Here is a 57,671-nt window from a genome sequence, read left to right as displayed (position 1 = left end):
GCAGCCTGGCGCGGTTTGCCAGTAACGAATTTGCCGTGCTGCTCGACGATACCGACCTTGAAACCGGCCAGCAGGTCGCCAGCCAATTGCTGGCAACCCTCGACAAGCCGATGTTCGTCGACAACCAACTGATCAGCGTCACCGGCTCCGTGGGCCTAGCCTGCGCCCCGCTGCATGGCCGCGACCCGCAAACCCTGATGCGCAACGCAGGCCTGGCGCTGCACAAGGCCAAGGCCAACGGCAAACACCAGGTGCAGGTGTTTACCGAAGCGCTGAACGCCGAGGCCAGCTACAAGCTGTTCGTGGAAAACAACCTGCGCCGCGCCCTGACCCAGAACGAGCTGGACGTGTTCTACCAGCCCAAGCTGTGCCTGCGCAGCGGTCGCCTGCTGGGCATGGAAGCGCTGTTGCGCTGGAACCATCCAGAGAAGGGTATGATCCGCCCTGATCAATTCATTAGCGTGGCTGAAGAGACCGGGCTGATCATTCCTATCGGCAAATGGATCGCCCGCCAGGCCTGCCGCATGAGCCGACAGCTGACGGCCGCCGGCATGGGGAACCTGCAAGTGGCGATCAACCTGTCGCCCAAGCAGTTTTCCGACCCGGACCTGGTGGCCTCGATTGCCACAATCCTCAAGGAAGAACAGTTACCGGCCAACCTGCTGGAACTGGAGCTGACCGAAGGCCTGCTGCTGGAAGCCACCGAAGACACACGCCTGCAACTGGACCAACTGAAGAGTTTTGGACTGACCCTGGCCATGGACGACTTCGGCACCGGTTACTCGTCGCTTAGCTACCTGAAAAAATTCCCGATCGACATCATCAAGATTGATCGCAGCTTCATTCATGAAATCCCCGACAACCAGGACGACATGGAAATCACCTCGGCGGTGATCGCCATGGCCCACAACCTCAAGCTCAAGGTCGTGGCCGAAGGCATCGAGACCGCTGAACAGCTGGCGTTCCTGCGCCGTCACCGTTGCGACGTCGGCCAGGGCTACCTGTTCGACCGGCCAATCCCGGGCTCCGAGCTGCTGACGATGCTTAAACGCTATCCTCGCGGGCCAATCGCCTGACAGCGCTGTAACACTCGGGCACACTGGCAGTCTGAATTCTTATCTGTAACTCAATCTGACTGAGAGGACTGATGATGGTCTTGCGCTCGGAAATTCTGGTGAACAAAAACGTGCTCCCCACTCAAGAACAAGCTTTGCCTGGCCGTGAAACGCCGATGTCTTTGCCCGAGACTCACTTCGTCAACGGCAACCCGCTGCTGGGCCCGTTTGTCGACAACGTAGAGTTTGCGATCTTCGGCCTCGGCTGCTTCTGGGGCGCAGAGCGCCGTTTCTGGCAGCGTGAAGGCATCGTCAGCACGGTGGTGGGTTATGCCGGCGGTTATACGCCGAACCCGACTTATGAAGAGGTCTGCTCAGGCCTGACCGGCCACAGCGAAGTGGTGCTGGTGGTGTTTGACCAGGACAAGATCAGCTACGAAGAGCTGCTGAAAATGTTCTGGGAACTGCACAACCCGACCCAGGGCATGCGCCAGGGAAATGACATCGGCAGCCAGTACCGCTCGGTGATCTATGCGGTCAAGCCGGAGCATCTGGAGGCGGCGAAAGCCAGCGCCCAGGCATATCAGAATGAACTGACCAAGGCTGGCCTGGGCGCCATCACCACAGAAATCGAAGAAGCCCCGACGGTGTACTTTGCCGAGGCGTATCACCAGCAGTACCTGGCGAAGAACCCGCAGGGTTACTGCGGGATCAGCGGCACAGGCGTGACCTGCCCGATCTAAGAGCGACACCGAAAAAATGTGGGAGCGGGCTTGCTCGCGAAGGCGGTGTATCAGTCGATGCATAAGGCGACTGTCACACCGCTTTCGCGAGCAAGCCCGCTCCCACATGGGGTCCTCACTTACCTTGAGAGTGGATTACTCGGCAATCAGCCAATCTATCTGCCAGCCACCCTGGGTTTGCCCAAGCTGCTTGGACAACCACGGCAACAGCTCACGCAATTCTTCCTCCAGCCCCCACGGCGGATTGGCAATCGCCAAGCCCGAGCCGGTCAGGGTGTTGGGCGTGTCCAGCGGATGCACCAACAATTCCACCCGCAGCAACTTCGGCGCACCGGTACCGGCAAGGTCCTGATAGAAGCGGCGCAGCATGCGCTGGTCTTTCACCGGGTACCAGATCGCGGCCACCGTCTGGCGCATACGGCTCACGGCTTCCTTGAGGGACGCGGCGCAGCGCTGCATCTCATCAAGCTTTTCGAACGGCGGGTCAATCAACATCAGCGCGCGTTTTTCCGGCACTGGCAGCAGCGCCCGTGGCACGTGCCAGCCTTCGCCAAGGTGCACTTTCACCCGGCGGTCGCCCTTCATATTGTCCTTGAGCAGCAGGCCGTCTTCCGGGTGTTTCTCGTTGAGCAACACGCGGTCCTGGGGGCGGGTCAGGCGTCGCGCCAGCTCCGGTGAGCCCGGGTAGTAGCGCAATTCGCCATCCGGGTTCATCTCGTGCAGCACGCGCATGTAATCGGCGGTCAGCGGCGGCAGGTCGGCCTGGCCCCACAGGCGGGCGATGCCTTCCAGGTACTCACCGGTGCGGTTCGCCTGGTCGCCCTGCAGGTCATACAGACCAATGCCGGCGTGGGTGTCGAGATAGGCAAACGGCTGTTCCTTGCGCGACATCAGGGCGATGAGGCGGGTCAAGGTCAGGTGTTTGAAGACATCGGCGTGGTTGCCGGCGTGAAAGGCGTGACGATAATTCATGGTTGCTCCTGCGCAGGGGGCGAAGTTTACCTTTTACGCAGGCAAAGGTGCAGGGCTGTGGTGAGCGGGCTTGCCCCGCGCCGGGCTGCGAAGCAGCCCCAATAATGGCAAACGGCGTTATTTCAGACAGAATGCAGTGGGCGACTTAGGGCCGCTACGCAGCCCAGCGCGGGGCAAGCCCGCTCACCACAGGGCCATGGCAACTCGCTGGGTGGCGTGATCGTCGACAGTGGCACCTTTCCCTGGACTCAATACCCGGAGAAATTCCCCGGCCTTAACCAGCCCGAGCCGGCCTATCACGGCGTGGTCTACACCGAGAAATTCGGCCCGGCCGCATTCATCGCCCGGGCCCGCACCGTGCCCCTGCGCAACACCGGCGCGGCTTGGCGCCGATGAATGCGTTCCTACTGCTGCAAGGCCTGGAAACCCTGGCCCTGCGTATGGAGCGCCACACCGAAAACGCCTTGAAGATTGCCCGCTTCCTGCAAGACCACGAACGGGTCGAGTGGGTCAGCTACGCCGGCCTGCCGGATCACCCACACCATCATCTGGCCCAGAAATACATGCAGGGTAAACCGTCGGCAATTCTGTCCTTCGGCCTGAAGGGCGGCTATGAGGCCATTGAAGACCTGATCGAGGACTTGCAGCAGTCTTTGGCTTCAACCCAGCTCTGAAGTCAACCAGGCTTCCAGCGCCTGATGGCTGACGTCCGGCCTGCACACAAAGTGTGCGACCTTGTGCTTCAAGGTCACCGGCGCAAAAGCGCTGTGCAGGTCCGGGCGCTGTTCTTCCAGCCATTGCAGCAGGTTGTCCACCAGCGTGACGCTCGATTGGTCACTCAGATGCTGGAGAACCTGCGGCGGTACTTGCCACCACGGGCTGGGTTTTGCCGCTCCCACCGTCGTGACCGCGACCTCATGCAGGCAACCATTGATCCAGTAGCGGCTGAATACAGGGAGCAACTCCCGCGCCCCAGGCCCAAGCGCCTGTAAAACAGGCAGCGTATAGGCACCATCCCAAAAGCGAAAAAACACCGCCTGCCCCTCCGGCAATAGCACCTTGGTCAGGCTGCGCAGATGCTCGGCGACGGTTTGCAGAGAACAGATCGACACGGCCAGCCAACCCCAATCGGTACCTTCACATTCGGCGGCCCATTCCAGAAAAGCACTATCAACGGCAACCACTGCAACATAGGGCATCACCTCATCCCACGCTGCATACTCGCTACCCGCCCAGATTGGACTGAGTGCGCGGCCATCGGTACGACGCCACGCTTCAAGCGGCTTGCAGTCACTGCCATTGCCCAACACCGCAAACAACTGCTCACCCACCTGCAACGGTTGAGACTCAAGCCACTGCCCGGGAGACATCATGGGGCACGCCCGGCCAGTGATGCACTGCGGTGTAGAGGCGTATCACACACGCCATTCTTGCAGCGCTCGCACTCTTCGCAAAAGGGCGCGCTGCGTTTGAGGCTGGACACTTGCACCGCGCTCAATGGCACCGGAATTACCGCCAGCAGTTTTTCCTGTAGCCCGGGCATCAACGGCGCTCCCGCCGCCGCTGGCGCGCCGCCCAGCTGGATAGGAACACTGCTGAAAATCCCGCCCGCCGACACGTTGATCCATTGCCCGCCCGCCTGAAGCGTCACGCTGGCACCCGCATCGATAACGATACTTTGCCCCGCGCCAATGTGAATGGTCATTCCGGCACGCATCTGCTGCGAGCCGGCGATCATCAGGTGATCGTCCTGCTTGAGTTCGGTCAGGCGGTTGCCGTGGGTGGTGCGCTGTTCTTCGCCCTGAAGCTCGTGACGATCGAGACCTTTGACGATCACGTTGCGCTGGTTGTCGACCTGCACGTGCTGGTCGTGGAGTACATGCTGGGTCCAGTTGCGCTGGGCACGCAGGTAGATTTCCTCGGCGCCCTTTCGGTCCTCGATGCGCAGTTCGTTGTAGCCACCGCCGCCGGGGCTGGTCTGGCTACGGAAGATGCTGCGGGTCTTGTCGGCCGGTAGATCCAGCGGCACCGGCGTCGCCGCGTTGGCCAGGCAGCCGACCACCAGTGGCGTGTCAGCGTCGCCGTCGACGAAGCCCACCAGCACTTCCATGCCCACCCGCGGGATCAACACTGCGCCGTAATGCTCGTGAGCCCAGCCGCTGGCTACCCGCAGCCAGCAGCTGGAGTGTTCGTTGTATTCCCCGGCGCGATCCCAGGCCAGTTGCACCTTGACCCGGCCGTATTCGTCGCAATGGATTTCACTGCCTTGCGGCCCGGTGACCACGGCGTTTTGGTAGCCGGATATCGGTGTACGTGGCGGCGGTAGCGTGGGTCGAAACACAGTGTCCCAAGGTGTGGCGACGAAGGTGTTGCCATAGCCCTGGAGCCCCCCATCGCCCACAGACTCTTCGAGCACTTGCGGCTGCTTGCCGGTATGGGTGACATGCGTCACCAGCCACAGGTCATTCCATTCATCACGCGGATGCGCTGCCAGCTGGAAAAACTGACCACTGACCAACGCCGGTTGATCGCCACTGCCACGGGCCTGGCGATAATCTCGGCGGTGCCGCTCAAGGGTCCGTTGGGCCAAGTGTTTGCCATGGGGGCGGTCAGTAAAATGTCCGGGATAATCGTGATCTTCCAGGGAAGGAAGCTGCTCACCCAGCACTTCGCTTTCCAGCTGCAGACGCGGTTTGCGAAAGTCGTAATCGCGCAGGTTTACGCCTGTCGTACGTGTCTCCAGGCGCACCGAAAAACGCTTGATCACCGGCGTGTCGGCGACCATTCCGGAGCCCGGTGCATAGTCGGTTGGCTGCTCGCCCTGAGCGAATACCGCCTGGTCATCACCAAACACCAACAGGTGACCGTCGGGGCTGTGCTGAAAATGGTAGTGAATCCCCTGCTCGGCACACAGCCGCTGGATAAACCCCAAATCGCTTTCACCGAACTGCACGCAGTACTCGCGCACGGGATACACACCGCCCAACCGGAATTCGAAAGCATCCCCGTGGATGCCCTGCCCCTCCAACACCTGCTTGATGATCTGCGGCACGCTCAGGTGCTGGAACATTCGCTGGTGACTGCTGTGTTGCAGATATGCCAACCGGGGCACCAGGCTGATCTGGTAGCGAGTCAGGCGCCTGCCGGAATCACCTTGGGCAACGCGGTAGATTTGGCCGTGAACGCCATGCCCCTGGGCATCAAAGCCCAGGAAGGCCTGACGGTGCAGCAGGCTCTCAAGGTCAAGGTCCGGCTGCTCGCTGACCAGTTCAAGGTCAAAGCGATAAGGCTCGCTGATGGCTTCGCTGCCCGTGAACTCAAAAACCTTGAGATCACTGGGCATACCGTCGAGGGTCAGGGTAAAGGCACTTTGATTGGCAGGAGCGAACATCCGGTGTTTCTCTGCAAGTAGTGGGCGACCGATTCTGCACCAGCTTTTTGCCCAACTGAGTGCGCTGCCGGCAAATCAGTAAATCCCTACACGGCAGACACTTTAATCTTCATGTATCAGGCGTCGAAGCCCTACCGCCAGCGTGCTAGCGTAAGCGCCCCCCAACGCCGAATAACAATGGAAAAAACATGGCCACCCGCTATGCAAAAATCGTCCTGACCCTTGCCCTGGCAGCCTTCGCCACCCTCGTCGCTTTCAGCAACATCACCGACTACGGCTCCAACTTTGCCTTCGTCAAACATGTGCTGAGCATGGACACCACCTTCCCCGGCAACGCCGCAATGTATCGCGCCATCACCACCCCATGGCTATGGCACGGTGCGTATTGGCTGATCATTGCGGGTGAAGCACTGACGGCCGTGTGGCTGGCACGAGGCGCGCTGGCGTTGTGGCGAGCTCGTCGTGCCACCGGCACCGAATTCAACCGCGCAAAGAAATGCGCAGTCGCGGGCCTGACCCTCGGTTTTGTCGTGTGGTTTTTCGGCTTTATGGTGATCGGCGGCGAGTGGTTCCTGATGTGGCAATCCCATCAGTGGAACGGCCAGGAAGCGGCGTTCAAGTTTTACATGGCGATCCTGGGCGTATTGATTTTCCTGAATCAGCCGGACACAGACCGCGACTGAATCACGCCCATAAAAAACGGCCCGCAGGCGGGCCGTTTTCAGTTCAGCGGGCCTTCAGGCCCCCGCCGATTACTTGTTGAGGTTGTAATCCGCCTCGGCCGCATCAAAACGCTGAACCATGCCAGCCGTCGGCGCGCCCAGCTTGCTCACGAAGTAGATCGCCAGGCTCGCGAAGATGAAGCCCGGGATGATTTCGTACAGGCCCAACAAGCTGAAGTGTTTCCACACGATCACGGTGATCGCGCCCACCAGGATGCCCGCCAGTGCGCCATTACGCGTCATGCCTTTCCACAGCACAGAGATCAGCACGACAGGACCGAACGCAGCCCCGAAACCAGCCCAGGCGTAGCTCACCAGGCCCAGCACGCGGTTTTCCGGGTTGGCGGCCATGGCGATAGCGATCAACGCCACCAGCAGCACCATGGCGCGACCGACCCACACCAGCTCAACCTGGGAAGCATTTTTGCGCAGGAAGGTTTTATAGAAGTCTTCGGTCAGGGCGCTGGAGCACACCAGCAACTGGCAGCTCAGGGTGCTCATTACCGCAGCCAGAATGGCCGACAGCAACACACCGGCAATCCATGGGTTAAACAGCAGCTTGGCCAGTTCGATGAACACACGCTCGTGGTTCTCGGTCACTGGGCCGGCCACTTCCGGGTGCGCCGAAAAGTAGGCGATACCGAAGAAGCCCACCGCCACGGTGCCGCCCAGGCACAGGATCATCCAGGTCATGGAGATGCGGCGCGCCTTGGCAATCGACTTCACCGAATCCGCCGCCATGAAACGCGCGAGGATGTGCGGCTGGCCGAAGTAACCCAGGCCCCAGCCCATCAGCGAAATGATGCCGATGAAGGTGGTATTTTTCAGCATGTTGAAGTTGTCAGGGTTCTGCGCTTCGATTGCCAGGAAAGTCGTGTCGACGCCACCGGTGGCCAGCAGCACGATGATCGGCGTCAGGATCAGGGCGAAGATCATCAGCGTGGCTTGTACGGTGTCAGTCCAGCTCACCGCCAAGAAACCACCAACAAAGGTGTAGGCAATCGTCGCTGCAGCACCGGCCCACAGCGCAGTCTCGTAGGACATGCCGAAGGTGCTTTCAAACAGGCGGGCACCGGCCACGATGCCGGAAGCGCAGTAAATGGTGAAGAACACCAGGATCACCACCGCAGAGATGATCCGCAGCAGGCCGCTTTTATCTTCGAAGCGGCTGGAGAAGTAATCCGGCAGTGTCAGGGCGTCGCCGTTGTGCTCGGTCTGCACCCGCAGGCGGCCGGCTACAAACAGCCAGTTCAGGTAGGCACCGACGATCAGGCCGATGGCGATCCAGCTTTCCGACAGGCCAGACATGTAGATCGCGCCGGGCAAGCCCATCAGCAACCAGCCGCTCATGTCCGAGGCGCCTGCCGAGAGCGCTGTAACCACGCTGCCGAGGCTGCGACCGCCCAGAATGTAGTCGGAAAGGTTGTTGGTGGAGCGATAGGCCATAAAGCCGATCAGCACCATGGCAGCGATATAGATCACAAACGTGATCAGGGTAGGATTACTTACGCTCATTGAGTTACGCCCTGGCTTTGTTTTTATGTAGCGGCGGCCTGTCAGGACGGCCACCCACTCGCAAGTGGATACGACGCCTGGAGCCGCGCATTTAGGACTGACGTTTCCCCAGGAAAGCCATCAGCCGATGAACCGTCCGTAGGAGGTTGCACCTTGGGCGCGAATGCTATTCAACAAAGCAAATAAGGTGCAACCAGTTTCTTGAGAATAAGTTGCACCTTGATGTGTTTTTCGCAAAACGCCGTGTTTTTGCTCCTTTTCGGAGCAAGCACAGCCAAAGTCAGAACCAATTGCACCACGGCACAGCCGATTCGGCTGCACTGATAAATTTTCCCGATCAGCATCAAAAAAATCATGGATAAAAAGGGTTGCACCCGGTTGCACCTCTCTCGGCGCAAAGCTAATCTTGCCGCCAGCTGATGCCACGCAGTAGTGGCACCCATGAGGATAAAAAGATGGCTACGACCACCCTTGGGGTCAAACTTGACGACCCGACCCGCGAGCGCCTGAAGGCGGCCGCGAGCTCCATTGATCGCACGCCGCACTGGCTGATCAAGCAGGCGATTTTCAATTACCTGGAGAAACTCGAGGGTGGTGCAACCCTGGCCGAGCTCAACGGCATGAGCAGCAAGGATGCGGAAGAAGCCGGCGAGGTCCAGACCGACCACGCCCACCAGTGCTTCCTGGAGTTCGCCGAGAGCATCCTGCCGCAATCGGTACTGCGCGCTTCGATCACCGCCGCTTACCGTCGCCCCGAGCCGGAAGTAGTACCGATGCTGATCGAGCAGGCGCGCCTGCCAGCAGCAATGGCCGAGGCCACCAACAAGCTCGCCTCTTCAATCGCCGAGAAACTGCGCAATCAGAAAAGCGCCGGCGGCCGTGCAGGCATCGTCCAAGGCCTGCTGCAGGAATTTTCCCTGTCGTCCCAGGAAGGCGTAGCGCTGATGTGCCTCGCCGAAGCGCTGCTGCGCATCCCGGACAAGGGCACCCGCGATGCGCTGATCCGCGACAAGATCAGCACCGGCAACTGGCACCCGCACCTGGGCAACAGCCCGTCGCTGTTCGTCAACGCCGCCACTTGGGGTTTGCTGCTGACCGGTAAATTGGTCGCCACCCACAACGAAGCCGGCCTGACCTCATCCCTGAGCCGCATCATCGGCAAGAGCGGCGAGCCGATGATCCGCAAGGGCGTCGACATGGCCATGCGCCTGATGGGCGAGCAGTTCGTCACCGGCGAAACCATCGCCGAAGCCCTGGCCAATGCGAGCAAGTTCGAAGCCAAGGGCTTCCGTTACTCCTACGACATGCTCGGTGAAGCCGCACTCACCGAACACGATGCCCAGAAGTACCTGGCCTCGTATGAACAAGCCATCCACTCGATCGGCAAAGCATCCCACGGCCGCGGAATTTATGAAGGCCCGGGCATTTCCATCAAGCTCTCGGCACTGCACCCGCGTTACAGCCGTGCGCAATACGAGCGCGTGATGGACGAGCTGTACCCGCGCCTGTTATCGCTGACGTTGCTGGCCAAGCAATACGACATCGGCCTGAACATCGACGCCGAAGAAGCCGACCGCCTGGAGCTGTCGCTGGACCTGCTGGAACGCCTGTGCTTCGAGCCGCAACTGACTGGCTGGAACGGTATCGGTTTCGTGATCCAGGCCTACCAGAAGCGTTGCCCGTATGTGATCGACTACGTGATCGACCTGGCCCGCCGCAGCCGCCATCGCCTGATGATCCGCCTGGTGAAAGGCGCGTACTGGGACAGCGAAATCAAACGCGCCCAGGTCGAAGGGCTGGAAGGCTATCCGGTGTACACCCGCAAGGTGTACACCGACGTTTCCTACATTGCCTGCGCACGCAAGCTGCTCTCGGTACCGGAAGTTATCTACCCACAGTTCGCCACCCACAACGCCCACACCCTGTCGGCGATTTACCACATCGCCGGTCAGAACTATTACCCCGGCCAGTACGAGTTCCAATGCCTGCATGGCATGGGTGAGCCACTGTACGAGCAGGTTGTAGGCAAGGTCTCCGAAGGCAAGCTGAACCGTCCGTGCCGCGTGTACGCACCGGTCGGTACCCACGAAACATTGCTGGCTTACCTGGTGCGTCGCCTGCTGGAAAACGGCGCCAACACTTCGTTCGTCAACCGCATCGCCGACCAATCCATCTCGATCCAGGAGCTGGTGGCCGATCCAGTGGCCAGCATCGAGCAGATGGCGACGCTGGAAGGCGGCTTCGGCCTGCCGCACCCGCGTATCCCGCTGCCGCGTGACCTGTATGGTGCCGAGCGCGCCAACTCCGCCGGTATCGACCTGGCCAACGAACACCGCCTGGCGTCGTTGTCCTGCGCCTTGCTGGCCACTGCCCACAACGACTGGAAAGCCGCGCCGATGCTCGGTTGCGCCTCCAGCAATGAAGCCGCTGCGCCGGTGCTGAACCCGTCCGATCTGCGTGACGTGGTTGGCCATGTGCAGGAAGCGACTGTCGAAGACGTCGACAACGCTATCCAGTGCGCCTTGAACGCTGGGCCGATCTGGCAGGCCACCCCGCCCGCTGAACGCGCCGCGATCCTGGAGCGTGCCGCCGACTTGATGGAAGGCGAGATCCAGCCACTGATGGGCCTGCTGGCCCGCGAAGCCGGCAAGACCTTCGCCAACGCCATCGCCGAAGTGCGTGAAGCCGTGGACTTCCTGCGTTACTACGCGGTGCAGGCCCGTAACGATTTCACCAACGACGCCCACCGCCCACTGGGCCCGGTGGTGTGCATCAGCCCGTGGAACTTCCCGCTGGCGATCTTCAGTGGCCAGGTCGCCGCTGCACTGGCCGCCGGTAACCCGGTACTGGCCAAGCCTGCCGAGCAAACGCCATTGGTGGCCGCACAAGCCGTGCGCCTGCTGCTGGAAGCCGGGATTCCGCAAGGCGTGCTGCAACTGCTGCCGGGCCAGGGCGAAACCGTCGGTGCCCGCCTGGTGGGTGATGAGCGCGTCAAGGGCGTGATGTTCACCGGTTCCACCGAAGTTGCGCGCTTGCTGCAACGCAACGTCGCCGGTCGCCTGGATGCACAAGGTCGTCCGATCCCACTGATCGCCGAAACGGGTGGTCAGAATGCGATGATCGTCGATTCCTCAGCGCTGACCGAACAAGTGGTGATCGACGTCGTGTCCTCGGCCTTCGACAGTGCCGGCCAACGCTGCTCGGCCCTGCGCGTACTGTGCTTGCAGGAAGATTCCGCTGATCGTGTCATCGAAATGCTTAAAGGTGCCATGGCCGAATGCCGCCTCGGTAACCCGGAGCGCCTGTCGGTGGATATCGGCCCGGTGATCGACGCCGAAGCCAAGGCCGGCATCGAGAAACACATCCAGGCCATGCGCGACAAAGGCCGCAACGTTTACCAGGTCGCCATTGCTGATAGCGAAGAGGTCAAGCGCGGCACGTTCGTGATGCCAACCCTGATCGAGCTGGAAAGCTTCGACGAACTGCAACGGGAGATCTTCGGCCCGGTGCTGCACGTGGTGCGCTACAAGCGCAAAGAGATCGACCAGCTCATCGCGCAGATCAATGCTTCCGGCTATGGCCTGACCCTGGGCGTGCACACCCGTATCGACGAGACCATCGCCAAGGTGATCGACAACGTCCATGCCGGTAACGTCTACGTTAACCGCAACATCGTGGGTGCCGTGGTCGGCGTGCAACCGTTCGGCGGCGAAGGCCTTTCGGGTACCGGCCCTAAAGCTGGCGGCCCACTGTATCTGTACCGCCTGCTGTCGACTCGCCCTACGGATGCTATCGAGCAATCCTTCGTCCGCGGTGATGCACTGGCCGCACCGGATGTTCGCCTGCGGGATGCCATGAGCAAGCCTTTGGGCGCCCTGCAAACCTGGGCCGACAGCAACAAGCTCAGCGACTTGAGCGCCCTGTGCGTGCAGTTCGCGGCGCAATCCCAAAGCGGTATCACTCGCCAACTGGCCGGCCCGACCGGCGAGCGCAACAGCTACGCCATCCTGCCCCGCGAGCACGTGTTGTGCCTGGCGGAAGTGGAAGGCGACCTGCTGACGCAACTGGCGGCCGTGCTGGCAGTCGGCAGCTCGGCGGTATGGCCGGACACTGAATTGACCAAGGCCGTATTCGCACGCTTGCCGAAGGATCTTCAGGCGAAGATCAAGCGGGTGGCGGACTGGACCAAGGATGAAACCGTGTTTGATGCCGTGCTGCATCATGGCGATTGCGACCAACTGCGCGGGGTTTGCCAGCAAGTGGCCAAGCGCGGTGGGGCGATTGTCGGGGTTCACGGCTTGTCTTCGGGCGAAACAGGGATTGCCCTGGAGCGCCTGGTGATCGAGCGGGCGTTGAGCGTCAACACCGCTGCGGCGGGTGGTAACGCCAGCCTGATGACTATCGGCTAACTGACGAAACGCGGTCAAAATATGGGAGCGGGCTTGTTCGCGAATGCGGTGGATCAGTCAGTACATCTGGCGACTGACACTGCGCATTCGCGAGCAAGCCCGCTCCCACACTGACCGCGCTTGCAACTCACCGCTGTTGTTTGGCCCCTCCATCACCCAGATCAATCTTGCTATCCAGCCTCTATTTGCGCACTTAGACTCAGGCCCATTCCCACACAGGTAAGCCGCCATGTCCGAGACGCTGCTCAGTTCCCGCAATCTGGCTTTCGAGCTGTACGAAGTCCTCGATGCCGAGGGCCTGACACAGCGCGAGCGGTTTGCCGAACACAACCGCGAAACCTTCGACGCCGCCATCGGCACCGCCCGCAGCATTGCCGAGAAGTTCTTCGCCCCGCACAACCGCAAGGGCGACGAAAACGAGCCACGCTACGAGAACGGTCAGGCGATTCTGATTCCGGAAGTGAAACCGGCGGTGGATGCCTTCCTCGAAGCCGGCTTTCTCAACGCCGCCCGCAGCTTCGAAGCCGGTGGCATGCAGCTACCGACCCTGCTGTCCCAAGCGTGTTTCGCACACTTCCAGTCGGCCAACGCCGCTTCCACGTCCTACCCATTCCTGACCATGGGCGCCGCCAACCTGATCGAGAGTTTCGGCACCCTCGAACAGAAACAACGCTTCCTGCAACCGATGATCGAAGGCCGTTTCTTCGGCACCATGGCCTTGACCGAACCCCATGCCGGCTCATCACTGTCGGATATTCGTACCCGCGCAGAGCCGGCGGCTGACGGCAGCTACCGCCTCAAGGGCAACAAGATCTTCATCTCGGGCGGCGACCACCCGCTGTCGGAGAACATCGTGCATATGGTGCTGGCCAAGCTGCCGGATGCGCCCGCCGGAGTGAAGGGCATTTCGCTGTTTATCGTGCCCAAGTTCCTGGTCAACGATGACGGCAGCCTGGGCAAACGCAACGACGTGCTGCTGGCCGGCCTGTTTCACAAGATGGGCTGGCGCGGCACCACCTCCACAGCACTGAACTTCGGCGATAACGGCGAGTGTGTCGGCTATCTGGTGGGCAAGCCGCACCAGGGCCTGAGCTGCATGTTCCAGATGATGAACGAGGCACGCATCGGCGTGGGCATGGGCGCAGTGATGCTCGGTTACGCCGGCTACCTGTACTCCCTGGAATACGCCCGCGAACGTCCGCAAGGCCGCCTGCCCGACAGCAAAGACCCCAACACCGCGCCGGTGTCGATCATCCAGCACGCCGACATCAAGCGCATGCTGTTGACGCAAAAAGCCTACGTGGAAGGCGCCTTCGACCTTGGCCTGTACGCGGCGCGGCTGTTCGATGACACCACCACCCTGGAAACCGAAGCTGCGCGCAAACAGGCCCATGAGTTGCTGGACCTGCTGACGCCGATCGTCAAATCCTGGCCATCGGAGTTTTGCCTGAAGGCCAACGAACTGGCGATCCAGATCCTCGGCGGCCACGGCTACACCCGCGAATACCCGGTGGAGCAGTACTACCGCGACAACCGCCTGAACCCGATCCATGAAGGCACCCACGGCATTCAGTCGCTGGACTTGCTGGGGCGCAAACTGGCGCAGAACGGCGGCGCGGGCTTGAAACAACTGATTCGCCTGATCGCCGAGACCGGCGCGCGGGCCCAGGAATACCCGTCGCTGACCGCGTTACGGGAACCCCTGGAACAGTTGGTGGCGCGCCTGCAAAGCGTCACCCTCGGCCTGTTGACGGATCTCGCCCAGGGCAAGGTCAACAGCAGCCTGGCGAATTCGGCGCTGTACCTGAAAGTGTTTGGGCATACGGTGATTGGCTGGCGCTGGCTGGAACAGGCGATTCGCGCCGAGGAAGGGCTGGCCAAGGGCAATGCTGCCGATGTCGCCTTCTATAAGGGCAAGCTCCAGGCCGCCCGGTACTTCCTGACGTGGGAAATACCGGGCTGCCATCATGAACTGGCGATTCTCGAGGCGCGTGATGACACGTGCCTGGGGATGCAGGATGAGTGGTTCTAAGGCTGTCCGATCGCCTTGGAAATCACCTCGACCGTGGCGCTGACTTGCTCTTGGTAACGGTCGAGTTCCTGCTGGTGACGCTTTTGCATTTCGATCTGCTCGGCGCACAGGTTCAGCGCCGCCAACACCAATAGCTTGTCACCGATCAGCGTCGGGTACTTTTTCTTGGTGGTGGCCAGGGATGCCTTGAGCATCGTCACGGCGCTCATCAGGGTGTTGTCTTCCCCCTCCGGCGCCTTGATCGAGTAATCCTCACCGAGAATCGAAACGACCTTTATCCCTTCATTCATGCGCCGACAGGACCTGCGCTCACACGCTCAACCAACGCCTGGATACGGGCAGCGGTGGCGCCCTGCTTTTCTTCCTGTTCCATCAGGTTCAGCTGCAAGCTGTCGTTTTCATCCTTGGCGCGAGCCAGTTCGGCCTTGAGGGATTCGTTGGTGCCCAGCAGATCCTGGTTCTGCTGTACCAGGTCGCTGACCAGTTGTTCCAATTGGCTGAGGGATGCTTCTAACATTTTGATTTCTCGGGCTTTTTCAAAGGGCGGTGACGATAAAGAAAATTCACCTCGGATGCCAGGGTTATCCCTGGCGCGGGGCCTTGATTTTACAGGGCAGGCCACGCTTTCGAGCCTTAGTGACTGCATTTATGGCATCTGGTTCCTGAATCCCGTCGGCCCGTCCAAATCTGCGACAAAAGCGCGCACCCCCTCAAGACTTTAGTCGTATGACCGATACGTCATGGATACCCCGCCCAAACCCCGCATGGATCGCGCTTCTCCCCAGGATCACAGCATGTCTCTTCGTAATATGAATATCGCGCCGCGGGCATTCCTCGGCTTCGCGTTGATTGGTGCGTTGATGTTGTTTCTCGGCGTGTTCGCACTGAACCAGATGAGCAAGATTCGCGCGGCGACAGAAGACATCACCCTGAGCAGCGTGCCGAGCATTCGCGCCCTGGACGAATTCACCCAGCTGACCCTGCGCCTGCGGGTGCTGTCCTATCGCCTGCTGACCAACCGCGAACCCGACGTCCAGCAAAAGACCCTCGAATCGTTTGATCTGCGCAATCAGCAGATTCGTACCGCCCAGGCGGTCTACGAGAAGCTGATCGACAGCCCTGAAGAGCGCAGCACCTACGACGAGTACGTGCGCCTGCTGGCCCAGTACCATCAGATCGAAGAGCGCATGAAGAGCCTGTCCCGGGCCAATCAGGTGGAAGAGCTGCGCACGCTGCTGAACACCGAGCTGCTGAACAACTCGGATCAGGTCAACGCCGTACTGAGCCGCCTGCTGGACATCAATAACAAAATGGCCCTTGCCACCAACCAGCAAGCCTCCGACCAGTACGACCTGGCCTTTGAGCTGGTGGTGATCCTGCTGATCCTGGCCACTGCACTGACCATGCTGTTCGCCTGGTTACTGACCCGCAGCATCACCCAACCGATCGCCCAGGCCCTGGACGCCGCCGAAGAGATCGCCGAAGGCAACCTGACGCGCCCAATCAAGGTCGAAGGCAACGACGAAGCCGGCCGGCTGCTGCTGGCGATGGCCAAGATGCAGGACAAGTTGAAGGACACCTTGCAGCGCATCGCCGGCTCGGCCACCCAACTGGCCTCTGCAGCGGAAGAACTGAACACGGTGACCGACGAAAGCGCCCGTGGCCTGACCCAGCAAAACAACGAAATCGAACAGGCCGCCACAGCCGTCAACGAGATGACCAGCGCGGTTGAAGAAGTGGCCCGCAACGCGGTCAGCACCTCCGAAGCCTCGAAAAACGCCACCAGTTCCGCAGGCGATGGCCGTGACCTGGTGCAGGAAACCGTCAGCGCCATCGAGCGCATGAGCAGCGACGTGCAAGCCACCGCGACCCTGATCGGCAACCTGGCGGAAGAGTCCCGGGACATCGGCAAGGTACTGGACGTGATTCGCGGCCTGGCCGACCAGACCAACCTGCTGGCGCTGAACGCGGCGATTGAAGCCGCACGTGCTGGCGAAGCCGGCCGTGGTTTTGCGGTGGTGGCGGATGAAGTGCGGGCCCTGGCCCATCGCACACAGCAGTCTACCAGCGAGATCGAGCGGATGATCGGCAGCATTCAGGCCGGTACCGAGCATGCGGTGGACTCGATGCGCAACAGCACTGAGCGGGCGGAATCGACGCTGAATATTGCCAAGGGTGCGGGCATGTCGCTGGATACTATCAATACCGCCATCGTTGAAATCAACGAGCGCAACCTGGTGATTGCCAGCGCCGCTGAAGAGCAGGCACAGGTGGCGCGGGAAGTGGATCGCAACCTGGTGAATATTCGTGATTTGTCGGTGCAATCGGCCACCGGCGCCAGCCAGACGAGTGCGGCGAGCAGCGAGCTGTCGCGCCTGGCGGTGGATTTGAACGGGATGGTGGGGCGGTTCAGGCTTTAACTGACACCGCATCACTAAAATGTGGGAGCGGGCTTGCTCGCGAATGCGGTGTGTCAGTCACCTTAGTGGTTGGCTGATCCACCGCATTCGCGAGCAAGCCCGCTCCCACATTAGATATGCGCCAGCCATTCAAACCTTTTTGACAGCACAGCAATTCAACAGGTTAGAATCGCTGGCACGCAGACTGCATGGTCAGTTTGCGTCTCGTCTTACCTACTCATGGAGTACTGCCTTTGAATGCGACGACCATCAACAGCCTGTTCTTGATCGGCGCGTTGCTGGTAGGTGCGAGCATTCTGGTGAGTTCTCTTTCGTCCCGCTTAGGCATCCCGATTCTGGTGATCATCCTGGCCGTGGGCATGATCGCCGGCGTCGACGGCGGCGGCATCATCTTCGATAACTACCCCACCGCCTACCTCGTGGGCAACCTCGCCCTGGCCGTGATCCTGCTCGATGGCGGCTTGCGAACACGGGTGGCGAGTTTTCGCGTGGCACTCTGGCCCGCGCTGTCGTTGGCGACGGTCGGGGTGCTGATCACCACCGGCCTCACCGGCATGGCAGCCGCTTGGCTGTTCAACCTCAACATCATTCAAGGCTTGCTGATCGGCGCCATCGTCGGTTCCACAGACGCCGCCGCCGTATTCTCGCTGCTGGGCGGCAAGGGCCTGAACGAAAGGGTCACCGCCAGCCTGGAAATCGAATCCGGCAGCAACGACCCGATGGCGGTGTTCCTCACCGTCACTCTGATCGACATGCTCGCCAGCGGCCAGACTGGCCTGCACTGGAACTTGCTGGGCCACCTGATCCGCGAGTTCGGCATCGGCGGCATCATTGGCCTGGGCGGCGGCTGGTTGATGCTGCAAATGGTCAACCGCATCAACCTGGCCAACGGCCTGTACCCAATCCTGGTGATCTCCGGCGGCCTGTTCGTGTTCGCCCTGACCAACGCCTTGCACGGCAGCGGCTTCCTCGCGGTGTACCTGTGCGGCCTGGTGATCGGCAACCGCCCGGTGCGCAGCCGTCATGGCATCTTGCACATGCTCGACGGCATGGCCTGGCTCGCGCAGATCGGCATGTTCCTGGTGCTGGGCCTGTTGGTCACGCCCCATGATTTGCTGCCCATCGCGCTGCCGGCCCTGGGCCTGGCGCTGTGGATGATCCTGTTTGCACGACCACTGTCGGTGATGGTCGGCCTGCTGCCGTTCAAGGCCTTCCACGGTCGAGAGAAAGCCTTTATCGCCTGGGTGGGGCTGCGCGGCGCGGTTCCGATCATTCTGGCGGTGTTCCCGCTGATGGCCGGCCTGCCCCACGCGCAGCTGTACTTCAACCTGGCGTTCTTTATCGTGCTGGTGTCGTTACTGGTGCAGGGCACGAGCCTGCCGTGGGTCGCCAAATTGTTGAAAGTGACGGTGCCACCCGAGCCCGCGCCGATCTCCCGCGCGGCCCTGGAAGTGCACGTCACCAGCGAGTGGGAGCTGTTCGTGTACCGCCTGGGCGCCGAAAAATGGTGCATCGGCGCCGCCCTGCGCGAGCTGAAAATGCCCGAAGGCACGCGGATCGCCGCGCTGTTTCGTGGCCAGCAACTGCTCCATCCGTCGGGTAGTACAGTGCTGGAAGTCGATGATTTGCTCTGCGTGATCGGCCATGAACACAACCTGCCGGCCCTCGGCAAACTGTTCAGCCAGGCACCACAACGGGGCCTCGACCTGCGCTTCTTCGGCGACTTTGTATTGGAAGGCGACGCCCAGCTGGGCGCGGTGTCGGCGCTGTACGGACTCAAGCTCGAAGGTATCGACCCGGACATGCCACTGAGCCGCTTCATCACCCAGAAAGTGGGAGGTGCACCAGTGGTCGGCGACCAAGTGGAATGGAACAACACCATCTGGACCGTCGCGGTCATGGACGGGAACAAGATCGGCAAAGTCGGCGTCAGATTCCCCGAAGGAAGTCGCCCGGGCCCCGGACTCTTCCTCTAAACTGCGGGGCGACGGCGCGCCAGTCGATGTCAGGACGCCCCCTATTTATCACCTTGCTCGACCGGTCTCTATGACAACCCTGCGTACTTTCCTCGCCACTGCCCTGCTGGGCCTGACTCTCTGCGTCGGCACCGTACACGCTGCCGACCCGCCCAGCATCGACTCCGTCCAGCAAACCCTGGACAAGCTGCCCGACCGCAAGCTGCCCGACGCCGACATGAAGGCGCTGCAAACCATCCTGCAGCAGACCCTCACCTACCTCGGCAACCAGCAGGACTACCAGCAGCGCCTGGTCGACCTCAAGCGCCAGCTGGAAGACGCGCCGCGCCAGACCGTCGACAACCAGCGCGAACTGACCCGGCTCAAGGCCACCAAGGTGATTCCGGTCGCCCAGCGCTACGCCACCTTGCCGGTGCCGCAACTTGAACAACTGCTGGTGCAGCGCACCACCCAGCAAGGCGACCTGCAAAAGGAACTGGCCGACGCCAACAGCCTGACCATCGCCGCCCAGACCCGCCCCGAGCGCGCCCAGACCGAAATCAGCAGCAGCCAGACGCGTATCCAGCAGATCAACGCGATCCTCAAGGCCGGCAAAGACAACGGCAAGACCCTCAGCGGTGACCAGCGCAACCAGCTGAACGCCGAGCTGGCCGCCCTAAACGCCCTGATTCCCTTGCGCCGCCAGGAATTGGCCGGTAACAGCCAATTGCAAGACCTGGGCAACAGCCAGCATGACCTGGTGCTGGAGAAAACCGCCCGCCTGGAGCAGGAAATCCAGGACCTGCAAACCCTGATCAACCAGAAGCGCCTGGCCCAATCCCAGGAAACCGTGACCCAGCAGTCCATCGAGGCCCAAAAGGCCGGTGGCAGCAGCCTGCTCGCCACGGAAAGCGCGGCCAACCTGAAGCTGTCCGACTACCTGCTAAAAAGCACCGACCGGCTCAACGAACTGACCCAGAAAAACCTGCAAACCAAGCAGCAACTGGACAGCGTGACCCAAAGCGACTCGGCCCTGGACGAGCAGATCAACGTGCTCAAGGGCAGCCTGTTGCTGTCCAAGATCCTCTACAAACAGAAACAGGCCTTGCCGCGCCTGACCGTAGACCGCGACCTGGCAGACGACATCGCCAACATTCGCCTGTACCAGTTCGAGGTCAACCAACAACGTGAGCTGATCAACAGTCCCAGCACCTACGTCGATAACCTGCTGGCCTCCCAGCCCCCCGACCAGGTCACTGCGCAGTTGCGCCGCACCTTGCTGGAACTGGCGATTACCCGCAGCGACTTGCTGGAACGCCTGAGTCGTGAACTGAGCGCACTGCTCAACGAATCCATCACCCTGCAACTGAACCAGAAACAACTGCTGAGCACCGCCACCACGTTGCGGGCGACCCTCGACGAGCAGATGTTCTGGATTCCCAGCAACAAGCCGCTGGACACCGAATGGCTGGAAACCGTACCGGCGCACTTGAGCAAACAGGTGACTACCCTGCCGTGGGCCTCCAGCGTCAGCGAGCTGTATGACGGCCTGACCCAGCGCCCACTGCTGTTCCTGCCGTTGCTGCTGTTGATCGGCGCGCTGCTGTGGCGTCGCAGCTATCTGTATGCCCGACTGAAAAAAATCCACATGGATATCGGCCACTTCAAGCGCGACAGCCAGTGGCACACGCCGGTGGCGATCCTGGTGAATATCGCGCTGGCGATGCCGGTGGCCCTGGGCCTGGCACTGTGCGGCTATGCGCTGCAGATCGATGCCCGCGGGCAAAACGCCAACCTCGGCGCGGCCTTGCTGCAGATCGCCCAGGCGTGGCTGGTGTTCTACACCGCCTATCGGATCCTCGCGCCCGGCGGCGTCGCCGAACTGCATTTCCGCTGGGAAAAACCCCAGGTCGAATTCCTCCAGGGCTGGGTGCGCAAGCTCGGGCTGGTGGTGCTGGCGTTGGTAGCGGTGGTAGCCATCGCCGAGCATCAACCGGCGGCGCTGGCGGACGACGTATTGGGCATCGGCGTGGTACTGACCTGCTACGCACTCATGGCCTGGTTGCTCAGCCGCCTGCTGCTCAACAGCCCGACCCACGAAAAAGCCTCGCTATTTCGCAAAGCCGTCGGCCTGGTGTTTACCGCGCTGCCGGTCGCGCTGTTTATTGCCGTATGTTTTGGCTACTACTACACCGCCCTAAAACTCAGCGACCGGTTGATCAACACCCTGTACCTGCTGATGTTCTGGCTGGTGATCGAAGCCACCTTCGTGCGTGGCCTGGGCGTTGCCGCGCGGCGCCTGGCCTATGCGCGGGCCCTGGCCAAACGCCAGGCGGCCAAGGAAGCGGGTGACGGAGAAGCGGTGATAGAAGAGCCGACCCTGGACATCGAACAGGTCAACGAACAGTCGATGCGACTGATCCGCCTGGCCTTGCTCGGCGGCTTTATCGCCGCGCTGTATTGGGTATGGTCGGACTTGATCTCGGTATTTTCCTACCTGGACAACGTCACCCTCTACGAATACACCAGCGGCACCGGCGCCAATATCAGCATGGTGCCCATCAGCATCGGCGACTTGCTGGGCGCGCTGATCATCATCGGCATTACCTTTGCCCTGGCGCGCAACCTGCCCGGTTTGCTGGAAGTGTTGGTGCTGTCCAAGCTCGACCTGGCCCAGGGCAGCGCCTACGCCACCACAACCTTACTGTCCTACGTGATTGCCGGCGTCGGCTTTGTCTCCACCCTGTCGACACTCGGCGTGAGCTGGGACAAGTTGCAATGGCTGGTGGCCGCGCTGTCGGTGGGATTGGGCTTTGGTATGCAGGAGATCTTCGCCAACTTCATCTCCGGCATCATGATCCTGTTCGAGCGCCCGGTACGGATCGGCGACACCATCACCATCGGCAACCTGTCGGGCACGGTGAGCAAAATCCGCATCCGCGCCACCACCATCACCGACTTCGACCGCAAGGACATCATTGTCCCGAACAAAACGTTCATCACCGGACAACTGATCAACTGGTCTCTGACCGACACCATCACCCGGGTCACCCTGAAACTGGGTGTGGACTACGGTTCGGATCTGGATCGGGTGAAGGAATTGCTGCTCAAGGCGGCCCGTGATAACCCGCGTGTGCTGAAGGACCCGGAACCCCACGTGTACTTCCTCAACTTTGGCGAAAGCACCCTGGACCACGAGTTGCGCATGCACGTGCGCGACCTGGGCGACCGCAACCCGGTAATCGATGAGGTCAACCGCTTCATCAACCGCGAGTTCAAGAAAGAGCACATCAACATCTCGTTCCGGCAGATGGAGGTGTACCTGAAAAACCTGCACGGCCAGGAATACAAACTGGTGCCGGTGGAAGAAGAAAACAAAACCCTCCTGCCGCCCGCCAAGGACCAGGACGTACAAGAGCCCCCGCCTGCCAAACTCGACTAAACCCGCTATCCCCAGCAGAATGGTCGGACATTCTGCTGGAGATGGCCCGTTGAAAGCCCTCGACGAACTGACCTTCGACAACCGCTTCGCCCGCCTGGGCGACGGCTTCTCAACCCACGTGCTGCCCGAGCCCATCGACGAACCGCGCTTGGTGGTGGCGAGCGAGGCGGCCATGGCGCTGCTGGATCTCGACCCTGCCCTGGCCGAAACGCCGGTATTCGCCGAATTGTTCGGCGGGCACACATTGTGGGCCGAGGCCGAGCCGCGCGCGATGATCTATTCAGGGCATCAGTTTGGCTCTTACAACCCGCAACTGGGTGATGGGCGCGGATTGTTGCTGGGCGAAGTTTACAACCAAGCGGGCGAGCACTGGGACCTGCACCTCAAGGGCGCCGGGCAAACCCCGTATTCGCGCATGGGCGATGGGCGTGCGGTGCTGCGGTCGTCGATTCGGGAGTTTCTGGCGTCGGAAGCGTTGCATGCGCTGGGTATTCCGAGCAGTCGGGCACTGTGTGTAATCGGCTCGACCACGCCCGTTTGGCGCGAGAAACAGGAGCGCGCCGCCATGGTGCTGCGCCTGGCGCATAGCCATGTGCGCTTTGGGCATTTCGAATATTTCTACTACACCAAAAAGCCTGAATTGCAGAAGCAACTGGCGGAGCACGTGTTGTCGCTGCACTTCCCGGAGTGCATGGAGCAGCCCGAGCCGTACCTGGCGATGTTCCGTGAAATTGTCGAGCGCAATGCAGAGTTGATCGCCAAGTGGCAGGCCTATGGGTTCTGCCATGGGGTGATGAACACCGACAACATGTCGATCCTCGGCATCACCTTCGACTTCGGGCCGTTTGCGTTTCTGGATGATTTTGACGCGCAGTTCATCTGCAACCACTCGGATCATGAAGGGCGTTATTCCTTCAGCAATCAGGTGCCGATTGGGCAGTGGAACTTGAGCGCGCTGGCCCAGGCGTTGACACCGTTTATCAGTGTGGAGGCGTTGCGGGAAACGCTGGGGCTGTATCTGCCGTTGTTCCAGGCCCATTACCTGGACCTGATGCGCCGCCGATTGGGCCTCACCACCGCCGAAGATGACGACCAGAAACTGGTGGAGCGCCTGTTGCAACTGATGCAGAACAGCGGCGTCGACTACACCTTGTTCTTCCGCCGGTTGGGGGATGAATCAGCAGCGCTTGCCGTGGCGCGGTTGCGCGACGATTTTGTCGACCTCAAGGGGTTTGATGAGTGGGCCGAACTGTACAAGGCCCGTGTGGAGCGCGAAGCCAGTGGCACAGAAGAGCAGCGGCGTGAGCGGATGCATGGGGTGAATCCGCTTTATATCCTGCGCAACTATTTGGCGCAGAACGCCATCCAGGCGGCGGAGCTTGGGGATTACAGCGAAGTGCGCCGGCTGCATGAAGTGCTGACCAAACCGTTTGAAGAGCAGCCGAGGATGGAACAATACGCCCAGCGGCCGCCGGATTGGGGGAAGCATTTGGAGATTAGTTGTTCATCGTAGGAGTTAAACCCGAGCGACATATAAAGAAATGAATACCGGACGCGCCTGACATCATTAAACATCTCTTAGGCCTAGGGTTGGCCTGTTGCAATCATGCAACAAACCTAAGCAGATATGAAATGGAGGTGCGTCATGGGCGTCGATGTTCCAAACCTGGAGTCGGTGGGCGATCACGCTACACCCGAGAAATATTCCGCTGTCCGTCTACACATGGACTTGTCCTTCCCTCACCACTACCTTTCCCAGGTCAATGCCTGGCTGGAAAAGCGGGCATGGAAGCCACTTGAGCTGTTTTTGGTTGAGCGATATCCACAGCACAAAGAAGTAATAGCGCTGTGGCTCAAAGGGAGCCAAGCCAGGGCCGAGGCGAATGAGCCTGTCGCCACTCTGCGCGCAGTGAATACGTAAGCAGTGGTACAGAGGAGCTGGAGCATCAGGCCGTGACCCCAGGCCTTAGGGTCGTGGTGGCCAGGACGCTGGTCAGTGCGGTTGTTTTCGACGCTCTTGTTCCTCTTTCTCCGTTAATCGCTCAGGACTTGAGTGTTTCTCCGGCATTCTTTCAAGGCATGCTCGGCTTGTGCCTGATGGCTTTCGCATTCAGCCAGTTGTTTTCAACGCCACTGGTCAACCGGCTGGGAACCAGCGTCAGCCTGGCCGGTGCATCGGTGCTGATCGCGCTGCTATGTGTCGCAGTGGCGTTATCAACAAGCGCTCTCATGCTATCGATCATCTTTACTTTCATGTTCATCGCCAACGCGGTGGCAGCAACCTCTTCACGCCTTTGGCTACGTCAACGACTCGGGCAAACAACCTTCCAAAGCGCAACAGCTTATCTCTTGAGTGCGATTAGCGTCCTTACGGTACTAAGCCCGCCGACTCTGCTGGCGGCAGCCTCGTTTTGGGGGTGGAGATGGGTTTTTGGCGTACTCGGTTGCCTGCTTTTTATAATCGGCCTGGGACTTCTGGCCACTCATCACGGCAAGGCAACCGACCAAGGCCAACAGGCTGCAACTGAAACCCAATCTTTACTAGGGAAACACCCGAAATTCATCTGCGGTTTACTGCTTGCACTCCTGATACAGAGCGCCTTCACACAGTTGAACCTCAGCAAGGCGTTTGCCCTGCAGGGAGTTTTTCATCTCTCACCACAAGCAACAGGCATGATCCTTTCAGGTTGGGCGGCGCTGGTAGCGGCAGGTTTTTTCTTTTCAGGGAAAGCCGTCACACGATTCAGTGACGCCCAACGCCTAAATGCAGGATCCGCCTCTCAGTGCCTCGCCGCACTGTTGATGGTAGCGGCATGGCTACATGTCGATATCTACCTTTACCTGGCAGCTGCAGCAGCAACCAGTATTGCCTTCTGCATTTTGTTGCCCCTTGCGACCGGCTGGGCACTGGATATCGACGCGTCTCACCAAGCCAAAGCTTCTGCGGTTTTCGGATGCATCACTGTGGCCGGGGCAGGATTATTAACCTGGCTAGGGTCTCAATGGAATGCACCACTGCTTTTCACTCTGATGCTGGTGATTGGGGGTTGTGCTGTGGGCAACGTGTTTGCCTGCCAGCTGGCACGAAAGAAGATTGGGCACTGATGGCTTATGACTAACGCTATTAGCCATTTACAGGCATCGGACGATGCTCAAGGTCATAACCTTCGATCCAATCACCGATGATATCTAACATCCCAATCAGCGCGTGGCTTTCGTCCTCCCCAACCTCATCCAGCAACTCGTCGAGCGCCATAACCAAAATATCGTAATCCTTCTCGGTCTTGGGCTTACGCAAGAGAGCAGAAACAAAAGGCCAATGTTCGATAGCCTGCTTGACGATTTCGCTCATGTTGCCCTCTCTTTCAGTTGTTCCTTGATAAACCAAGTCGTCGGCTCCAAATAGAACCCATTGGCAACTTTCACGGAGCCCAGCATGTCCGACTCTCTAGTAATTCCCTGCCCCCACTGCAACGGTCTTAACCGCATCCCCAACGAACGCCTGGGCGATGCACCAAAGTGCGGGCGCTGTAAGCAGCCGGTGCTGCTGAGCAAACCCTTTGAGCTGAAACAGGGCGATTACGCCAGCCAGATCAAAGGCGATTTACCCCTCTTGGTGGATGTGTGGGCCGAATGGTGCGGGCCGTGCAAGTCGTTTGCGCCGGTGTTTGAGCAGGCCGCCGGGCAGTTGGCCGGGAAGCGCCGATTGGCCAAGCTCGATAGCGAGGCCAATCAGCAGTTATCCGCTCAGTTGGGGATTCGCTCGATTCCCAGCCTGATCCTGTTCAAGAATGGCCGGGAAGTGGCGCGCCAGAGCGGGGCGTTTCCGTTGCCGCAGTTGATTAGCTGGCTGCGCAGTCAGGGCGTTTGAGGTAGCGGAACGCCTCGGTCCATCACTTGCCCCATCAGCAGTACGCCCAATTCGCTCAGTTGATGAATGGCCAACGCGACATCGCGCTGCTTGCCGGTGAGATCATCGGAAAGGTCGAGCAAGAGGGTAGTGACTGAGGAGAAGGTTTCGTAGGTGTTGAGGATAAGGGTTTCGGTGGTTTGATCGGGGGTAACTGTGAAGAGGCTGGGGGTAGTTCTAAGCATAATCGACGCTCCTGGATTGAACGACGCCTCTCACAGGCTACTAAACCCGATCGCTGAGAATTCAGCGACCGGGCAACCTTAGAGACGCCCATCCAGACGCACAAGCCAGCGGATTCCGGCGTAACTGTAGGCAACGGCGCAAGACGACGATTTCTCTGTAGGAACAGAGACCCAATGTGGGAGCGGGCTTGCTCGCGAAGGCGGTGGGTCAGTCAATAAAGGTGTCGACTGATCCACCGCATTCGCGAGCAAGCCCGCTCCCACATGGGTTTTGTGTTGCCCGCTAAATCACGCGTTTTCCAGCAGGTTATGCAACTCCACAAACTGCTGCGTCAGCTTGTGCCGTGGGTCCAGGTGGATCAGCGGCATGTTCGCCTGGTGCGATTCACGCATGCGCACCGAGCTGGTCAGGTACACCGGCAACACCGGCAACCCTTCGGCAATCAATTCATCCAGCATCTGCTGCGGCAAGCTCGCACGGGCCTGGAACTGGTTGACCACGATCCCTTCCACTTCCAGCGCTTCATTGTGGTCTTCCTTCAATTCTTCAATCTCTGCCAGCAGACCATACAGCGCCTGGCGGGAGAAGCTGTCGCAATCGAAGGGGATCAACACGCGATCAGCGGCAATCAGCGCTGAAACGGCATAAAAGTTCAACGCCGGCGGCGTATCCAGGTAGATCCGGTCGTAGTCCTCGCTCAATTCATCCAGCAGCTTTCGCAGCTTGTTGATCTTGTGCTTGGCCTCGAGCTTGGGCTGCAGGTCTGCCAGTTCCGCGGTGGCGGTGATGACGTGCAGGTTGTCGAACGGGGTTTCGTAGATATCCACCTGGTTTTTCTTCGAAAACGGCCCGGAAGACAGGGTCTGCTTGAAGAAATCGGCGATTCCCATGGGGATATCGTCGCCGGTCAGCCCGGTGAGGTACTGGGTTGAGTTGGCTTGGGCATCGAGGTCCACCAACAGGGTTCGATAGCCTTCGCTGGCGCTGACCGCCGCCAGGTTGCAGGCAATGCTGGACTTACCAACACCGCCTTTTTGGTTGAACACCACGCGCCGCATGGAAAAACCTCCGTGTATCAATGAATGACCGAGTGTAGAGGGCAAAAGCGCCGGTTAGCTACCTCGTTTGTTCCTGTACTACAGCATCAGAGGCTCTATCTCGCACAACAATTTCCCATCCGCCCGACAAAGCAGGAATTGCCTGACACCTGCCGCCCCACCTGCATGATCGACAATCCGTAATTCTTTCCTCCGAAATTGTAATCAGCCGTGAACAATTCTTTACCAAAGTTTGCTAGAACCCCGCAGCACCGGGATAATGCGCCCCACTCGGCTATTGCTCCCTGTCCCGGTATTCGGGGCCAACAGCCGCACAAGGAAGCCCGCAGGGGCGGGATAACTTCTCAGTGATCAATTTCAACATCGCCCAATGGCGTGCCTGGGCCCCCGGGCTCGAAAGCGCGGACGACTGGTGCGCCTGGTGCCGCCAACCAACGTTGCTCGCCAGCAGCGACGCTGCCCCTGATGTGTCGTTCCTGCCGGCCATGCAGCGCCGGCGCCTGAGCCGCCTGGCGCGCATGGCCTTCAGTGTGGGCTGGCCACTGGCCGAAGGCCTGCAACAGCTGCCATTGGTGTTTGTTTCCCGCCACGGCGAAACCCCGCGCACCCTCGATATTCTCAGCGACCTGGCCCACGACGAGCCCCTGTCGCCGACCCAGTTCAGCCTGTCGGTGCACAACGCGGTAATTGGCCTGTGGTCGATCCTGCGCAATGAAACCAGCGAAATGACTGCCCTCGCTGCGGCCGGCGATGGCCTGGAGCACGGCATGCTCGAAGCGGCCGCCTTGCTCAACGAAGGTGCACCGGCTGTATTGCTGATCATTACCGAGGAACAGCCGCCCGAGGCCTATGCCCGCTGGATCGACGACGTGCCGTTTCCGTATGCCCTCGGCCTGCTGCTGACGCCGGGCGACGAGTGGCAACTGGAACTGAATACGGCCGCTGTCCAACCCACCACCAAAGCCCAGTGGCCCCACGCCCTGAACCTGCTGCGCACCCTGCTGAACGAGCAGGGCGCCTGCCAACATGCCTGGAAGAACCGAGTATGGAACTGGCAACGCAAGCCCTGACCGAAAAGCCCCGGCAGGCCTACTACTGGCGCCTTTTCGCCACCGCTGCCGCCTTCGTCCTGTTTGGCGTCGGCGGCCTGTGCCTGCGCCTGCTGGTATTTCCGCTGCTCAGCTGCCTGCCGGGCGGCGCTAAACAGCATCAGCGGCGCGCGCGCCACACCATCAGTTGCCTGTTTTGGTTTTTTATCCGCTTGATGACGCGCCTGGGCATTCTGACCTACAGCGTCGAAGGCGCAGAAAAGCTCGGCCGCCCCGGCCAGATGATCATCGCCAACCACCCCTCGCTGGTGGACGTGGTGTTCCTGATCGCCCTGATGCGCCAGACCAACTGCGTGGTCAAGCAGAGCCTGTGGCAGAACCCGTTCACCCGTGGGCCGGTACGCGACGCCGGCTACATCAGCAACGACGGCAGTGCCGACATGCTCGACGCCGCCGCCGAAGCCTTGCGGGACGGCCAGACCCTGATCATTTTTCCGGAAGGCACCCGCACCTCGCCGGGCCAGGCACCGACCTTTCATCGCGGCGGCGCCGCCATTGCCCTGCGAGGTGCGAGCATCATCACCCCGGTGGTGATCAAGGTCAGCCCCACCACCCTAACCAAGGCCGAACCCTGGTATCGCATCCCGAATCGCCGTTTTCACTTCAGTTTGCGCGTGGGTGCCGATATAGAACCACAGGCGTTTGCCGCACAAGGGCCCGCGCCCCAGGCTTCACGCAAGCTCAACGATTACCTGCATCAGTATTTTATTAAGGAGCTCGCCGAAGATGAGCGACCAACACCGCCTTGAGCACGACATAAAAACGCTGATCATCGAGGCCCTGGGCCTGGAAGACATCAGCGAGAGCGACATCGGCAACGAGCAAACCCTGTTCGGCGAAGGCCTTGGCCTGGATTCAGTCGACGCCCTGGAATTGGGCCTGGCCATCCAGAAAAAGTACGGCATCAAGATCGATGCCGACGCCAAGGACACCCGCAATCACTTCACCAACGTGACCAGCCTCGCGGCGTTCGTCACGGCCCGACAGGCTGCTTGAGACCGTACCATGCAAACTCGTGACGATATTTTCAACACCTTGCGCGACGCCCTGGTGGAACTGTTTGAACTGGAACCTGAACGCGTCACGCTCGACGCCAACCTGTACCAGGACCTGGAAATCGACAGCATTGATGCGGTGGACCTGATCGACCACATCAAGCGCCAGACCGGCAAGAAAATCGCCGCCGAAGAGTTCAAGGCCGTGCGCACCGTGAACGACGTGGTCGAGGCGGTCTACCGTCTGGTTCAACCGGCCGCATGAGCCGGCTGATCGGCCTTGGCCTGTTGCTGGCGGGGCTGCTGTACCCTTTTGCGGTGTATTACGGCACGGAGCATTTTGCGCCGTGGCAATTTGGCCTGCTGCTGGGCAGCCTGTGGCTGTTGCGCGCCCTGACCGGGGCCAGGCGCCCGGGCACCCGCTGGATGGCGGCGGCGATCATCGTCTTTTGCCTGCTGCTCGCCTGGTTCGACAACCCGCAGATGCTGCGCTGGTACCCGAGCCTGGTCAGCGCGTTCATGCTGGCGCTGTTTGGCCTGAGCCTGAAATACGGGCCGCCGATGGTCGAGCGCCTGGCGCGCATGACCGAGCCGCAATTGCCCGAAAAAGCGGTTGTGTATACCCGCCAGGTCACCGTGGTGTGGAGTGTGTTTTTTCTGTGTAACGGCCTGCTCGCCGCCGCCCTCACCCTGTGGGCGCCGCTGAGCTGGTGGACGTTGTACAACGGCATGATCGCCTACGGGCTGATGGGGCTGTTGTTTGCCGTGGAATGGCTGGTACGACAAAGGGTTCGAGGCCGCGTATGAATTGGTTGAATCTTGAGCACTTGCTGCTTGAGCCTGCAGGTCAGCGTTTGGTTACCACCGAACCTGCCCTTGATCACCCACAGCTGTGGGAGAAATCCCTGAGCCTGGCCGCCGGGTTACAAGCCCGGGGCATTCAGCGCCTGGCGGTGCACCTGGAAGATGCCGGCATGTTGGCGATCGCCCTGCTGGGTGCGTGGCGAGCCGGAGTCAGCGTGCTGCTGCCCGCCGACCTGCAACCGCAAACGCGCCAACGCTGGGACGATGCCGTCGACGCCTGGCTGACCGAGGCCGGCGATCTGGACGCGCTTTATCAAGCGCCATTAAGCGCTGCAGCCCTGGACCTGGACGCCTGCGGCCTGAGCCTGTGCACCTCCGGCTCCAGCGGCGAACCCAAGCGTATCGATAAAACCCTGCGCCAGATGGCCAACGAGGTCCAGGCGCTGGAAACCCTGTGGGGCGCCGACCTGGGCGAGGCCTGCATCATCGGCAGCGTCGCCACCCAACATATCTATGGCTTGCTGTTCCGGGTGCTGTGGCCGCTGTGCGCCGGGCGTACCTTTGTGCGCCAGCAACTGGCATTCCCCGAGGACTTGCAGCGCGCCAGCCGCGAGCATTCGCAATTCGCCTGGGTCGCCAGCCCGGCACTGCTCAAGCGCATGGGCGACAACCTCGACTGGCCGGCGCTGACACCGGTCAAACGAGTGTTCTCCTCCGGCGGTGCCTTGCCCCTTGAAGCCGCCAGCAGCCTGCATCAACGCTTGCAGCAATGGCCGACAGAAATCCTCGGCAGCTCGGAAACCGGTGGCATCGCCTGGCGCCAGGGCGAACAACTGTGGCAGCCGTTTGCCGACGTGCAACTGAGCCAGGATGCCGACGGCGCTTTGCGCATCGAGTCCCCGTACCTGCCCGCCGGCCATATCGAACAAACTGCCGATGCCGCAAAAATCCATGGCGACGGCCGCTTCGAATTGCTGGGCCGACTGGACCGCATCGTCAAGCTGGAAGAGAAACGCATCTCCCTGCCGATGCTCGAACAGGCGCTGACGGAGCATGCCTGGGTCGCCGAAGCGCGCCTGGGCGTGGTACAGGAAAACCGTGCCTTCCTCGGCGCCCTCGTGGTGCTCAGCGGCGACGGTTTGCATGCCCTGCGCAACCAAGGCCGGCGCACCGTCACTCAAACCCTGCGCGAGCACTTAAGCCAACACTGCGAAGCCCTGGCCCTGCCCCGCCGCTGGCGCCTGTTGCGCCAATTGCCGCTGAACACCCAAGGCAAGCTTCCCCAGGCCGACGTCGAAGCCCTGCTGCTGGCGCCACGACCGAAAGCGCCGGAAGTGCTGGCGCAAGTCGAAGCCAACGGTGAATGGACCCTGCAACTGGCGATCCCGCCGGACCTCGCCTACTTCAGCGGCCACTTCCCGCAAACCCCGGTGCTGCCGGGTGTGGTGCAAGTGGATTGGGCGCTGAACCTGGGCCAGCAACTGCTCAACCTGCCAGGGCAATTTGCCGGGATGGAAGTGCTCAAGTTCCAGCAACTGGTGCGCCCGGATGACCGGATCGAACTGCACCTGCGGTTCGACCAGGAGCGCGGCAAGCTGTACTTCGCCTACCGCAATGAGACAGCGGCCTGCTCCAGTGGCCGGATTCTTTTGGAGCTGGCGAGTGAATAAGCTTTCATGGCACAGCCGCTCTTTGTGGCGAGGGAGCTTGCTCCCGCTGGAGTGCGCAGCACTCCCAACCCAGGCACTGCGGTTTATCAGGCAGATCTCTGTCGCCCGTATTGGGGCCGCTTCGCAGCCCAGCGGGAGCAAGCTCCCTCGCCACAAAAAGCGCTTCTGCCAACGGAGTGCCTGTTATGCATAACCCCTGCGCCCTGATCCCGGTCTACAACCACGAAGCCGCCGTGCCTGCCGTGGTCCGCACCGTGCTGGACAGCGGCCTCCCGTGCCTGCTGGTAGACGACGGCAGCAGCCCCGCCTGCGCCGCCGTCCTGGCGCAACTGGCAACCCTCGACAACGTATCCCTGCTGACCTTGCCCACCAACCAGGGCAAGGGCGCCGCCGTCATGGCCGGCTTTCGCGAAGCCGCACGCCTGGGCTTCACCCATGCCCTGCAAGTGGACGCCGACGGCCAGCACGACCTGCGGGAAGTCGGTACTTTCCTCGACGCCTCACGCACCCACCCAAACGCGGTGATCTGCGGCTACCCGGAATACGACGACAGCGTGCCCAAAGGCCGCCTTTACGCGCGCTACCTGACCCACGTGTGGGTGTGGATCAACACGTTGTCGCTGCAAATCCGCGATTCGATGTGCGGCTTTCGCGTGTACCCATTGCCACCGACCCTGGCCTTGATGGACTCGGCCAATATCGGCAAGCGCATGGATTTTGACTCCGACATCCTGGTGCGCCTGGCATGGCGCAACCAACCAATGCGCTGGCTGCCGACCAAGGTGCATTACCCCGCCGACGGCTTGTCGCACTTTCGCCTGGTGCACGACAACGCGCTGATTTCCTCGATGCACACCCGGCTGTTCTTCGGCATGTTGGTACGCGCCCCGATGATCCTCTGGCACCGGTGGAAAGCATGACCCAGGACACCAAGCACTGGGCCGACCGCGAAGAACGCGGCAGTTTCTGGCTGATGAAATTCACCGCATTCGCCGCCAAGGTTCTCGGGCGCAGGCTGTTGAGCCCGCTGCTGTACGGCATCGTTCTGTACTTCTTCCTGTTCGGCCGCACGGCCCGCCAAAGCGCCTGGCAGTACCAACAGCGCCTGGCCGACTGGAGCCAACGCGACGACCTGCGCCCCACCCACAGAAGGGTCTTCGGGCAGTTCATGGCGTTTGCCGACGCCCTGCTGGACAAGCTCGACGTGTGGAACGGCAAGCTGCGCCTGGAACAGATCGAAATCATCGACCCGGCACAACTGCGCGGCCAGCTACGCAGCGAGCGCGGGCAGATGCTGGTGGGCGCACACCTGGGCAATCTTGAGGTGTGCCGCGCCCTCGCCGAGCTGGGCGAAAAGGTCACGATGAATGTGCTGGTGCACACCAAGCACGCCGAACGTTTCAACCGGATATTGGGCGAAGCCGGGGCAACCAATTTGCGCCTGATCCAGGTCAGCGAACTGGACCCAGCGGTGATGATGATGCTCAGCCAGCGCCTGGACGACGGCGAGTGGCTGGCGATTGCCGGCGACCGTGTGCCACTGCATGGCGGGCGCACGGTGCGGGTGGATTTTCTCGGCCATGACGCCGCCTTCCCCCAAGGCCCGTGGCTGCTGGCCGGCCTGCTGAAATGCCCGGTCAACTTGCTGATGTGCTTGAAGCATCAGGGCCGTTATCGCCTGATCATCGAGCCGTTTGCCCAACTGATCGAATGGAAACGCAGCGACCGCCAGCAGGTGATCGCACAATGGACCGCCCACTACGCCGAGCGCCTGGGCCAGTTCTGCCTGGAAGCGCCCCAACAATGGTTCAACTTTTACCCTTTCTGGAAGACCGATGACGACGCATCTTGAGCCGGTAACCTTCGGCGAAATACCCCTGCGCATCGAAGACGTGCTGGCCCTGGCCAACCGTCAGGCGCCGACTCAACTGCAAGCCGATGCCCAGTACCGCCAGCGTATCGCCAAGGGCGCGCAGTTCCTGGATTCGTTGCTGGACAAAGAAGGCGTGATCTACGGCGTGACCACCGGCTACGGCGACTCGTGCGTGGTGGCGGTGCCGTTGCAGCACGTCGAAGCGCTGCCCCGCCACCTCTACACCTTCCACGGCTGCGGCCTGGGCAAGTTGCTGGACGCGCAAGCCACCCGCGCCGTGCTGGCGGCGCGGTTACAGTCGCTGTGCCACGGCGTGTCTGGCGTGCGCGTGGAGTTGCTGGAACGCCTGCACGCGTTCCTCGAATTCGACGTGCTGCCGCTGATTCCGGAAGAAGGTTCGGTGGGCGCCAGCGGTGATTTGACGCCACTGTCTTACGTGGCCGCGACCCTGTCTGGCGAGCGCGAAGTGATGTTCCGTGGCGAACGTCGCGAGGCCGCCGACGTGCACCGCGAACTGGGCTGGGACCCGCTGGTTCTGCGCCCCAAGGAAGCCCTGGCCTTGATGAACGGCACCGCCGTGATGACCGGCCTCGCGTGCCTGGCCTTCGCCCGCGCCGACTACCTGCTGCAACTGGCCACGCGCATCACCGCACTGAACGTGGTGGCGCTGCAAGGCAACCCGGAGCATTTCGACGAGCGCCTGTTCGCCGCCAAGCCGCACCCGGGGCAGATGCAAGTCGCCGCCTGGCTGCGCAAGGATCTGGCGATTGACGCACCCACTGCGCCGCTTCACCGCCTGCAAGACCGCTACTCATTGCGCTGCGCGCCCCACGTTTTGGGCGTGTTGGCCGACAGCCTGAACTGGCTGCGTTCGTTCATCGAGATCGAACTCAACAGCGCCAACGACAACCCGATTATCGACGCCGAAGAAGAGCGCGTACTGCACGGCGGCCACTTCTACGGCGGCCACATCGCGTTCGCCATGGACAGCCTCAAGACCCTGGTGGCCAACGTCGCCGACCTGCTGGACCGCCAGCTCGCGCTGCTGGTAGACGTGCGTTACAACCACGGCCTGCCGAGCAATTTGTCGGGCGCGCCGGCCGAGCGGGCGATGATCAACCACGGTTTCAAGGCCGTGCAGATTGGCACCAGCGCCTGGACCGCCGAAGCACTGAAAAACACCATGCCGGCCAGCGTGTTCTCGCGCTCCACCGAGTGCCACAACCAGGACAAGGTAAGCATGGGCACCATCGCTGCCCGCGATGCGATTCGCGTGCTGGAACTGACCGAACAAGTCGCCGCCGCCACTTTGCTCGCCGCCAACCAGGGCGTGTGGCTGCGTGCCCAAGCCGAAGACGCACGCCCGTTGCCACCGGCACTGGCCTCCATGCACATCGAGTTGGCCAAGGATTTCCCGCCGGTCATCGAAGACCGCGCACTGGAAGGCGAACTGCGCCTGTGCCTCAAGCGCATCGCCGAGCAACACTGGAGGCTGCATGCGTAGCCAGGGCGTGTTGCATTGCGACACTGAAATCCTCGTACCGTTTTTTGATATCGACACCATGAACGTGGTGTGGCACGGGCACTACGTGAAGTACCTGGAAGTCGCCCGCTGCGCCTTGCTGGACAAGCTCGGCCATAACTACACGGCGATGCTGGAAGCGGGCTACGCCTGGCCGGTGATCGACATGCAACTGCGTTATGTGCGCGGCGCGACCTTCGGCCAGACCATCAATGTGCGCGCCAGCCTGGTGGAGTGGGAGAACCGTTTGAAGGTCAATTACCTGATCAGCGACAAGGCCACCGGCGAGCGCCTGACCCGCGCCAGCACCGTGCAAGTGGCGGTAGAAATCGCCAGCCGCGAGATGCAGTTGGCCTCGCCAAAAATATTCACAGACGCCGTAGAGAGAGCCTTGAAATGAGATTCCCTGTGGGAGCGGGCTTGCTCGCGAAGATCGTCAACGCTAACACTGAGTACCTGACACTCCGCGGCACCCTCAGGCTCTTCGCGAGCAAGCCCGCTCCCACAGGAATCGCGTTCATTCTGTTTTTAGGCATTCCAGGGCTGGCCCACGCCTTCGACCTGCAACAACTCAGCGATCAGCTTGCAAAGCCGTCGGTGATCCACGGCAACTTCATCCAGGAAAAACACCTGCGCGCCCTGCCGCAACCACTGACCAGCAAGGGCACCTTTGTCCTGGCCAAGGATCACGGCCTGCTGTGGCTGCTTAAAACCCCGCTGCAGCAGGACTACCGCATCAGCGCCAACGGCATCGCCCGGCGTGACGCCAACGGCTGGCAATTGCTGCCGAACAAGAGCGCCGGCGCCGAGCAGAATCGTTTGTTCCTCGCGGTGTTGCAGGGCGACAGCAGCGGTTTGCAGCGTGACTTCGAGCTGCAACTGCAAGGTGAAGCGCAGCAGTGGAAACTCACGTTGATCCCGCGCTCGCTGCTGCTCAAGCAGGTGTTCACCCAGATCAATATCGACGGCGGCGACCTGGTGCAGAAAATCGAACTGCTGGAAACCCAGGGCGACAGCACCGTACTGCGCATGCAAGACAGCACCAGCAGCCAGCCCTTGAGCGACGCGGAGCAACACGACTTTGCCGAGTGAACGCTGGTTGCCGCGCCTGTTCCTGATCCTGCTGGTAGCCGTGTTGGCCCTGGCGGGCTGGCAATGGCGCCATGGCGCGCCGCTGTCGGCGAACCTGATGGAGCTGGTGCCCGGCACCGCACCGGACGCCCTGGAGCTGCGCGCCGAACAACGCATGCAGGAACCACTGAACCGCGAAATGCTGGTGCTGGTGGGGCATGCCGACCGGCAAAAAGCGGTGGCCGTGGCCCAACAATTGGGCGAGCGCTGGCAGGCCAGCGGCCTGTTTGAAAAGGTCCAGTGGAACCTGCAAGCCGACCTGCCGGCCCTGCGTCAGCAGTTGCTGCAAGGCCGGCTGGCGATGCTCTCGGCCAAGGACCGCGAGCAGTTGATCGACGAGCCCCAAGCGTTTATTCAACAGCGGGTCCAGTCGCTGTTCGACCCCTTCACCGGCTTCAGCCTGGTGCCAAGCCAGGACGATTGGCTGGGCCTCACCGGGCGCATCCAGAACAGCCAGCCGCAGCACGGTTCGGTACAGCTGGATATCGGCAGCGGCGCGCTGATCGCCGATGCCGACGGCAAAAGCTGGGTGCTGCTGCGTGCGCGTACCACCGGCAATGCCTTCGACATGAAACTGCCGCTGCAAGTGGCCGAATTACTCAAGGCCAGCCGCGATCAGGCCGACCAGCAAGGCGCGCAATTGCTCGCCGCCAGCGGCCTGTTGTACGCGGCCAATGGTCAGCAGCAGGCAACGCGGGAAATCACATGGGTCGGCGGCGGCGCGACAGTCGGGATTCTGTTGCTGTTGCTGTTGGCCTTCCGGCGCTGGCGAGTATTGCTGGCATTTGTGCCGGTGCTGGTGGGCATGCTGTTTGGTGCCGTGGCCTGTGTGGCGCTGTTCGGGCATATGCATGTGATCACGCTGGTGTTGGGCTCGAGCCTGATCGGCGTGGCGGTGGATTACCCGCTGCATTACCTGTCCAAGAGCTGGAGCATGAGCCCGTGGCGCAGTTGGCCGGCCTTGCGCCTGACCTTGCCGGGCTTGAGCCTGAGCCTGGCCACCAGTTGCATCGGCTACCTGGCCCTGGCGTGGACGCCGTTCCCGGCGTTGACGCAAATCGCGGTGTTCTCCGCGGCGGGCCTGGTGGGTGCTTACCTGTCGGCCGTGTGCCTGCTGCCGGCGTTGCTCAAAGGCGTCGACCTGCGCCCGGCCCAATGGCCGCTGCGCATTGCCGAGTTCCTGCTGAGCGTGCGCGAGTCGCTGCTCAAGCGCCTGCCGAGCCCGGTGTTGCTGGTACTGGTGCTGGTGTTTTGCGGCGGCGGCCTATGGCACCTGAACAGCAAAAATGACATCCGCCAATGGATCGGCGCGCCCCCGCAGTTGCTGCAGGAAGCCCAGGCCGTTGCGCGCATTACCGGGTTTCAGCCCACCAGCCAGTTCTTTCTGGTGAGGGCGGACAATCAGCCGCAGTTGCTGGAGCGTCAAGCCGCGCTGAGCCAGCGTCTGGATCAGTTGGTGAACATGGATAAGCTCCAGGGTTACCTGGCGCTCAACCAGTTGGTCAGCGCGCCTGCCGAGCAACAGCAACTGCGTGACGCCCTGAACAAACTGCCGCAGTACTGGCAGCCGCTGCTGGACCTCGGCGTACCCGCTACCGCCCTGCAAGCCGAACTGACCCAGTTGCAAGCCCTGCCCACCGAAGACATCGACGCCGCACTGGTAGGCCCACTGGCTGAGCCGTGGCGCACGCTGTGGCTGGGCAACGTCGACGGCGGCGTGGCGGCGATGGTGAGCCTGCAAGGCTTGAACAACCCGGCCTTGCTGCGGGTGCAGGCCCTGGATTTGCCCGGCGTGCAGTTGGTGGACCGCCTGGGCGACTTGAACCAGGTGTTTGCCGCCACGCAGATCAGCGCCGCCGAATTGAAATTGATGTCTTGCGTGTTGATCGTGCTGTTGCTGATCCTGCCGTTCGGCTTCGGCGGTGCCTTGCGCATCGTCGCCCTGCCGTTGTTGGCGGCGCTGTGCAGCCTGGCCAGTCTTGGTTGGCTGGGGCAGCCGCTGACGTTGTTCAGCCTGTTCGGCCTGCTGCTGGTGACCGCCATCAGCGTCGACTACGCGATCCTGATGCGTGAACAAATTGGCGGCGCCGCCGTGAGCCTGTTGGGCACACTGTTGGCCGCCGTGACGACTTGGCTATCGTTCGGCCTGCTGGCTATTTCCAGCACACCGGCGGTGAGTAATTTTGGGCTGTCGGTGAGCCTGGGGCTGGCGTTCAGCTTCATGCTGGCGCCGTGGGCCGCCCCGTCCGGGACAAGGAAGAAAAGATGAGCAGCCAGTATTTAAGTAAGAACTACGTTGAGGAAACCAAATTTGGCTTCTGGTTCCTGCGCAGCCACACCTGGCAGCACCATGTGCTGCGCGTGGCGATCAACGACCTGCGCAGCCTGTTCAGCGACCCGCTGCCGGTTGCGCCGGTGCTGCTGGACGCCGGCTGCGGCCAGGGCAAGTCGTTCCAGTACTTGCAGCAGGTGTTCGCCCCCGAGCGCCTGATCGGCCTGGACGCCGACCCTCACAGCCTCGACCTGAGCCGTGCTGAAGCGGCGCGCCAGGACCTTGCCATCGAGTTGATCGGCAGCGATTGCGCCACCCTCGATGTGGCCGACGCCAGTGTCGATGTATTGTTCTGTCACCAGACCTTCCATCACCTGGTGGAACAACACCGCGCCCTGAAAGAGTTCTATCGGGTGCTCAAGCCGGGCGGCTATTTGCTGTTTGCCGAGTCCACCGAAGCCTACATCGACACCTGGGTGATTCGCTGGCTGTTCCGTCACCCGATGCATGTGCAAAAAAGCGCAGAAGAGTACCTTGAGATGATCCGCGAGCAGGGCTTTGAATTCGGCCCGCAGAACGTCTCGTACCCGTACCTGTGGTGGAGCCGCGCTACCGACTTCGGCCTGCTTGAGCGCTGGGGCCTGCGCCAGCCGCCACCTGCCGGCCAGCGCGAAGAAACCCTGGTCAACGTGGTTGCACGCAAACCTCTGGCGAGCACTCAAACATGATCCGAATGCTGTTGATCGGCTGCCTGTTGCTGCTGAGTGCCTGCGCCAGCCAGCCGCCGTTGCCGTCGAAAAATCCGCTGCTGAGCCTGCCGCTGCAACTGCACGTGCAGCGCGAACAGGACGGCCAGCGCCAGGACTGGTTGCTGGTGATGCAACGCGAAGGCGGCGGGATCCGCTGGTCGATGATGGACCCGCTGGGCATTCCCCAGGCCCGGCAGAAGTTGATCAACGGTGCCTGGCAGGCCGACGGTTTGTTGCCGCCCAATCCCCAGGCGCGGGAGCTGTTTGCCGCGCTGTTGTTTGCCCTGACCTCGTCGGATGAAGTCTCTGCGCTGTACCCCGGCACCCAGGAAAGGGACCTGATCCGCACTCTGGCGTCGCGCTGGAAGATTACCTATCACTCCTCCCTGGTGTTTCGTGTGGACGTGATTGGGCAACACCTGACCTACCGCATCTCGCCGCTTGAGGCCGCCCGATGACCGCCTACCTCAATGCCCTCGGCGTGATCTGCGCCCTGGGCCGCGACAAGCACGAAGTCAGCCGCAGCCTGTTTGCCGGCGACTGCTCCGGCATGCGTGCCGAAGGCGGCTGGGTGCCAGAACGAGTGTTGCCGGTGGCTGGCGTACACGGTGAGCTGACGGCAATCCCGCCCGGGCTGGAATCCCATCGCAGCCGCAATAACCAGTTGCTGCTGGAAGCGGCGTTGCAGATTGACGACGAGATCCGGCAGGCGATCCAGACCTTCGGCGCGTCCCGCATCGGTATCGTGCTGGGCACCAGCACTTCGGGCATCGACGAAGCCAGTCGCGGCATCGCCCACTACCTGCGGGAAAAGCAGTTCCCCAGCGAATATGACTACCAGCAACAGGAACTCGGCGCGCCGGCCAACTTCCTCGCTGACTGGCTGCAACTGAGCGGCCCGGCCTATGTGATTTCCACCGCCTGCACCTCCAGCGCGCGGGCGCTGATGAGTGCCCAGCGCCTGTTGGATCTGGGCGTGTGCGATGCGGTGATTTGCGGAGGCGTCGATACGCTGTGCAAGCTGACCCTCAATGGGTTTTCGTCGCTGGAAGCGGTGTCGTCGCAGCGCTGCAACCCGTTCTCGGCGAACCGCAACGGGATCAATATCGGCGAAGCCGCGGTGCTGTTCCTGATGAGCAAAACCCCGGCGCCGGTCGCGCTGCTGGGCAGCGGCGCCAGTTGCGACGCCCACCATATTTCCGCCCCCGAGCCCACCGGCAAGGGCGCATTGCAGGCGATGCGCAAGGCCCTGGCCAGCGCGAAACTGGCGCCCGGGCAGATCGGCTACCTGAACCTGCATGGCACCGCCACACAGCACAATGACGCCATGGAAGCCCTGGCGGTCGCGGCCCTGTTCCCGGACGGCGTGGCGTGTTCGTCGACCAAACCCATGAGTGGCCATACCCTGGGCGCTGCCGGTGCCTTGGAAGCGGCTTTCTGCTGGTTGAGCCTCGCTGAAGGCATGGTGCCGCCGCATGTCTGGGATGATCAGGCGGACCCCGAGCTGCCCGTATTGAAGTGGGCGTCGCCCGGCGAAACCCTGGAAAAACGCTGCCTGATGAGCAACTCGTTTGCCTTCGGCGGCAACAACGTCAGCCTGATTATCGGAGACGCCCCATGATTGACTGGCCGCTCGCCGAACTGCTGCCCCACGCCGGTGACATGATCCTGATCGATCAGGTGCTGAGCGTTGATGAAGAGCAGATTCACACCCGCCTGACGGTCAAGCCCACAGGCCTGTTCAACCGCGCCGACGGCAGCCTGCCCGCGTGGGTCGGCATTGAGTTGATGGCGCAAAGCGTCGCCGCCTACGCCGGTTGCCGCGCCCGCCAGAAAGGCGAAGCCGTGGAGCTGGGCTTCCTGCTGGGCACGCGCAAATTTGAGTGCAACGTCGAGCACTTTCCCGCAGGCAGCGAACTGACCATCCACGGCCTGCGTTCACTGGAAGACGACAACGGCATGGGTGTGTTCGAATGCCACCTCACCGGTGACGGTATCCAGGCGAGTGCACGCCTGAACGTATTTCGACCGCCCCAGGCGGCCAACTATTTAGATGAATCGAAGGACACCACGCCATGACTGAATCCGTATTGGTTACCGGCTCCAGCCGTGGCATCGGCCGCGCTATCGCTTTGCGCCTGGCCCAGGCCGGGCACGACATCGTGCTGCATTGCCGCAACGGGCGTGCCGAGGCGGATGCAGTGCAGGTCGAAATCGAAGTACTGGGCCGCAAGGCGCGGGTGTTGCAGTTCGATGTGGCGGACCGCGCCAGCTGCAAGGAGATTCTTGAAGCAGACGTGGAAACACATGGCGCGTATTACGGCGTGGTGCTCAACGCAGGGCTGACCCGCGATGGTGCATTCCCGGCGCTGTCGGAAGACGATTGGGACGTGGTGATGCGCACCAACCTCGACGGGTTCTACAACGTGCTGCACCCGGTGATGATGCCCATGATTCGTCGTCGCGCGGCGGGCCGTATCGTGTGCATTACCTCGGTGTCCGGATTGATCGGCAACCGTGGCCAGGTCAACTACAGCGCGTCCAAGGCCGGCTTGATCGGCGCCGCCAAGGCCCTCGCCATCGAGCTGGGCAAGCGCAAGATTACCGTCAACTGCGTGGCACCCGGGCTGATCGATACGGCGATGCTCGATGAAAACGTACCGGTGGAAGAACTGATGAAAATGATCCCGGCCCAGCGCATGGGCACCCCGGAAGAAGTCGCCGGGGCGGTGAATTTCCTGATGTCGGCGGAAGCCGGCTACATCACCCGCCAGGTGCTGGCCGTCAATGGAGGCCTGTGCTGATGAAACGCGTGGTGGTCACCGGCATGGCCGGCGTTACATCCCTGGGCAGCGATTGGGAAACCATCGCCGCCAACTTCCGCGCCAACCGCAGCGGCATCCGGCGCATGGACGAGTGGGACCGCTTCACCGAGCTGAACACGCGACTGGCCGGGCCGATCGATGATTTTGTGGTGCCCGCCCACTGGACCCGCAAGCAACTGCGCAGCATGGGCCGGGTTTCGCGCCTGGCGGTATGGGCGGCGGAACAGGCGCTGAAAGACGCGGGCTTGCTGGGCGACGAGTCGATAAAGGACGGGCGAATGGGCGTGGCCTGTGGCTCGTCCACCGGCAGCACCGACGAGATCAAGGCCTTCGGCAATATGCTGCTGAACTCGGTGGCCGAGGGGCTGAATGCCAACTCCTACGTGCGGATGATGCCCCACACCACGGCGGCGAATATCAGCATCTTCTTCGGCCTCACCGGCCGGCTGATCCCCACGTCCAGCGCCTGCACCAGTGGCAGCCAGGGCATTGGCTACGCCTACGAAGCCATCAAGTTCGGGCGCCTGCCGCTGATGTTGGCGGGTGGTGCTGAAGAACTGTGCCCCACCGAAGCCATGGTGTTCGATGCGCTGTACGCCACCAGCCTGAAAAACGACGCACCGCAAACCAGCCCGCGCCCCTATGACAGTGGCCGTGACGGTTTGGTGATCGGCGAAGGTGGCGGCATCCTGGTGCTCGAAGAGCTGGAACATGCACTGGCCCGCGGCGCACACATTCACGCTGAAATCGTCGGCTTCGGCAGCAACGCCGACGGCCAACACACCACACGCCCCGAACAGGTCACCATGCGCCGCGCCATGGAGCTGGCCCTGGAAGATGCCGGGCTGCAACCCGACGCCATCGGTTACGTGAACGGCCATGGCACCGCTACCGACCAGGGCGACATCGCCGAAACCCTGGCCACCAGCAGCCTGTTCGGCAGCCGCATGCCCATCAGTTCGCAGAAGAGTTTCCTCGGGCATACCCTGGGCGCGTGCGGCGCGCTGGAGTCGTGGTTCAGCATCGAGATGATGAACCGCGACCAATACGTGCACACCTTCAACCTTGATGAGATCGACCCGTGCTGCGGCGAGCTGGATTACCTGCAAGGTGAGTTCCGCGAGCTGCACAGCGACTACGTGATGAACAACAATTTTGCCTTTGGCGGCGTCAACACTTCGCTGATTTTCCGCCGCTGGGCCTGATTTTTTTACTGACTGGAGAAATGGAATGTCTTCCCTGCTACGCGCAACACTGGTTACTTTGGCCCTGCTCACCACCGCTGGCTGCACCAGCAAGCCGGTGCTCAACACCCAGCATGACTTGCCGGCGAACCCGCAGGTCAACGAAGAAAAAATGAAGCAGACCATCGTTGCTGCCTTGAACAAACGCGAATGGGTGGTACAGCGCCTGAGCCCGCAACTGGTGCAGGCCGAGATCAACGTGCGTAACCAGTACCACGCTGAAATCGACATCCGCTATACCGCCACCCGCTACGCCATCACCTACCGCGACAGCCGCGACCTGGGCTACAAGGACGGCAAGATTCATCGCAACTACAACCGTTGGGTGAGCATGCTGGACCGGGATATCTTGGCGGCGTTACGCACCAATGGTGTGAGTGATAACGGGTCGGCCGCGCAGTTGTTCCAGCAGACCGGGACTTCGAAGCAGAACTGAAATACCTGCGCGCCCCTGTGGCGAGGGAGCTTGCTTCCGTTGGGGCGCGAAGCGCCCCTAAAACATACGATGGGTGTTTGTCTGTTAAAACACAGTCACCTGATTGTGGGGCCGCTGCGCAGCCCAACGGGAGCAAGCTCCCTCGCCACAGGTCATTCGCTCGGTCATACCAATGCTTTGCGGGTCAGCAACTCAACAAACGCCTTGGCCATCGGCGTCTGCTGGCCCTTGCGCTGCACCAGCCAAACCGCCGTCACCGCCTCCTGATCCAGCAATGTGCGGTAAACCACGCCATCAATGCGTATCCGCTGATACGACGCTGGCAGCACCGAAACACCCAGCCCCGCCGCAACCAGACCGATGATCGTCATCGCCTCGCCAGCCTCCTGGGCAAAGTGCGGGCTGAACCCTGCATCACGCGCCAGGCTCATCAATTGGGCGTACAACCCGCTGCCGTAAGTCCGCGGGAAAAACACAAACGGCTCTTCAGCCAATTGCGCCAGATGCAAACCACGTTCACTGCCCTCCACCAATGGATGACCAGCGTTCAGCACCGCCACCAGGGGCTCGCGCATCAGTTCCACGACACTCAACGAATCAGGCAACGGCAACGGCCGCATCAACCCCACCTGTATCGACTCATCCACCAGTGACTCGGCCACTTGCGTACTGCTCATCTCCTGCAGATTCAAATGCACCGCCGGGAACGCCTGGCGAAAGGCGAAGATCGCCTGTGGGATGCTGGAGTTGAACGGCGCAGAAGAGGTGAAGCCAATCTTCAACTCACCCAGCTCCCCCAACTGCGCCCGTCGCGCCACGTCCGCCGCTTTATCCACCTGCGCCAGCACCAATCGCGCCTCTTGCAGGAACAATCTGCCCGCCTCGCTCAGCTCGACCCGACGATTGGTACGCTCAAACAACCTTGCACCAATCTCCTGCTCCAGCGCCTGAATCTGCTGGCTCAGCGGCGGCTGGGAGATGCCAAGCACCTGCGCGGCGCGGCCAAAATGCAGCTCTTCAGCCACGGCGATGAAGTAACGCAGGTGGCGCAATTCCATGAAAACCTCATTAGGTCGTAAAAGCTCTTAAACAGGTCGAACAATATATTGGAAAGAATCATTAGGGAGCTATATTCTTTTTTGCATTGCCAGCCCTGGCAGCCTTTCCTCCCCGAGGTCCCGCGTGAAATCTGCTGTCGCTCCGCTTGCTCAAGAAGTACCGCCCACCGCCCTCGATGAAGTGGTGGCACAGCTCAACGAGCAGTACATCGAAAAAGGCACCCCGATGTTCATGCGCACGGTGCTGGCGTTGTTTTCCGGCGGTTTCGCCACCTTCGCCCTGCTCTACTGCGTACAGCCGATGATGCCGGCGCTGTCCCACGAGTTTTCCATCAATGCCGCACAAAGCAGCCTGATTCTCTCGGTGGCCACCGGCATGCTCGCCATTGGCCTGCTGATCACCGGGCCGATTTCCGACACCCTTGGGCGCAAGCCGGTGATGGTTGCCGCGTTGTTCTGCGCCGCGCTGTGCACCATCGCCAGCGGCCTGATGCCAAGCTGGGAAGGCATCCTGCTGATGCGCGCACTGGTGGGCCTGTCCCTCAGCGGCCTGGCGGCGGTGGCCATGACCTACCTGAGCGAAGAAATCCACCCGCAACACATCGGCCTGGCCATGGGCCTGTACATCGGCGGCAACGCCATTGGCGGGATGAGCGGGCGCTTGATCATCGGCGTATTGATCGACTTCGTCAGTTGGCACACGGCGATGCTGATCATCGGCGCCCTGGCGCTGATCGCGGCCACGGTGTTCTGGAAAATCCTCCCCGAATCGCGCAACTTCCGCGCCAGCACCCTGCGCCCGCGCAGCCTGGTGGACGGCTTCACCATGCACTTCAAGGACGCCGGCCTGCCATGGTTGTTCCTTGAAGCCTTTGTGCTGATGGGCGCCTTTGTGACGATGTTCAACTACATCGGCTACCGCTTGCTGGCTGACCCGTACGATTTGAGCCAGGCGGTGGTCGGCCTGTTGTCGCTGGTGTACCTCTCGGGTATCTACAGCTCGGCGAAAATCGGCTCCCTGGCCGACCGCCTGGGCCGCCGTCGCGTGCTGTGGGGCACCATCGTGCTGATGCTCGGCGGCATCGCCCTGACCTTGTTCACCCCGTTGTGGCTGGTAGTGCCCGGCATGCTGATCTTCACCTTCGGCTTCTTCGGCGCGCATTCGGTGGCCAGCAGCTGGATTGGTCGCCGCGCGTTGAAAGCCAAGGGCCAGGCGTCGTCGCTGTACCTGTTCAGTTATTACGTCGGGTCAAGTATTGCGGGTACAGCGGGCGGTTTCTTCTGGCACTACGCCGGCTGGAACGGGATTGGCGGATTTATCGTCGCGCTGTTGATCGTCGCGTTGCTGGTGGCGTTGAAGCTGGCGAAGTTGCCGCCGTTGCAGGAAGCCAAGGCTTAACCACCGCTCACAAAAAAGCCCGGCATCTGCCGGGCTTTTTCATTGCCGCGCGATCACTCGTGATACTGCGCCGACAATTCATGCACCGCCCGCAGGAACGCGCCAGCGTGCTCCGGATCGACCTCTGGCGTAATGCCGTGGCCGAGGTTGAACACGTGACCGCTGCCTTTGCCGTAGCTGGCGAGGATGCGGCCGACTTCAGTGCGGATGGCTTCCGGCTTGGCATACAACACGGTCGGGTCCATGTTGCCTTGCAGCGCCACCTTGTTACCTACGCGGCGACGGGCCTCGCCAATGTCGCAGGTCCAGTCCAGGCCCAGCGCGTCGGCGCCGGCGTCGGCGATGCTTTCCAGCCACAGGCCGCCGCCCTTGGTGAACACGATGACCGGCACTTTGCGGCCTTCGTGTTCACGGATCAGGCCGCTGACGATTTTGCGCATGTAGGCCAGGGAGAACTCCTGGTACGCCGCTGCCGAGAGGTTACCGCCCCAGGTGTCGAAAATCTGCACCGCCTGGGCGCCGGCCATGATCTGGCCGTTGAGGTAGGAAGTGACCGACTGTGCCAGCTTGTCCAGCAGCAGGTGCATGGCTTGCGGGTTGTCGTAGAGCATAGCCTTGGTCTTGCGGAAGTCTTTCGACGAGCCGCCTTCGACCATGTAGGTGGCCAGGGTCCACGGGCTGCCGGAGAAGCCGATCAGCGGCACGCGGCCGTTCAGCTCGCGGCGGATGGTGCTGACGGCGTCCATGACGTAGCCCAGGTCCTTGTGGGGATCGGGGATCGGCAGGGCTTCGATGTCGGCCAGGGTGCTGACGACTTTCCTGAAACGCGGACCTTCGCCGGTTTCAAAATACAGGCCTTGGCCCATGGCGTCAGGGATGGTCAGGATATCGGAGAACAGGATGGCCGCATCCAGCTGTGGATAGCGGTCCAGCGGTTGCATCGTGACTTCGCAGGCGAACGCAGGGTTCATGCACAGGCTCATGAAGTCGCCGGCGTGGGCGCGACTGGCGCGGTATTCCGGCAGGTAGCGACCGGCCTGGCGCATCATCCACACAGGGGTGACGTCCACGGGTTGCTTGAGCAGGGCACGAAGGAAACGGTCGTTCTTGAGGGCAGTCATGTCGGCATCCGCAAAAAAAGTGCGGGCATTTTCTCAGAGCGCGACGCAAAAGGCACGGCAAGAGCCGTGCCTTTTGTCTATCGGGTCAATTTGTCGCGGACATGAAGGCGCCGCAAAACAAATGTGGGAGCGGGCTTGCTCGCGAAAGCGGTGGGTCAGTCGATACATCTGGTGACTGGTGAACCGCATTCGGGAGCAAGCCCCCTCCCACATTTTGATCCCATTTCAGCTCGGGGTTGGGTCAGACCTGCAGGTAATCCAGGATCCCTTCAGCGGCATTGCGCCCTTCGAAGATCGCGGTTACCACCAGGTCAGACCCGCGAACCATGTCGCCACCGGCGAAGATTTTCGGGTTGCTGGTCTGGTGTTTGTATTGGCCTTGTTCCGGGGCCACCACGCGGCCCTGGCTGTCGGTCTGGATCTGGAACTGCTCGAACCACGGCGCCGGGCTTGGGCGAAAGCCGAAGGCGATGACCACGGCGTCAGCCGGGATGATCTCTTCGGAACCCGGGATCGGCTCGGGGCTGCGACGGCCACGGGCGTCCGGTTCGCCGAGACGGGTCTCGACCACTTTCACGCCTTCAACACGGTCCTCGCCCACAATGGCGATCGGCTGGCGGTTGTAGAGGAATTTCACGCCTTCTTCCTTGGCGTTCTTCACCTCTTTGCGCGAGCCCGGCATGTTGGCTTCGTCACGACGGTAGGCACAGGTCACCGACTTGGCGCCCTGGCGAATCGACGTACGGTTGCAGTCCATCGCGGTGTCACCACCGCCCAGCACCACGACCTTCTTGCCTTTCATGTCGACGAAATCTTCCGGCGACTTTTCAAAGCCCAGGTTGCGGTTGACGTTGGCGATCAGGAAGTCCAAAGCGTCATAAACGCCTGGCAGGTCCTCACCGGCAAAGCCGCCCTTCATGTAGGTGTAGGTACCCATGCCCATGAACACGGCATCGTATTCTTCGAGCAGTTGTTCCATGGTCACGTCTTTGCCGATTTCGGTATTGAGGCGGAACTCGATACCCATGCCGGTGAAGACTTCGCGACGATGGCTCAGTACGGTTTTTTCCAGCTTGAACTCGGGGATGCCGAAGGTCAGCAGGCCACCGATTTCCGGGTTCTTGTCGAACACCACCGGGGTCACGCCCCCACGTACCAGCACGTCGGCACAGCCCAGGCCCGCCGGGCCCGCGCCGATGATCGCGACGCGCTTGCCGGTCGGCTTGACCTTGGACATGTCCGGACGCCAGCCCATGGCGAACGCGGTGTCGGTGATGTACTTCTCAACCGAACCGATGGTCACCGCGCCGAAGCCGTCGTTGAGGGTGCACGCACCCTCGCACAGACGATCCTGCGGGCACACCCGGCCACACACTTCCGGCAAGGTGTTGGTCTGGTGCGACAGCTCGGCGGCGGCGAGGATGTTGCCCTCGGCCACCAATTTGAGCCAGTTCGGAATGAAGTTGTGCACCGGGCACTTCCATTCGCAATACGGGTTACCACAACCCAGGCAGCGGTGGGCCTGGTCGGCCGAGTGCTGGGGTTTGAAGGGTTCGTAGATTTCCACGAACTCTTTCTTGCGTTGACGCAACAGTTTCTTCTTCGGATCTTTGCGCCCGACATCGATGAACTGGAAGTCGTTATTCAGACGTTCAGCCATGTTAAAACCTCATCAAACTCTTCAGGCGCATATCACTGCGGGTTGGCACGGATGCTGGAAAGCAACGATTTCAGGTTGGCAGCCTTGGGCTTGACCAGCCAGAAACGACGCAGGTAGTCATCGAGGTTTTCAGCGAGGTTACGACCCCATTCGCTGTTGGTTTCCTCGACATATTCGTCCAGCACATGCTGCAAGTGGTTGCGATAGGATTCCATCGCTTCGCCGCTGATCCGCTGGATCTCCACCAACTCGTGGTTCACCTTGTCGACGAAGGTGTTGTCCTGGTCGAGCACGTAGGCGAAACCGCCGGTCATGCCCGAACCGAAGTTGTAGCCGGTCTTGCCCAGCACCGCGACAAAACCACCGGTCATGTACTCGCAGCAGTGATCGCCCGTGCCTTCAACCACGGTGTGAGCACCGGAGTTACGCACCGCGAAACGCTCACCGGCCGTACCGGCTGCAAACAGCTTGCCGCCGGTTGCGCCGTACAGGCAGGTGTTGCCGATGATGGCACTGTCTTGAGTCTTGTAGACGCTGCCCACCGGCGGGACGATCACCAGCTTGCCGCCGGTCATGCCCTTGCCCACGTAGTCGTTGGCGTCGCCTTCGAGGTACATGTTCAGGCCACCGGCGTTCCACACGCCGAAGCTCTGGCCAGCGGTGCCCTTGAAGCGGAAGGTGATCGGCGCCTTGGCCATGCCCTGGTTGCCGTGCTTGCGTGCGATTTCGCCGGAGATGCGTGCGCCGATGGAACGGTCGCAGTTGCAGATATCCAGGGCGAATTCGCCGCCACTTGCGTCGTTGATCGAGGAGATAGCCATCTCGACCATTTTCTCAGCCAGCAGGCCTTTGTCGAACGGCGGGTTGCGCTCAACCTGGCAGAACTGTGGTTTGTCCGCCGGGATGTGATCGCTGCCCAACAGCGGCGTCAGGTCCAGGTGCTGTTGCTTGGCGGTCTGGCCTTCGAGGATGTCCAGCAGGTCGGTACGACCGATCAGCTCTTCCAGCGAACGCACACCCAGCTTGGCCAGCCACTCACGGGTTTCTTCGGCGACGTAGGTGAAGAAATTCACCACCATGTCGACGGTCCCGATGTAGTGGTCCTTGCGCAGCTTCTCGTTCTGAGTGGCCACGCCGGTGGCGCAGTTGTTCAGGTGGCAGATGCGCAGGTATTTGCAGCCCAGGGCAATCATTGGCGCGGTGCCGAAGCCGAAGCTTTCGGCGCCGAGGATCGCGGCCTTGATCACGTCGAGGCCGGTTTTCAGGCCACCGTCGGTTTGCACCCGGACTTTGCCGCGCAGGTCGTTGCCGCGCAGGGTCTGGTGAGTTTCAGCCAGGCCCAGTTCCCACGGTGCACCGGCGTACTTGATGGAGGTCAGCGGCGAAGCGCCGGTGCCGCCGTCGTAGCCGGAGATGGTGATCAGGTCGGCATAGGCCTTGGCCACACCGGCGGCGATGGTGCCCACGCCGGCTTCTGCTACCAGTTTCACCGAGACCAGGGCCTGCGGGTTGACTTGTTTCAAGTCGAAAATCAGCTGCGACAAGTCCTCGATCGAGTAGATGTCGTGGTGCGGTGGCGGCGAAATCAGGGTCACGCCCGGCACTGCGTAACGCAGCTTGGCGATCAGCCCGTTGACCTTGCCGCCTGGCAGTTGCCCGCCTTCACCCGGCTTGGCGCCCTGGGCCACCTTGATCTGCAGCACTTCGGCGTTGACCAGGTATTCCGGGGTCACACCAAAACGGCCAGTGGCGACCTGCTTGATTTTCGAGCTCTTGATGGTGCCGTAGCGCGCCGGGTCTTCACCGCCTTCGCCGGAGTTGGAACGCGCACCCAGGCGGTTCATGGCTTCGGCCAGGGCTTCGTGCGCCTCGGGCGACAAGGCGCCCAGGGAAATACCGGCGGAGTCGAAACGCTTGAGGATCGATTCCAGTGGTTCGATCTCGCTGATGGCCAGCGGCGTGTCCAGGGTTTTCACCTTGAACAGGTCACGGATCATCGACACCGGGCGGTTATCCACCAGCGCGGTGTATTCCTTGAACTTGGCGTAGTCGCCCTGCTGCACAGCAGCTTGCAGGGTGCTGACCACGTCCGGGTTGTAGGCGTGGTATTCGCCGCCGTGGACGAACTTCAGCAGGCCGCCTTGCTGGATCGGCTTGCGCGCGCTCCAGGCTTCGGCTGCCAGGGCTTTCTGCTCGGCTTCGATGTCGACGAAACGTGCGCCCTTGATGCGGCTCGGCACGCCACGAAAGCTCATCTCGCAGACTTCTTCCGACAGGCCGATGGCTTCGAACAACTGAGCGCCGCGGTAGGACGTGACGGTGGAGATGCCCATCTTCGACAGGATCTTCAGCAGGCCCTTGGTGATGCCTTTGCGGTAGTTCTTGAACACCTCGTAGAGGTCGCCCAAGACTTCACCGGTACGGATCAGGTCGCCGAGTACTTCGTAAGCCAGGAACGGATAGACGGCTGAAGCGCCGAAGCCGATCAACACCGCAAAGTGATGCGGGTCGCGGGCAGTGGCGGTTTCAACCAGGATGTTGGAGTCGCAACGCAGGCCCTTTTCGGTCAGGCGGTGGTGCACCGCGCCGGTGGCCAGGGAAGCGTGGATCGGCAACTTGCCCGGGGCGATATGGCGGTCGGTCAGGACGATCTGGGTACGGCCGGCACGCACGGCCTCTTCAGCCTGATCGGCGACATTACGCACCGCGGCTTCAAGGCCGAGGCTCTCGTCGTAGTTCAGGTCGATGATCTGCCGGTCGAAGCCCGGGCGGTCCAGGGTCATCAACGAACGCCACTTGGCTGGGGAAATGACCGGCGAGCTGAGGATCACGCGGGAAGCATGCTCAGGCGATTCCTGGAAGATGTTGCGCTCGGCACCGAGGCACACTTCCAGGGACATCACGATGGCTTCGCGCAGCGGGTCGATCGGCGGGTTGGTCACCTGGGCGAACTGCTGGCGGAAATAGTCATACGGCGTGCGCACGCGCTGCGACAGCACGGCCATTGGTGTGTCATCGCCCATGGAGCCGACGGCTTCGTAGCCCTGCTCGCCCAGTGGGCGCAGCACTTGGTCACGTTCTTCGAAAGTGACCTGGTACATTTTCATGTACTGCTTGAGCTGGTCAACGTCGTAGAAAGCCGAGCCGTGGTCGTTGTCTTCCATGGTCGCCTGGATGCGCAGGGCATTCTTGCGCAGCCATTGCTTGTACGGATGACGGGACTTCAAGCGGTTGTCGATCGCATCGGTGTCGAGGATCTGACCGGTTTCGGTGTCCACGGCCAGGATCTGGCCCGGGCCAACACGGCCCTTGGCAATCACGTCTTCCGGCTTGTAGTTCCACACGCCGATTTCCGACGCCAGCGTGATGAAGCCGTTGGTGGTGGTCACCCAACGTGCCGGGCGCAGGCCGTTACGGTCGAGCAGGCACACCGCGTAACGACCATCGGTCATTACCACGCCGGCCGGGCCGTCCCACGGTTCCATGTGCATCGAGTTGTACTCATAGAACGCCCGCAGGTCGGGGTCCATGGTCTCAACGTTCTGCCACGCAGGTGGAATGATCATGCGCACGCCACGGAACAGGTCGATGCCGCCGGTGACCATCAGTTCGAGCATGTTGTCCATGCTGGAGGAGTCGGAGCCCACGCGGTTGACCAGCGGGCCGAGCTCTTCCAGGTCCATCAGATCGTTGGCGAACTTGGTGCGACGGGCCACGGCCCAGTTGCGGTTGCCGGTGATGGTGTTGATCTCGCCGTTGTGGGCGAGGAAGCGGAATGGCTGGGCCAGCGGCCATTTCGGCAGGGTGTTGGTGGAGAAGCGCTGGTGGAAAACGCAGATTGCGGTTTGCAGGCGCTCATCGCTCAGGTCTGGATAGAAGGCGGTCAAGTCCGCCGGCATCATCAGGCCTTTATAAATGATGGTCTTATGGGAAAAGCTGCAGATGTAGTGGTCGGTGTCGGCAGCGTTGGCCACGGACGAGCGACGACGCGAGGTGAACAGCTTGATCGCCATGTCCTGGTCGCTCAGGCCACTGCCTGCGATGAACACTTGTTCGATCTGCGGCAGGCGCTCCAGGGCCAGGCGGCCGAGCACGCTGGTGTCGATCGGCACTTTGCGCCAGCCGACGAGTTGCAGGCCGGCGGCCAGGATCTCGCGGTTCATGTTCTCGCGAGCGGCTTCGGCTTTTACCGGGTCCTGGTTGAAAAACACCATGCCCACGGCGTACTGCTTGGGCAAATCGGCGCCGAAATGCTCCTTGGCGACTGCGCGCAGGAACTGGTCGGGCTTTTGAATCAGCAAGCCGCAACCGTCACCGGTCTTGCCGTCGGCGTTGATCCCACCTCGGTGGGTCATGCAGGTCAGGGCCTCGATGGCCGTTTGCAAAAGGGTATGACTGGGCTCGCCCTGCATATGGGCTATCAGGCCGAAACCGCAGTTATCCTTGAATTCATCGGGTTGGTACAGACCTGCTTTCATAGACACTTTCTCACCAGGCTGCCTCTTATTCCGAGGCAAATTTCTTTTCAATTCAACCGGTTACCTTCCACGCCGAACGTACGCCGGCTTAGCGGGGGCAAAAGGGAGGTCATTGTACACACCGACACAGACGCTCACAAATTTAGCGACGAAATGTCGCAAATCTATGTCGCATTTATGAAAGGTTTAAAGCGATATGCTGTGCTAGTCAAAACTTTTTTAATTCTGACCGCTACGACTCAAAAGCTAGTGTGACGCAGACACCACAAAGCGCGCGGCCTTCAGGGCTGCACGCTGTGTTGTTTTTTTTTGAGGTGCCGAGAGGGCGGCCTGGGTAAGGCCGCCGGATCTTCAGCGAGTTGTTGCCAGTTCTTGTTGAACGCTGGCGACAGTGCGAGGCCAAGGTTTACCAGCCTGAACCTTCGCTGGCAAGGCCTTGATAGCGGATTCCGCTGCTGTACGGCTGGAGAAGTTGCCGTAAGTGATCACGTAAAGCGGCTTGCCGTTGAGTACTTTCTTGAAATAACGGTACTCGCCGCCCTGCTCTTTCACGAACGCCTGGGCGTTGGCTTCGGAGCTGGTGCCGAGGATCTGCACCACGAAGTTACCGGTAGGCTGGCTGGTGTACCAGCTGCTGCCGGTAGCGCCGGCCTTGGCCACGGTCACAGGTTTTTCAGCAGGCTTGGCCGCTGGAGCCGGTTTGGCCACAGGCGCCGGGGCTGCTGGCTTGGCAACAGGCGCAGGCTTGGCGGTGGCGACCTGGGCCGGTGCAGGCGCAGGCTTCGCAGCTGGCTGACCCGCTGGCACGCCAGCCGGTGGCGCAGTGGTGGTGACGGTCGGTGGCGTGGCGCTGGAGCCTTCAACCGGCACGCCGTCGTCGCCTTCGTTGATACCGCCCGCGGCTTCAGCCAAAGGGCCACGCATCACAGGCTGGCCAACCATCGGCAGGTTGGTCGGTTGGCCGGAGTTGGCAAATTCAACGTTTGGCGTTGGCTTGCCCAGTGGCAACTGCGCCTGTTCGGTTGGCGCGCCAGCGGTGGTCGGGGCCTTGCTGCGACCTGGAATCAACCAGGCGGCGGCAACAGCGACCACGACAACGGCAGAAATTGCCAATACGTGCTTCTTCGGCATAGTAAACCCCATCTTTGGACGCTTAACCGCTGAGCGGCTGGCAATCATGGCTTCGATCATTGCATCCCGGGCAACCTGGTTGATGGTGCCAGGCCAGCCGTCGGAGCTTTCGTGAATATCAGAGATCTGCGAAGCGGAGAAAAGTTCGATGCCCTGCCCTGCGCCTTCCAGCCGTTGTGCCAGGTATTCGCGGGTTTCTTCTTCTTCGTACGGCTGCAGTTCGATGACGTGGAACAGCTCCTGCTCGCCGCTGATCTGCTCAAGCTCGGCAATCAGCGAAGACTCGCCAAACAGGAACACATGCGGGCGACCTTCAGGCGTACCGGCCGCCAGGGCCAGCAAGGCTTCCAGGGCGGATTCGTCGAGCTGCTCGGCGTCGTCTACCAGCAAGTAGACTTCCTGGCCGGTCAGGCCCAGCTGCACTACTTGCTTGAGGATTGCGTTCGGCTCGGCAGTGGACACGTCCAGGGCCTGGGCCACTTGGCGCAACACACCCGCCGCATCACCGGCACCACGGGCGGAAACCACCACGCTCTGTACCGATTGCTTGTTGGTGCTGGCGACCAGCGCCTGGCGCAGCAAGGTCTTGCCGCTGCCCAAAGGGCCGGTAACCACCAGTAACAGCTGGCTGTAGCGCGCCAGGTGGTGCAATTGCCCGAGCACCGGCTTGCGTTGCGCAGGGAAAAATTTGAAACCAGGCACCCGTGGAGCAAAAGGGTCGTGGCTTAACTGGTAATGGCCGAGGAACGCCTCGTCGGCATGCAAACTAGTCATCGGGATCTTATTAACCTTTAAGCTGGGCCAGGGCGCGGTAATCCGCTCCCAGCGTGGCCTGTAAAATCTCTTTCGGATAATCGTCGGTCACTACCGCTTCGCCCATTCGGCGCAACAGCACCAGTCGCAGTCGACCGTCGATCACTTTCTTGTCTATTGCCATGTGTTCGAGAAAATCTGCCTCGGTCATTTCCGCAGGCGGAATGACCGGCAACCCGGCGCGCTGGAACAGGCGAATCCCGCGATCACGCTCCTGGGCGCTGATCCAGCCCAGGCGCTGCGACATCTCCAGTGCCATCACAGTGCCAGCCGCTACGGCCTCTCCATGCAACCACACACCATAGCCCATGTGGGTCTCGATCGCATGGCCGAAGGTGTGGCCGAGGTTCAAGGTGGCGCGTACGCCGGACTCACGCTCGTCGGCATTTACCACCAAAGCCTTGGCCGCGCAGGAGCGGGAAATTGCTTCGGTCAGCGCTACTTGGTCCAGGGCGCGCAGGGCGTCGACATGCTCTTCAAGCCAGGTCAGGAACGGCTCGTCGCAGATCAGCCCGTACTTGATGACTTCCGCCAGGCCCGCCGACAGCTCGCGGGGTGGCAGGGTATTGAGGGTCGCGGTGTCGATCAGCACCACATTCGGCTGATAGAACGCGCCGACCATGTTCTTGCCCAGCGGGTGGTTGATGCCGGTCTTGCCGCCCACCGACGAATCGACCTGGGACAGCAACGTGGTTGGCACCTGGATAAAGTCCACGCCGCGCTGGTAGCAGGCGGCCGCAAAGCCGGCCATGTCGCCGATCACTCCGCCACCCAGCGCCACCACGGTGGTGCGGCGGTCATGACGGGCAGTCAACAGGCCATCAAAGATCAGTTGCAGGGTTTCCCAGGTCTTGAAGGCCTCGCCGTCGGGCAACACCACCGAGATCACCGAGTACGCCGCAAGGCTGCGGCTCAGACGCTCAAGATACAGCGGCGCGACCGTCTCGTTGGAGATGATCGCCACTTGCCGCCCGGCAATATGCGGTGCAAGCAACTCGGGCAGGTCCAACAAACCTTCGCCAATGTGGATCGGGTAGCTGCGCTCGCCAAGATCGACCTTAAGTGTCTGCATGTGTCCCCGCGTTGAAGATGAAAGCAGGCGTATTGCCCTACATTAACGTTGTCGGCAACGTCGGGATCTGACGCTGCCTGATGGCTCTACGCCACAACTCCGACGGTCATGACGCGCCGCCGAGAATAGCGCATTTCGGCGCTGGCTTTAACGGGGTGGCAACTGCGCCAGGCGCTCAAGAATGTCGAGAACGACCATTCGTGGCGGCCGCTCATCGGTTTCCACCACCAGATCGGCGATTTCCCGATAAAACGGATCGCGCAGCGTCAGCAGGTCCCGCAAGGTTTTTTCCGGGTTGGCGGTACGCAGCAACGGGCGATTGCGATCGCGCGCGGTGCGGCCCACCTGCTGCTCGACAGAAGCGTGCAGATACACCACACGACCGCCTGCATGCAGCGCCCGACGATTCTCTTCGCGCATCACCGCGCCGCCGCCGGTGGCCAATACCACGCCATCGCAGCCGCACAGCTCGGCAATCATCGCCTGCTCGCGGTCACGA

48 protein-coding genes and 3 pseudogenes (2 of these 51 cut by a window edge) are annotated in these 57,671 nt (G+C 61.4%); 34 read left to right on the top strand and 17 right to left on the bottom strand.

Annotated features, from left to right (window positions below; translation table 11 throughout):
* Together CEC48_RS07260 and msrA are read left to right on the top strand one after the other, a co-directional pair.
* Positions 1 to 1,076 carry the final stretch of a bifunctional diguanylate cyclase/phosphodiesterase gene (locus CEC48_RS07260; protein WP_088423113.1) on the top strand. 1,615 nt of this gene lie to the left of the window's left edge, so only the last 1,076 of its 2,691 coding nucleotides appear in the window; the start codon falls outside the window, past its left edge; its stop codon occupies positions 1,074 to 1,076.
* A gap of 74 nt (positions 1,077 to 1,150) precedes the next feature.
* The gene (gene msrA / locus CEC48_RS07255; protein WP_088423140.1) at positions 1,151 to 1,798 is read left to right on the top strand and encodes a peptide-methionine (S)-S-oxide reductase MsrA; all 648 of its coding nucleotides are present in this window, start codon (positions 1,151 to 1,153) and stop codon (positions 1,796 to 1,798) included.
* A 135-nt stretch (positions 1,799 to 1,933) separates the two neighbouring features.
* Here msrA and CEC48_RS07250 read toward each other — a convergent pair whose 3' ends face one another.
* Positions 1,934 to 2,770 (bottom strand): 23S rRNA (adenine(2030)-N(6))-methyltransferase RlmJ, encoded by an 837-nt coding sequence (locus tag CEC48_RS07250; RefSeq protein ID WP_088423112.1) that lies wholly within the window; start codon positions 2,768 to 2,770, stop codon positions 1,934 to 1,936.
* 192 nt (positions 2,771 to 2,962) lie between these two features.
* Between CEC48_RS07250 and CEC48_RS07245 the strand changes: the two are divergent.
* Positions 2,963 to 3,444: pseudogene (locus CEC48_RS07245) on the top strand (PLP-dependent transferase); the annotation flags it as partial.
* Here CEC48_RS07245 and CEC48_RS07240 read toward each other — a convergent pair.
* Together CEC48_RS07240 and CEC48_RS07235 are read right to left on the bottom strand one after the other, a co-directional pair.
* Complete coding sequence (locus CEC48_RS07240; RefSeq protein WP_088423111.1) at positions 3,430 to 4,143, bottom strand: DUF4123 domain-containing protein; 714 nt, start codon at positions 4,141 to 4,143, stop codon at positions 3,430 to 3,432. The pseudogene CEC48_RS07245 and the gene CEC48_RS07240 overlap by 15 nt on opposite strands.
* Positions 4,140 to 6,161 carry a type VI secretion system tip protein VgrG gene (locus CEC48_RS07235; protein ID WP_088423110.1) on the bottom strand — a complete coding sequence of 674 codons (2,022 nt, stop codon included), beginning with the start codon at positions 6,159 to 6,161 and terminating at the stop codon, positions 4,140 to 4,142. Before CEC48_RS07235 ends, CEC48_RS07240 begins: the two co-directional genes overlap by 4 nt.
* A 188-nt stretch (positions 6,162 to 6,349) precedes the next feature.
* Here CEC48_RS07235 and CEC48_RS07230 point away from each other — a divergent pair, with 188 nt between their 5' ends.
* Positions 6,350 to 6,844, top strand: a complete 495-nt coding sequence (locus CEC48_RS07230) for a DUF2165 family protein (RefSeq protein ID WP_088423109.1) — start codon at positions 6,350 to 6,352, stop codon at positions 6,842 to 6,844.
* 69 nt (positions 6,845 to 6,913) lie between these two features.
* Here the strand turns inward: CEC48_RS07230 and putP are convergent, their stop codons facing one another.
* Together putP and CEC48_RS30950 are read right to left on the bottom strand one after the other, a co-directional pair.
* Complete coding sequence (gene putP, locus CEC48_RS07225) at positions 6,914 to 8,398, bottom strand: sodium/proline symporter PutP (RefSeq protein ID WP_088423108.1); 1,485 nt, start codon at positions 8,396 to 8,398, stop codon at positions 6,914 to 6,916.
* 120 nt (positions 8,399 to 8,518) lie between these two features.
* Complete coding sequence (locus CEC48_RS30950; RefSeq protein WP_176438683.1) at positions 8,519 to 8,824, bottom strand: hypothetical protein; 306 nt, start codon at positions 8,822 to 8,824, stop codon at positions 8,519 to 8,521.
* Between the two features lie 29 nt (positions 8,825 to 8,853).
* On the opposite strand from CEC48_RS30950, the gene putA reads away from it, so the two are divergent.
* Positions 8,854 to 12,807 (top strand): trifunctional transcriptional regulator/proline dehydrogenase/L-glutamate gamma-semialdehyde dehydrogenase, encoded by a 3,954-nt coding sequence (gene putA, locus CEC48_RS07220; protein WP_088423107.1) that lies wholly within the window; start codon positions 8,854 to 8,856, stop codon positions 12,805 to 12,807.
* A 229-nt stretch (positions 12,808 to 13,036) separates the two neighbouring features.
* A complete protein-coding gene (locus tag CEC48_RS07215) occupies positions 13,037 to 14,839 on the top strand; it encodes an acyl-CoA dehydrogenase (RefSeq protein ID WP_088423106.1) in 1,803 nt (600 codons plus the stop codon).
* On the opposite strand, the gene CEC48_RS07210 is transcribed toward CEC48_RS07215, so the two are convergent.
* Positions 14,836 to 15,129, bottom strand: a complete 294-nt coding sequence (locus CEC48_RS07210; protein ID WP_088423105.1) for a cell division protein ZapA — start codon at positions 15,127 to 15,129, stop codon at positions 14,836 to 14,838. The two genes, CEC48_RS07215 and CEC48_RS07210, sit on opposite strands and share 4 nt — an antisense overlap.
* Positions 15,126 to 15,356 carry a hypothetical protein gene (locus tag CEC48_RS07205; protein ID WP_010169256.1) on the bottom strand — a complete coding sequence of 77 codons (231 nt, stop codon included), beginning with the start codon at positions 15,354 to 15,356 and terminating at the stop codon, positions 15,126 to 15,128. Before CEC48_RS07205 ends, CEC48_RS07210 begins: the two co-directional genes overlap by 4 nt.
* 223 nt (positions 15,357 to 15,579) lie before the next feature.
* Between CEC48_RS07205 and CEC48_RS32105 the strand changes: the two are divergent.
* The 7 genes and pseudogenes from CEC48_RS32105 to CEC48_RS07175 form a co-directional block, all read left to right on the top strand.
* Positions 15,580 to 16,353: pseudogene (locus CEC48_RS32105) on the top strand (MCP four helix bundle domain-containing protein); the annotation flags it as partial.
* A gap of 33 nt (positions 16,354 to 16,386) precedes the next feature.
* Positions 16,387 to 17,259, top strand: a complete 873-nt coding sequence (locus CEC48_RS32100; RefSeq protein ID WP_371917749.1) for a methyl-accepting chemotaxis protein — start codon at positions 16,387 to 16,389, stop codon at positions 17,257 to 17,259.
* A gap of 233 nt (positions 17,260 to 17,492) precedes the next feature.
* Positions 17,493 to 19,235, top strand: coding sequence for a potassium/proton antiporter (locus tag CEC48_RS07195; RefSeq protein ID WP_088423103.1), 1,743 nt, complete (start codon positions 17,493 to 17,495; stop codon positions 19,233 to 19,235).
* 70 nt (positions 19,236 to 19,305) lie between these two features.
* Positions 19,306 to 22,656, top strand: coding sequence for a mechanosensitive channel MscK (gene mscK / locus CEC48_RS07190; RefSeq protein WP_088423102.1), 3,351 nt, complete (start codon positions 19,306 to 19,308; stop codon positions 22,654 to 22,656).
* Between the two features lie 49 nt (positions 22,657 to 22,705).
* The gene (gene selO, locus CEC48_RS07185; RefSeq protein WP_088423101.1) at positions 22,706 to 24,169 is read left to right on the top strand and encodes a protein adenylyltransferase SelO; all 1,464 of its coding nucleotides are present in this window, start codon (positions 22,706 to 22,708) and stop codon (positions 24,167 to 24,169) included.
* Positions 24,170 to 24,301: 132 nt separating this feature from the next.
* A complete protein-coding gene (locus CEC48_RS07180; protein ID WP_088423100.1) occupies positions 24,302 to 24,577 on the top strand; it encodes a hypothetical protein in 276 nt (91 codons plus the stop codon).
* Between the two features lie 53 nt (positions 24,578 to 24,630).
* The gene (locus CEC48_RS07175) at positions 24,631 to 25,761 is read left to right on the top strand and encodes an MFS transporter (RefSeq protein WP_256579678.1); all 1,131 of its coding nucleotides are present in this window, start codon (positions 24,631 to 24,633) and stop codon (positions 25,759 to 25,761) included.
* Positions 25,762 to 25,789: 28 nt separating this feature from the next.
* Here the strand turns inward: CEC48_RS07175 and CEC48_RS07170 are convergent.
* Positions 25,790 to 26,008, bottom strand: a pseudogene (locus CEC48_RS07170) (hypothetical protein); the annotation flags it as partial.
* A gap of 84 nt (positions 26,009 to 26,092) precedes the next feature.
* On the opposite strand from CEC48_RS07170, the gene trxC reads away from it, so the two are divergent.
* Complete coding sequence (gene trxC, locus CEC48_RS07165; protein WP_088423097.1) at positions 26,093 to 26,527, top strand: thioredoxin TrxC; 435 nt, start codon at positions 26,093 to 26,095, stop codon at positions 26,525 to 26,527.
* Here the strand turns inward: trxC and CEC48_RS07160 are convergent.
* Positions 26,515 to 26,751 carry a DUF6124 family protein gene (locus CEC48_RS07160; protein WP_088423096.1) on the bottom strand — a complete coding sequence of 79 codons (237 nt, stop codon included), beginning with the start codon at positions 26,749 to 26,751 and terminating at the stop codon, positions 26,515 to 26,517. The genes trxC and CEC48_RS07160 overlap by 13 nt on opposite strands.
* Positions 26,752 to 27,039: 288 nt before the next feature.
* Entirely contained in the window at positions 27,040 to 27,810 is a 771-nt protein-coding gene (locus tag CEC48_RS07150) for a ParA family protein (protein ID WP_088423094.1), read from the bottom strand.
* A 347-nt stretch (positions 27,811 to 28,157) separates the two neighbouring features.
* Here CEC48_RS07150 and CEC48_RS07145 point away from each other — a divergent pair, with 347 nt between their 5' ends.
* The 19 genes from CEC48_RS07145 (at position 28,158) to CEC48_RS07055 (ending at position 44,440) form a co-directional block, all read left to right on the top strand.
* Positions 28,158 to 28,880, top strand: coding sequence for a beta-ketoacyl synthase chain length factor (locus CEC48_RS07145; RefSeq protein WP_088423093.1), 723 nt, complete (start codon positions 28,158 to 28,160; stop codon positions 28,878 to 28,880).
* Positions 28,856 to 29,668, top strand: coding sequence for a 1-acyl-sn-glycerol-3-phosphate acyltransferase (locus CEC48_RS07140; protein WP_088423092.1), 813 nt, complete (start codon positions 28,856 to 28,858; stop codon positions 29,666 to 29,668). Before CEC48_RS07145 ends, CEC48_RS07140 begins: the two co-directional genes overlap by 25 nt.
* The gene (locus CEC48_RS07135; protein WP_088423091.1) at positions 29,646 to 29,915 is read left to right on the top strand and encodes a phosphopantetheine-binding protein; all 270 of its coding nucleotides are present in this window, start codon (positions 29,646 to 29,648) and stop codon (positions 29,913 to 29,915) included. The genes CEC48_RS07140 and CEC48_RS07135 overlap by 23 nt, the downstream gene beginning before the upstream one ends.
* 9 nt (positions 29,916 to 29,924) lie before the next feature.
* Positions 29,925 to 30,179: an acyl carrier protein gene (locus tag CEC48_RS07130; RefSeq protein WP_003209389.1), complete on the top strand. Its 255-nt coding sequence runs from the start codon at positions 29,925 to 29,927 to the stop codon at positions 30,177 to 30,179.
* A complete protein-coding gene (locus CEC48_RS07125; protein WP_088423090.1) occupies positions 30,176 to 30,721 on the top strand; it encodes a hypothetical protein in 546 nt (181 codons plus the stop codon). The genes CEC48_RS07130 and CEC48_RS07125 overlap by 4 nt, the downstream gene beginning before the upstream one ends.
* On the top strand, positions 30,718 to 32,388 hold the full coding sequence (locus CEC48_RS07120; RefSeq protein WP_088423089.1) for an acyl-CoA synthetase family protein: 1,671 nt from the start codon (positions 30,718 to 30,720) through the stop codon (positions 32,386 to 32,388). The genes CEC48_RS07125 and CEC48_RS07120 overlap by 4 nt, the downstream gene beginning before the upstream one ends.
* A 185-nt stretch (positions 32,389 to 32,573) precedes the next feature.
* A complete protein-coding gene (locus tag CEC48_RS07115; RefSeq protein ID WP_088423088.1) occupies positions 32,574 to 33,308 on the top strand; it encodes a glycosyltransferase family 2 protein in 735 nt (244 codons plus the stop codon).
* A complete protein-coding gene (locus CEC48_RS07110) occupies positions 33,305 to 34,240 on the top strand; it encodes a glycosyl transferase (RefSeq protein WP_088423087.1) in 936 nt (311 codons plus the stop codon). The genes CEC48_RS07115 and CEC48_RS07110 overlap by 4 nt, the downstream gene beginning before the upstream one ends.
* Positions 34,224 to 35,765 carry a histidine ammonia-lyase gene (gene hutH / locus CEC48_RS07105; protein ID WP_088423086.1) on the top strand — a complete coding sequence of 514 codons (1,542 nt, stop codon included), beginning with the start codon at positions 34,224 to 34,226 and terminating at the stop codon, positions 35,763 to 35,765. Before CEC48_RS07110 ends, hutH begins: the two co-directional genes overlap by 17 nt.
* Positions 35,758 to 36,183, top strand: a complete 426-nt coding sequence (locus tag CEC48_RS07100) for a thioesterase family protein (protein ID WP_088423085.1) — start codon at positions 35,758 to 35,760, stop codon at positions 36,181 to 36,183. Before hutH ends, CEC48_RS07100 begins: the two co-directional genes overlap by 8 nt.
* Positions 36,180 to 36,875 carry an outer membrane lipoprotein carrier protein LolA gene (locus CEC48_RS07095; RefSeq protein ID WP_088423084.1) on the top strand — a complete coding sequence of 232 codons (696 nt, stop codon included), beginning with the start codon at positions 36,180 to 36,182 and terminating at the stop codon, positions 36,873 to 36,875. The genes CEC48_RS07100 and CEC48_RS07095 overlap by 4 nt, the downstream gene beginning before the upstream one ends.
* The gene (locus CEC48_RS07090; RefSeq protein ID WP_088423083.1) at positions 36,865 to 39,183 is read left to right on the top strand and encodes an MMPL family transporter; all 2,319 of its coding nucleotides are present in this window, start codon (positions 36,865 to 36,867) and stop codon (positions 39,181 to 39,183) included. Before CEC48_RS07095 ends, CEC48_RS07090 begins: the two co-directional genes overlap by 11 nt.
* Positions 39,180 to 39,914 (top strand): class I SAM-dependent methyltransferase, encoded by a 735-nt coding sequence (locus CEC48_RS07085; RefSeq protein ID WP_088423082.1) that lies wholly within the window; start codon positions 39,180 to 39,182, stop codon positions 39,912 to 39,914. The genes CEC48_RS07090 and CEC48_RS07085 overlap by 4 nt, the downstream gene beginning before the upstream one ends.
* Positions 39,911 to 40,393 (top strand): hypothetical protein, encoded by a 483-nt coding sequence (locus CEC48_RS07080; protein ID WP_176438682.1) that lies wholly within the window; start codon positions 39,911 to 39,913, stop codon positions 40,391 to 40,393. The genes CEC48_RS07085 and CEC48_RS07080 overlap by 4 nt, the downstream gene beginning before the upstream one ends.
* Positions 40,390 to 41,556, top strand: a complete 1,167-nt coding sequence (locus CEC48_RS07075) for a beta-ketoacyl-[acyl-carrier-protein] synthase family protein (protein ID WP_088423080.1) — start codon at positions 40,390 to 40,392, stop codon at positions 41,554 to 41,556. Before CEC48_RS07080 ends, CEC48_RS07075 begins: the two co-directional genes overlap by 4 nt.
* On the top strand, positions 41,553 to 42,014 hold the full coding sequence (locus CEC48_RS07070; protein ID WP_088423079.1) for a hotdog family protein: 462 nt from the start codon (positions 41,553 to 41,555) through the stop codon (positions 42,012 to 42,014). The genes CEC48_RS07075 and CEC48_RS07070 overlap by 4 nt, the downstream gene beginning before the upstream one ends.
* The gene (gene fabG / locus CEC48_RS07065) at positions 42,011 to 42,739 is read left to right on the top strand and encodes a 3-oxoacyl-ACP reductase FabG (protein WP_088423078.1); all 729 of its coding nucleotides are present in this window, start codon (positions 42,011 to 42,013) and stop codon (positions 42,737 to 42,739) included. The genes CEC48_RS07070 and fabG overlap by 4 nt, the downstream gene beginning before the upstream one ends.
* Positions 42,739 to 43,965 (top strand): beta-ketoacyl-ACP synthase, encoded by a 1,227-nt coding sequence (locus CEC48_RS07060; protein ID WP_088423077.1) that lies wholly within the window; start codon positions 42,739 to 42,741, stop codon positions 43,963 to 43,965. Before fabG ends, CEC48_RS07060 begins: the two co-directional genes overlap by 1 nt.
* A gap of 25 nt (positions 43,966 to 43,990) precedes the next feature.
* The gene (locus tag CEC48_RS07055; RefSeq protein WP_088423076.1) at positions 43,991 to 44,440 is read left to right on the top strand and encodes a hypothetical protein; all 450 of its coding nucleotides are present in this window, start codon (positions 43,991 to 43,993) and stop codon (positions 44,438 to 44,440) included.
* Between the two features lie 164 nt (positions 44,441 to 44,604).
* On the opposite strand, the gene CEC48_RS07050 is transcribed toward CEC48_RS07055, so the two are convergent.
* Positions 44,605 to 45,498, bottom strand: a complete 894-nt coding sequence (locus CEC48_RS07050; protein WP_088423075.1) for a LysR family transcriptional regulator — start codon at positions 45,496 to 45,498, stop codon at positions 44,605 to 44,607.
* A 181-nt stretch (positions 45,499 to 45,679) separates the two neighbouring features.
* Between CEC48_RS07050 and CEC48_RS07045 the strand changes: the two genes are divergently transcribed.
* Entirely contained in the window at positions 45,680 to 46,897 is a 1,218-nt protein-coding gene (locus CEC48_RS07045; RefSeq protein WP_371917748.1) for an MFS transporter, read from the top strand.
* Between the two features lie 53 nt (positions 46,898 to 46,950).
* On the opposite strand, the gene hemE is transcribed toward CEC48_RS07045, so the two are convergent.
* The 6 genes from hemE to aroK form a co-directional block, all read right to left on the bottom strand.
* The gene (hemE, locus tag CEC48_RS07040) at positions 46,951 to 48,018 is read right to left on the bottom strand and encodes a uroporphyrinogen decarboxylase (RefSeq protein ID WP_088423073.1); all 1,068 of its coding nucleotides are present in this window, start codon (positions 48,016 to 48,018) and stop codon (positions 46,951 to 46,953) included.
* 241 nt (positions 48,019 to 48,259) lie between these two features.
* Positions 48,260 to 49,678 (bottom strand): FAD-dependent oxidoreductase, encoded by a 1,419-nt coding sequence (locus CEC48_RS07035; protein ID WP_088423072.1) that lies wholly within the window; start codon positions 49,676 to 49,678, stop codon positions 48,260 to 48,262.
* Between the two features lie 32 nt (positions 49,679 to 49,710).
* Positions 49,711 to 54,156: a glutamate synthase large subunit gene (gene gltB, locus CEC48_RS07030; protein WP_088423071.1), complete on the bottom strand. Its 4,446-nt coding sequence runs from the start codon at positions 54,154 to 54,156 to the stop codon at positions 49,711 to 49,713.
* A 351-nt stretch (positions 54,157 to 54,507) separates the two neighbouring features.
* Positions 54,508 to 56,061 carry an SPOR domain-containing protein gene (locus CEC48_RS07020; protein WP_088423070.1) on the bottom strand — a complete coding sequence of 518 codons (1,554 nt, stop codon included), beginning with the start codon at positions 56,059 to 56,061 and terminating at the stop codon, positions 54,508 to 54,510.
* 10 nt (positions 56,062 to 56,071) lie between these two features.
* Positions 56,072 to 57,172 carry a 3-dehydroquinate synthase gene (gene aroB, locus CEC48_RS07015; protein ID WP_088423069.1) on the bottom strand — a complete coding sequence of 367 codons (1,101 nt, stop codon included), beginning with the start codon at positions 57,170 to 57,172 and terminating at the stop codon, positions 56,072 to 56,074.
* A 147-nt stretch (positions 57,173 to 57,319) separates the two neighbouring features.
* On the bottom strand, positions 57,320 to 57,671 hold the 3' portion of the coding sequence (aroK, locus tag CEC48_RS07010; RefSeq protein WP_088423068.1) for a shikimate kinase AroK. 167 nt of this gene lie beyond the right edge of the window; only the last 352 of its 519 coding nucleotides appear in the window; its start codon lies beyond the right edge, outside the window; its stop codon occupies positions 57,320 to 57,322.

Source organism: Pseudomonas sp. K2I15, assembly GCF_002204795.1.
In the GTDB taxonomy this organism is placed as follows: Bacteria; Pseudomonadota; Gammaproteobacteria; order Pseudomonadales; family Pseudomonadaceae; genus Aquipseudomonas.
Note: the sequence above shows the minus strand (reverse complement) of the source record. Positions and strands in the feature narration are given on the sequence as shown.

Coding starts and splice junctions, on each gene's coding strand:
- CEC48_RS07250 (WP_088423112.1), bottom strand. CDS start 2,770: ATGAATTATCGTCACGCCTTTCACGCCGGCAACCACGCCGATGTCTTC.
- CEC48_RS07100 (WP_088423085.1), top strand. CDS start 35,758: ATGCGTAGCCAGGGCGTGTTGCATTGCGACACTGAAATCCTCGTACCG.
- CEC48_RS07130 (WP_003209389.1), top strand. CDS start 29,925: ATGCAAACTCGTGACGATATTTTCAACACCTTGCGCGACGCCCTGGTG.
- CEC48_RS07180 (WP_088423100.1), top strand. CDS start 24,302: ATGGGCGTCGATGTTCCAAACCTGGAGTCGGTGGGCGATCACGCTACA.
- CEC48_RS07115 (WP_088423088.1), top strand. CDS start 32,574: ATGCATAACCCCTGCGCCCTGATCCCGGTCTACAACCACGAAGCCGCC.
- CEC48_RS07070 (WP_088423079.1), top strand. CDS start 41,553: ATGATTGACTGGCCGCTCGCCGAACTGCTGCCCCACGCCGGTGACATG.
- hemE (WP_088423073.1), bottom strand. CDS start 48,018: ATGACTGCCCTCAAGAACGACCGTTTCCTTCGTGCCCTGCTCAAGCAA.
- aroB (WP_088423069.1), bottom strand. CDS start 57,172: ATGCAGACACTTAAGGTCGATCTTGGCGAGCGCAGCTACCCGATCCAC.
- CEC48_RS07020 (WP_088423070.1), bottom strand. CDS start 56,061: ATGACTAGTTTGCATGCCGACGAGGCGTTCCTCGGCCATTACCAGTTA.
- CEC48_RS07160 (WP_088423096.1), bottom strand. CDS start 26,751: ATGCTTAGAACTACCCCCAGCCTCTTCACAGTTACCCCCGATCAAACC.
- CEC48_RS07060 (WP_088423077.1), top strand. CDS start 42,739: ATGAAACGCGTGGTGGTCACCGGCATGGCCGGCGTTACATCCCTGGGC.
- CEC48_RS07240 (WP_088423111.1), bottom strand. CDS start 4,143: ATGATGTCTCCCGGGCAGTGGCTTGAGTCTCAACCGTTGCAGGTGGGT.
- CEC48_RS07080 (WP_176438682.1), top strand. CDS start 39,911: ATGATCCGAATGCTGTTGATCGGCTGCCTGTTGCTGCTGAGTGCCTGC.
- CEC48_RS32100 (WP_371917749.1), top strand. CDS start 16,387: ATGGCCAAGATGCAGGACAAGTTGAAGGACACCTTGCAGCGCATCGCC.
- CEC48_RS07075 (WP_088423080.1), top strand. CDS start 40,390: ATGACCGCCTACCTCAATGCCCTCGGCGTGATCTGCGCCCTGGGCCGC.
- putA (WP_088423107.1), top strand. CDS start 8,854: ATGGCTACGACCACCCTTGGGGTCAAACTTGACGACCCGACCCGCGAG.
- CEC48_RS07085 (WP_088423082.1), top strand. CDS start 39,180: ATGAGCAGCCAGTATTTAAGTAAGAACTACGTTGAGGAAACCAAATTT.
- msrA (WP_088423140.1), top strand. CDS start 1,151: ATGGTCTTGCGCTCGGAAATTCTGGTGAACAAAAACGTGCTCCCCACT.
- CEC48_RS07215 (WP_088423106.1), top strand. CDS start 13,037: ATGTCCGAGACGCTGCTCAGTTCCCGCAATCTGGCTTTCGAGCTGTAC.
- CEC48_RS07230 (WP_088423109.1), top strand. CDS start 6,350: ATGGCCACCCGCTATGCAAAAATCGTCCTGACCCTTGCCCTGGCAGCC.
- trxC (WP_088423097.1), top strand. CDS start 26,093: ATGTCCGACTCTCTAGTAATTCCCTGCCCCCACTGCAACGGTCTTAAC.
- CEC48_RS07150 (WP_088423094.1), bottom strand. CDS start 27,810: ATGCGGCGCGTGGTGTTCAACCAAAAAGGCGGTGTTGGTAAGTCCAGC.
- CEC48_RS07235 (WP_088423110.1), bottom strand. CDS start 6,161: ATGTTCGCTCCTGCCAATCAAAGTGCCTTTACCCTGACCCTCGACGGT.
- CEC48_RS07055 (WP_088423076.1), top strand. CDS start 43,991: ATGTCTTCCCTGCTACGCGCAACACTGGTTACTTTGGCCCTGCTCACC.
- CEC48_RS07050 (WP_088423075.1), bottom strand. CDS start 45,498: ATGGAATTGCGCCACCTGCGTTACTTCATCGCCGTGGCTGAAGAGCTG.
- CEC48_RS07095 (WP_088423084.1), top strand. CDS start 36,180: ATGAGATTCCCTGTGGGAGCGGGCTTGCTCGCGAAGATCGTCAACGCT.
- CEC48_RS07035 (WP_088423072.1), bottom strand. CDS start 49,678: ATGGCTGAACGTCTGAATAACGACTTCCAGTTCATCGATGTCGGGCGC.
- CEC48_RS07125 (WP_088423090.1), top strand. CDS start 30,176: ATGAGCCGGCTGATCGGCCTTGGCCTGTTGCTGGCGGGGCTGCTGTAC.
- CEC48_RS07110 (WP_088423087.1), top strand. CDS start 33,305: ATGACCCAGGACACCAAGCACTGGGCCGACCGCGAAGAACGCGGCAGT.
- CEC48_RS07135 (WP_088423091.1), top strand. CDS start 29,646: ATGAGCGACCAACACCGCCTTGAGCACGACATAAAAACGCTGATCATC.
- CEC48_RS07210 (WP_088423105.1), bottom strand. CDS start 15,129: ATGAATGAAGGGATAAAGGTCGTTTCGATTCTCGGTGAGGATTACTCG.
- fabG (WP_088423078.1), top strand. CDS start 42,011: ATGACTGAATCCGTATTGGTTACCGGCTCCAGCCGTGGCATCGGCCGC.
- mscK (WP_088423102.1), top strand. CDS start 19,306: ATGACAACCCTGCGTACTTTCCTCGCCACTGCCCTGCTGGGCCTGACT.
- hutH (WP_088423086.1), top strand. CDS start 34,224: ATGACGACGCATCTTGAGCCGGTAACCTTCGGCGAAATACCCCTGCGC.
- CEC48_RS07140 (WP_088423092.1), top strand. CDS start 28,856: ATGGAACTGGCAACGCAAGCCCTGACCGAAAAGCCCCGGCAGGCCTAC.
- CEC48_RS07205 (WP_010169256.1), bottom strand. CDS start 15,356: ATGTTAGAAGCATCCCTCAGCCAATTGGAACAACTGGTCAGCGACCTG.
- gltB (WP_088423071.1), bottom strand. CDS start 54,156: ATGAAAGCAGGTCTGTACCAACCCGATGAATTCAAGGATAACTGCGGT.
- CEC48_RS07120 (WP_088423089.1), top strand. CDS start 30,718: ATGAATTGGTTGAATCTTGAGCACTTGCTGCTTGAGCCTGCAGGTCAG.
- putP (WP_088423108.1), bottom strand. CDS start 8,398: ATGAGCGTAAGTAATCCTACCCTGATCACGTTTGTGATCTATATCGCT.